The organism is Massilia glaciei, assembly GCF_003011895.2.
In the GTDB taxonomy this organism is placed as follows: domain Bacteria; phylum Pseudomonadota; class Gammaproteobacteria; order Burkholderiales; family Burkholderiaceae_D; genus Telluria_A; species Telluria_A glaciei.
This window is the reverse complement of the sequence record NZ_PXWF02000322.1, coordinates 1-57,671: the sequence shown is the minus strand read 5'-3', so window position 1 is coordinate 57,671 and position 57,671 is coordinate 1. Positions and strand designations below refer to the sequence as shown.

The following is a 57,671-nucleotide window of genomic DNA, read 5'->3' as shown; positions in this document are numbered from 1 at the left end:
CGACGGCAGCGGCTACAAGCTGGTCGGGCGCGGCGCCTCGGGCATCCGCACCACCGACCGCGAGCACAGCCTGTCGCTCGACGCCGAACTCAAGGTCGACGCCGGCGCGTTCCAGTCGCTCGAGTTCGGCGTGCGCCACGCCGACCACAAGCGCATCACCAAGCGCTTCGCGCCTGCCTTCGGCGTGCCGATCAACGCGACCACGCCGGCCGGACAGATCGTGCCGTATCCGTCGGACTTTGGAAGCGGCCTGGGCGGCGGCGACTGGGACAACACCGGCTTCACCTACACCCCCGGCGCGGTCAAGGACTACATCGCGGCCAACCTGCGCGAGACCACGCCCGAATTCGAGCGCCGCGTCGCCGCCGAGATCGACATGCGCGAGCGCCAGAGCGCGTTCTACCTGATGCAAAACTTCGAGGCCGACAACTGGTCGGGCAATCTCGGGGTGCGCTACGTGCGCACCCAGGTCAACGCCGAGCTCGTCACGCCGGTGCCGAGCGGCGCCTGTCCGAAGTTCGGACCGGGCCAGGCGGCCACGCCGTGCGCGGCCTATCCGGGCGCGATCAACACGGCCAGCGACGGCAGCAGCTACCTCAACGGCACGGTGTTCAACCCGCTGGGCGGCACGGTCTACTACAAGACGCCGACCGACCGCACCTTCAACAACCTGCTGCCGAGCATGAACCTGCGCTACGAGGTGCGCGAGAACGTCATCGCGCGCTTCGGGGCCAGCCGGACCATCGGACGCCAAAACTACAACATCCTCGGCGCCGCCTTCGGCACCCCGGGCTGCAACGCCTCCGGCTGCAGCGTGACGGGTCCCAATCCGACCCTGCGCCCCTTGACGGCCGACAACGTCGACGCGGCGCTGGCCTGGTATTTCGCGCCGCGCTCGCTGATCTCGGTCGACGTTTTCCAGTCCAAGATCGACGGCTACGTCAAAACCGGCGCCAACCGGCAGAACGCGACGGTCGACCTGGTCGACCCGCGCGACAACCAGGTCAAATCCTTCTTCATCAACACCTCGTCGCAACAGGGCGCGCGCATCCGCGGCATCGAGCTGGCCTTCGAACGGCCGCTCGGCGCCGGTTTCGGCATGCAGTCCAATGTCAGCCGCGCCAAGACGCAGGTCGAGGACGGGCGTCCGATGGTGGGCGCGTCGGAGTGGGCGGCCAACCTGGGCGGCTACTTCGAGAACGACAAGATGAGCGCGCGGCTGGTCTACAACTACCGCGGCAAGTACGTGGCGGCGAGCACGGCGCCGGCGCCTACGGCAAACAGCCAGGGCAATTCGCTCATCAACGGCGTGTTGATGCCGACCGCGCCGGTGATGGCGGCGGGCGTGTCGACGCTGGCGTTCTCGCTCGGCTACAACCTGAGCAAACAGCTGCGTTTGTCGTTCGACGCGACCAACCTGCTCAACACGGCGCGCGCGCAATACCGCTACAGCGAGGAAGAGCAGCAAAAGCTCGACGTCAGCGGACGCCAGTTCTACCTGAACCTCAAGTACAAGTTCTAAGGTGGTGGGTTGATAATAGTGAAACCGGACGCGTGATCGTTCGGTTTTTTTACGTCAGCAGTATTCGTGGATGATGTGTGGGTGATGTGCGGATGATGTGTGGGTGATGTGCGGGTAATGTGCGAGTGATGTGCGAGTGATGTGCGGGTGATGTGTAGATGATATGTGGCAGGGCGTCGTCCGCCGCCCCCCCCACCGTCATCCCCGCGAAACCGAGGACCCATGCTGAGCGTGCAGTCACCGGTCGCCTCACATTTTTGTACGTGTAGGTCGCGGGCCAACAGGATCGGACTGCGCGTGTTTGCCAGCTCAGTATGGGTCCCCGCCTTCGCGGGGATGACGGGGGGGGGGCGGGGATGACGGGGGGTGCGGGGATGACGGGCGGGATGACGTGAGTGGGCCCTCAGCTTGCGGTTTCTGTCATGTCAAATACAAAAAAGCCCCCGCGGGAGCCTTTTTGTTCTCGCTCTGAAGCGACCTAAGCGTAACTGCGCAGCCGCATCGAAAACTCCTGCAGCGACTTGATCCCCGACGCCTCGGCGCGCGCGCACCAATCCTGCAACTGCTGCAGCAGCTGGTCGCGCGTGAAGTGCGAACGCTCCCAGATCGCCGCCAGCTCGACGCGCATCTGGTGCATCGTCTCGAGAGCCTTGCTATGCTGGAACAACTCGACGAGCTGCTGCTTTTGCGGCGCCTCGAGCTTGCCCGGTTCGCGCTGCAGCAGCTTGCGGCTCGACTTCAGGAAGCGCTTCTCGAGCTCGGCCTTGGTCTTGAGCGTCTCGACCTCGTCGCGCCAGGTGCGCTTGAGCGACTTGGCGTACTTGGCCATCACGTCGTAGCGGTTGGCGATCACCGACTGCAAGGTCTCCAGATCCGCCTCCACCTTGCCCATCTCAAACCTCGGCGCCGGCGCCAGTTTCTTGACCTTGGCCAGGCCCAGCATTTCGAGCCCGCGGATGTAGCACCAGCCGATGTCGATCTCGTACCATTTCGACGACAGCCGGGCCGAGGTCGCGAAGGTGTGGTGGTTGTTGTGCAGCTCCTCGCCGCCGATCAGGATGCCGAACGGGATGATGTTGGTCGCCGCGTCGGCGCAGTCGTAGTTGCGATAGCCCCACCAGTGGCCGATGCCGTTGATGATGCCCGCCGCCATGACCGGGATCCACATCATCTGGACCGCCCACACCGTCAGCCCGAGCACGCCGAACAGCGCGACATTGATGAACAATAACGAGATCACGCCGGCGAAGCTGAAGCGCGTGTACAGGTTGCGCTCGATCCAGTCGGTCGGCGTGCCGTGCCCGTACTTGGCCAGCGTCTCAAGGTTTTTCGACTCGGCCTTGTACAACTCGGCGCCCTCGAGCAGCACCTTGCGGATGCCGCGCGTGACCGGGCTGTGCGGGTCCTCCTCGGTCTCGCACTTGGCGTGGTGCTTGCGGTGGATCGCGGCCCATTCCTTGGTGACCTGGGCGGTCGTGAGCCACAGCCAGAAGCGGAAAAAATGGCTCGGCAACGCGTGCAGATCGAGCGCGCGGTGGGCCTGGTGGCGGTGCAGGTAGATGGTGACGGAGGCGATGGTGATATGGGTGACCGCAAGCGTGTAAAAGAACACTTGCCAGTTGGAGAAACCGGTGATGCCGCTCGACAGAAAACCGAGCACGTCTTGCAGGGTGACGCTAAACAAATTCATTACTGCTCCAGGGTGGATTGCATGTCCGCGCGCCGGCGTTATCTAAAAAATACGAACCGGTATGGAAGAACGTTATTTTACGCTTTTCCATGGAACGTGGCACATCCGATCAACTTTGCGCGGGCGGCGGCGCGCCCGCCAGCACCGCCGCGATGCGCGCGTCGATGAAGTCGGTGTTGTTGGTGCGGACGAACGGCAGGCTGATCTGTTGTGACTTGAGCAAGGCGTAGATCTTCTTGTTCACATCCGAAATCACGCCGCTGCGCCCGTTCTCCGGATCGTCGATCGAAAAGCCCAGTTCGATGACGAAGCCCTCGGGCGCGAACTTGTTGAGCGACACCCCCGGCGCCGGCTCGGCCAGCACCCGCGGCACCCCGACCGGCACCTGCGCGAGCAGCGGCATGAGGACGTCGAGGTCGCACTCGTGCGACAGCGTCAGCACGCTCGACAGCCTCACCGTGCGGCTCGACAGCGACATGTTCTGGACCGCGCCCAAGATCAGCATTTCGTTCGGCAACACGGTGACCACGCCGTCGAGACCCTGCATGATCGTATAGCGCGCGTTGATGTGGCTGACCTTGCCCGCGTATTTATCGACCGAAATCATGTCGCCGATCGACAGGCTGCGCTCGAGCAGGATCACGATGCCCGACACATAGTTGCTGGCGATTTTTTGCATGCCGAAGCCGAGGCCGACGCCGAAGGCGCCGCCGAACACCGACAGCACCGTCAGGTCGATGCCCACCAGCGACAGGCTCACCAGCACCGCGACCACCACCAGCACCGCCCGGCTCATGCGCGCGAACACGACCCGCAGCGAGCTGTGCAGGCCCTGCACGCCCATCAGGCGCTCCTCGAGCGCGGCGCCGGCCCACAGCGCCACCATCAGCAGCAGCAACACCGACACACCGGCCTGCAGGATGACCGCCAGCGACACCGGGTTTTTGCCCAGCGGCAGCTTGGTCGCCTCGAGGTAGGCGAACACGTCGCTCCACAGGCCGGTCAGGTACAGGCACACGCCGACCCAGACCAGCAGCGCGAGCACGCGCTCGAACGTCAAAATGGCCGAGCCGAGCACGCCCTGGCGCGCGAACACCCGGTGCAGCAGGTAGAACATGAGGCGGATCACGACCAGCGAGGCCAGCAGCGGCAAGGCCACCCGCAGCAGGTTGACCTGCGGGAGCAGGCGCGACAGCACCAATGTGGCCAGAGCGAGCAGGGCGATCATCAACAGCGGGCTGAACACCCGCAGGAAACTGCCCGACCCGATCAGCTCGACGCCGGTGCGCCCCGCGCGCCGCAGCCAGAAGGTGCGCAACAGGCGCGCCAGCACCCAGCCGAGCACGACGCAGGCGGCCAGCGCCACGCCTTGCCAGACCATGCCGGGGTCGCGTCTATCGTTGATCAGGTCGTCAATCAGGTTGGACAGGAGCATGGGCGGGTCGGCGGCGGGTTGGTCGTCTGGTTCGGCTGGTTCAGATGGTTCAGATGGTTCAGATTACTGCGCGTCGGCGTCGGCGTCGGCGGTCCCGGCGTCGGGATCGGCCTTGGGCGCGCGCGGCGGCAAGGGCTTGCGCTCGAGCACGGCGGCGAAGAAGCCGTCGGTCTGGTGCTTGTGCGGCAGCAGCTTGAGGTAGTCGCCCATCTCGAGCGCGATCTTTTGCTCGGCCAGCACCTGGCTCATCGGCACGAGGAAGAACTCGGGATGGGCTGCGAGGAATTGTTGGACGATGAAATCGTTCTCCTCGTCGAGCAGGCTGCAGGTCGCGTAGACCAGCCGGCCGCCGCCCTTGAGCAGGCGCGCCGCGCCGTCGAGGATCGAGGCTTGCTTGACCTGCATCTCGGCGATCGCCTCCACCTTCTGGCGCCACTTGACATCGGGGTTGCGGCGCAGGGTGCCCAGGCCGCTGCACGGGGCGTCGACCAGCACCCGGTCGATCTTGCCGGCGAGGCGCTTGATCTTGGCGTCGCGCTCGTGCGCGATCTGCACCGGATGCACGTTCGACAGGCCGCTGCGCGCCATGCGCGGCTTGAGCTTGGCGAGGCGCTTCTCGGAAATGTCGAACGCGTAAAGGCGGCCGGTGTTGCGCATCGACGCGCCCAGCGACAGCGTCTTGCCGCCGGCGCCGGCGCAGAAGTCGACCACCATCTCGCCGCGCTTAGCGCCGACGATTTGCGACAGCAACTGGCTGCCCTCGTCCTGGACCTCGATCGAACCATTCTTGAACAGGTCGAGGTTCTGCAGGTTGGGTTTGCGCAGCACGCGCAGGCCTAGCGGGGCGAACGGGGTCGGCACGGCCGCCACGGGCGCGAGCGCGAGCGCGGCGATGACGTCCTCGCGCGTGGCCTTGATCGAATTGACGCGCAGGTCGAGCGGGGCCGGCTGGTTGAGGGCGTCGGCCAGCGCCAGCGTCTCCTCTTCGCCGAACTGGGCCACGAACTTGTCGAACAGCCACTTGGGCAGGTTCGAGCGCATCTGCGGCGGCATCAGGTTGCGGTCGATGCCGGCGATGCGGGTCAGGAACTCGGTCTCCTCCTCGGTCAGGCCGCCGAGCGAGTCGGCGCCCATGGCCTCGGCCAGGCCGAGGATGGTCAGGCGCCGCATGGTCGGGTTGGTGCCGGCCTCGGCGAAGTCGGTGAAGAAGGCCTTGTTGCGCAGGATGGCATAGATGCCTTCGGCGACGGCGCCGCGCTCGCGCGTGCCAAGGCGCGGATGGTCCTTGAAGTAGCGCGACAAGGTGGTGTCGGCGGGCGCTGAAAAGCGCAAAATCTCGCGCAACACTTCTTCAGTATTGCCGAGTATCGCTGGAGGCAATCTCATGGTATTCCTTAGTGGGTATTTTTTGGGGTGTCGGCGGGGCCGTGGTCGATGCTAGGAACCGAGAAATAATAACTTGAACAGTTGACCGCTTGCAGACGAGATGCCAGGCGAGGCGAAAAACACGCCGTGTAGCGAGCCACACAAGTGATTTTCGACGAAGCATGGCGCTCGTATGCAAGATGGGAAATGTTCAAGTTATTTTTTCTCGGTGACTAAGCCGTCCGTCGAGGAACAGGCGGATCGCGTGCGGGTACAGGATGTGCTCCTGCGCCAGCACGCGCACCCGCAAGCTTTCCTCGGTGTCGCCCGGCAGCACGGGGACCCTGGCCTGCGCGACCGCCGGACCGTGGTCCAGCTCGGCGGTGACGAAATGCACCGTCGCGCCGTGCTCGGCCACGCCGGCGTCGAGCGCGCGCCGGTGCGTGTCGAGGCCCGGAAAATCGGGCAGCAGCGAGGGATGGATGTTCAAGATGCGCCCGGCATAATGCTCGACGAACGGCGCCGTGAGGATCCGCATGAAGCCGGCCAGCACGACCAAATCTGGCGAAAAACCATCGATCACCTCGCGCAGGGCGGCGTCGAACGCCTCGCGGCTGGCGTAGTCGCGGTTGGGCACGACGGCGGTCGGAATGCCGTGTTCCTGCGCGAAAACGAGGCCCTTGGCATCGGCCTTGTTGCTGATGACGGCGCTGAAACGGACCGGCCATTGCCCGGCCTGGGCCGCGCGCACGATCGCTTCCATGTTGCTGCCACGCCCGGAAAGAAGGATAACAATGTTTTTCATAAGCGCGCATTGTAACCCGAGCAGCAGGCCGGACCAAGAAAGCGCGGCAAATATGTTGCAGCGCAGCACCCGCCGGACGGACCGGCCCGGCGCCGCCGCGGGCGCCTTTACGCCGATATGTGCGCCGATGTGCGCGCCGATTTGCGCGCCTATTCGAAGGAGTAGAAAACGCGGAACGGGACCTTCTTCTCGGCCCAGTAGTCGGCGGCGTCGCGGAACACGTCGAGCAGGGTCTCGCGCGCCTCCTTGTCGAACTTCTGGGTGTTGGGCAATTGCTCGAGCACGACGAGGAAGCCGGGCTGGGGGCCGGCCTTGTTGATGGTGTCGGTGAGCGACTCCCGCAGGGCGTCGAAATTCTTGCTCGAAGGCTTGGGGAAATAAAACTTTTCGCCAATGCGGGCGCACACCTGCTGCTTGGTCAAGGTGTCGGCGCAATGGGCGTACAGGAAATGCTGCCCGAGACGGGCGGCCTCTTCCTGCAGTTCCACGACACGGAAAGCACGGATGGATTGGACCAGGTTGGGCGGCACGGTTATCAACAAACTCATTTTTCCCTCAAGTCGACCGGTCATGATGGAGTGCCAGCATTTCATTGCCACGCGCCAATATAACCCTGAATACAGTAAGGGTAACGTTTTGTGGTAACTGAATCAACCCGAATATGGTATCAAGCGCAAGTTTTGCTCTAAAACAGAAGTTTGCCTCTAGAAACGGTGGTTAATCCCGTCCAGCGCAAGGCATTCGCGCGGCGGCTGTTACAAATTGTTGCCTTGCCATTTATCGGGGATTGCGGGGGGCGGTCTAATATATAACTAATCGCCGCGCTGGCGCCGACCAATTGAACAACCACCTCGAGGTAGCCATGAACATCCAAGCCAAACTGATCATTACCGCCATCGGCATCGGGCTGTTGCCGGCCGCGCAGGCGGCCGAGTTCGCCGATTACGGCCGCGTGCTGCGGGTCGAGCCGCGCACGGAGCGCTACAGCCAGCCGCGCGAGGAGTGCCGCACCGAATACGTGCAGGCGCCGGTGCAGCAACAGCAGCCGCAACGCAGCGCGGGCGGCGCCATCATCGGCGGGCTCACGGGGGCGATATTGGGCAACCAGGTTGGCGGCGGCAGCGGCCGCGCGGCGGCGACGGCGGCTGGCGCGATCGCCGGCGCCATGGTGGGCGACAACATCGACAACCGCGGGCGGGCGGCACCAGGCGGCTACCAGCCGCAGTACCAGGAGCAAGCCGTGCGCCAGTGCCGCATGGTCGACTCGTACGAATCGCGCACGGTCGGCTACGACGTGACATACGACTACCGCGGCCAGACCTACACGACCACGATGCCGCGCGACCCGGGCAAGCGCGTGCGCCTGCTCGTGTCGATGGAGCCAGATCCGCGGCAGTACTAAACTGGGAGTGGGAGCGCAAGCGTCCACGCTTGCCTCCCTACCAGTGCGCATCGCCATACCAGTGGCACATCTCCCGACCAGTGGCGCATCGCATCTCCCGACCCGTGGCGCATCAGAAATCGCGATGCGCAACTTACATACGCCCCGCCCCCAACGTCATCCTCGCGAAAGCGGGGACCCATACTGAATTTGCACAAACGCGGCGTCGATCCGTTTTGCCCGCGCAAGTCACCGGCCTAAAATTTCGAACGACCCATATAAGTACGCTCAGCATGGATCCCCGCATGCGCGGGGACGACGTTGGTTTTATTGCGCGTTGCGCGTTGCGCATTGAGCGTTGCGCGTTGCGCGTTGCGCGTTGAGCATTGCGCGTTGCGCGTTTAGCTTGCGCGTTGAGCGTTTAGTTCGCGATTACCGCTCAACGAGCTTGAACTCTTTACCAATTCCGACGCGCATTAGTGCCCACCCAAACAACCGTCGCCCCCGTCACGGACCGATTCCCCTTTCTCCGCTTGCAATAGCGCAAGCCCCCAAACGATAATAGGCCGATCGAACCAGGTCGCCCTATGCTCATTAAACGAAAATCCATCGAACAAGTAGAATCATCGCGCCGCCCGGCGCGCAAACCCAAATTCGCGCCCGTGACGCTGTCGGAACAGGACGGCGTGCGCTACCTCCACTTCGGCACCGAGTGGGTGCAAGGTGCGATGCGCCTGCGCAAGCCCGACTGGCCCGAGCTCGAGTACGCCCAGCAGATGATGGCTTGGATGCTGTACCTGCCCGCGCCGCGTGCCATCGCCCAGCTCGGCCTGGGCACTGCCACGCTGACCAAGTTCTGCTACCGCAACTTCCCCGAGGCGAGCGTGACGGCGGTCGAACTGAACCCGTCCGTGATCGCCATCTGCGCCTCGATGTTCAAGCTGCCACCCGAAGACGAGCGCCTCTCGGTGCGCGAGATGGACGCGCTCGACTTTGTCATGGACCCAGACAACCTGGGCCGCTTCGACGTGCTCCAGTGCGACCTGTACGACGCCACCGCGCGCGGCCCGGTGCTCGACACGCCCGAGTTCTACCGCGACTGCAGCGCCTGCCTCACGCCGGACGGCATCATGACGGTCAACCTGTTCGGCGACCACCCCAGCTTCGCGAAGAACATCAAGGCCATGAAATTTGGCTTCGACCATGTAATTTGCCTGCCAGAAGTGCATGATGGTAATGTTGTGGCGCTGTGCTTCAAGCGTCGCCGCAACCTCGACGCCGCCGCGCTCGGCGCCCGCGCGGCCGAAATCGTGGCCGCGACCAAGCTGCCGGCCAAGACCTGGGTCAAGGGCATCCTGGCGGCCGAACAATAAACTTGCGACACCAACCACCCACGGGAGCCATGCCTTGAGCGCACATCCAGCAGCAACACCTGCAGCGCCCTCCCCGGCTCCCAAGCCGGCGCGCGTGTACGCGCTCGACCTGCAAGCGATCTTCACGTGGCTGCTTGCCGATGGCATGGTCGACAAGGACGAAGTCAAGGCCCTGTTCGCGCAGGCCCAGGGCGTGATGCGCAACACGCCCGGCGCCAGGATGCATCCGCTGGCCGCCGTGGCGCAATGCAAGCTGGTGTCGAAGCAACCGCCCTGCCGCCTGCTCACGCTCGACCTGCTTAGCGAATGGGTCTCCGGCAAGCTGGAGCTGTCGTTCACCCGCATCGACCCGCTCAAAATCGACTTCACACGGGTGGCCGAGGTGATGTCGGCCGAATACGCCGCGCGCTTCAACATCTTGCCCCTCGAGCTGACCGGCACCACCATCGTCATCGCCACCGCCGACCCTTTCAACAGGGACTGGGAGACCGAGATCGCCAAGATCGCGCGGCGCGACATCAAACTGGTGTTCGCCAACCCGCTCGACATCGCCCAGTACATCAGCCAGTTCTTCAGCCTGGCCAAATCGATCCACAGCGCTAAGAAAACCAAGGGCCAGGACGTCGCCCTGCGCAACAACTTCGAGCAACTGGTCGAACTGGGCAAGTCGAACAAACTCGACGCCAACGACCAGCACGTCGTCAACATCGTCGACTGGCTGTGGCAATACGCGTTCGAGCAGCGCGCCTCCGACATCCACCTCGAACCCAAGCGAGATGTGGCCGCGATCCGCTTCCGCATCGACGGCGTCTTGCACCAGGTCTACCAGGTGCCCTCGGTCGTCATGCTCGCCATGACCGCCCGCATCAAACTGCTCGGCCGCATGGACGTGATCGAAAAACGGCGCCCGCAGGACGGCCGCATCAAGACCCGCACCACCACCGGCCAGGAGGTCGAGCTGCGCCTGTCGACGCTGCCGACCGCGTTCGGCGAAAAGCTCGTGATGCGTATTTTCGACCCCGAGGTGGTGGTCAAGACGCTGCCCGAGCTCGGCTTCCCGCTCGACGACGCGCGCCGCTGGGACTACCTGACCACGCGTCCGCACGGCATCATCCTCGTGACGGGCCCGACCGGCTCGGGCAAGACCACGACCCTGTACACCACGCTCAAGGCGCTGGCGACCTCGGAGGTCAATGTGTGCACGGTGGAAGACCCGATCGAGATGGTCGAGGCGTCGTTCAACCAGATGCAGGTGACGGCGGCGATCGACCTGACGTTCGCCGACGGCGTCAAGGCGCTCATGCGGCAAGATCCGGACATCATCATGGTCGGCGAGATCCGCGACCTGGTCACGGCCGAGATGGCGATCCAGGCCGCGCTGACGGGCCACCTGGTGCTGTCGACGCTGCACACCAACGACGCGCCCTCGGCCGTGATGCGCCTGCTCGAGCTCGGCGTGCCCTACTACCTGCTCGAGGCGACGTTGATCGGCATCCTGGCGCAGCGCCTGGTGCGCACGCTGTGCGTGCATTGCAAGTCGCCCGACGGCGAGATCCTCGACGACGTGTGGCACAGCATCGGTGGCGCGTGGAAGATTCCCAAGCCCACCACCATCTACCGTCCGGTGGGTTGCCCGGAGTGCCGCCAGACCGGTTTCAGGGGCCGCACGGGGCTGTACGAGTTGCTGACCGTGTCGGAGGAGTTCACCAAGCTGATCCGGGAAGAGACCGAGCTGTCGGCGCTGCGCCAGCAAAGCGTGGCCGAGGGCATGAAGCCGCTGCGCATCGCCGGCGCGCTCAAGATCATCGAGGGCGTGACCACGGCCGAAGAGGTGCTCAAGGTGACGACCGCGCTGCGCGCCTGAAAATAATATGCGCACTTCCCTAGCGGAAATGAAAACCATCGGCTATAATTCTGCCTCTTCGGGTCGTTAGCTCAGCTGGTAGAGCAGCGGACTTTTAATCCGTTGGTCGCAGGTTCGAATCCCGCACGGCCTACCACGAATACCCAGAAAGCCCACGAATTTAGGTTCGTGGGCTTTTTGCATTGTGCCGCCGCGCTTTGCGGTTCGAAATAGCCGCAGTTACCTCACCAGCGTGAAAAAAAACGCACCCTAAGCATCGAACCGCACGTCGTCCTTGCGAATGCGGGGACCCATAGAACGCTCGCCCGGCGTAAGCACATCCAATTTTCGACTTTTTAGAGTCGCCCTGGTAAAGTCGTCTCCTTGGTCAGCTTCGGTTCGTCCAACAGCTTGGTCTTGAAACTGAGTAGTTCCTCTGGCGGCACGTCGAAACGCTCAAACCACTTGTCGGCAGCAGCGTCACGAATTCGGGGCTCACCGAACGCAGACGCGCCGTGCAAGTCAAACAACTCCTTGCACCTTACGTCCTTCAGTAGCATATTTAGCAGCACGTAGCATGCTGGCTGTGGATCATCATCTACTGACGCAGGTGCCGCGTATGGCCCAGCCTGAATGACTATGCCATCGCTGTACGGGTACAGGGCAAACCAGTCCATCGGCAACTCCGACCGCACCGCCGACATACCGCCGACCCTCTCCAATAATTCGTTATTTATCGCAGTCAGCCATGACACTGTTTTGATTCCAGTCCCGGCACCCTTCATTGCCTTGATAGGACCGCCAATGTCGTAGTCATAGTATTTTTCTGAGGTGATCGCTTCAGTCGGTTCGTTGTCGTAGGCACGCACCAACGACAGCACCAGTCCATTACCGCCATACCCATGCACGGCTTTCAAAAGGCCGGCAAACTTGACGAGCATCGCCTGAAACGCGAGAGGGTGTTCTTCCGCGTACAAATGAGGCATGGAAAAGCGTACGACAGACAGCCCCCAAGTACCCATCTTCGCCTGCCAGCCCCCCCTGCCAACAGCTTGAAATTCCCATGGACCCGCGTCGACTTTCTGCTTTCCGCTGGTGTACCCGAAACTTACGGCGCTATCCTCCGTTAGCTGCTTCATCAGATCAGACATAGATTTCGCGTCACGGTATGACAGGCAACCCTTGCCGTCTTTAGGTTTTTCCCGCCAGAGCCAAGTAAGATATTGCCCTGCTATGGCTTCGTACTCTTTGAAGCACGCACAAATTGCAGCCCGTACAGCAGGCGTATGGGCGTCTTTGAAGAACAACGTACCTGTCAAGGCAGGCACCGCCCCCACGTAGCCTTTCTTCGCACGTTCCATGAATTGACCACCCGGAATTGCCATCTTGGACTGATTCTCTTTCAAGAGCTTAACCCTGTCGATTTTTGAAAGTTCATCCATGCTGTTAGTCCTTTAGATTCGGGAGTTTCTTAGGTAGCCTAGGACGCCTTCCACCACGCCTGCCTTTATTGGCGACAATGTCAAGCATTCCCTCCAACTCGTCTACCAGTTCTTCGTTCTTCAAGTCCGCTGTACGCTTCTTGCGGTCTGGATCGTCGCAGCTACACATTTTCGGCGTCAGCAAGGCTAGTTTCCCCCTGCCAGATATTATTTCATAGCTCTCTGCTTGAAGGATGCCCCAATCGTCGTCGTCGAACTTAATCTCTACAACCTGCTTGATATTGTCCTGTGTTGGCGGCTTCGTAGGGTCGTTGACGATCACAACATCGGGGCGGCGTACATAGCCTTCGCCCGGTAACCATAGCGGATGCGTAGGGTCCGCATTCCAGTTTTTTTTAATCCAGCCGGGCGCCCAACGGTGGACCATCGTTTTGGTCTCGAAATCCATGATCGGCACTGGCGGGTCCTTGGTCATATCGTAGTTGACTTCAGTCTTGTGCTCGCTCTGATAAATCGCCAAGGTGTCGCGTTTGCTCATCATTTTTGATACACAAACTTGCCGCAGGCTTTGACCATTCTTACCAAGTTCTGGCACAGCCTTGCACTCGCAAATAGCCATGCACAGCACGTCTTTGTCTTTTCCGCTTACCTCGGCGAAGTTGATGAAAACTGGAGTTGTAGTGCCCTTGAGCGACATTCCCCCTTTAGGGTATGGGCCGCTCACGCGTCAGGTTCCACAAGGTCAAATGCGAGCGCTTCAGAGGCATCACGCTCGACCCACTGAGTGTATCCCTCGCTGTCTGTCTGCCCTGTGATGTACTGGCCTTCCGTTGATCGTACACGCACGTTAGTAGGTGCAACAGGCTGACCACTATTACGGTCAAGCACCTGAAAGCGCCCCTTGAACCGCTGCCCATCGGAGTCTACAGGTTCGTCCTCGTAAGCCGCTACCATGGTGCTGCTGATGACGCCAAACCGATCTTCCAGCCCACCCCCGGCACCGGGAGCGGCCCCGCCATGTGGCACTGTAGTTGTGATGCCTTGCTTGCCGCCGATGAGTGTGGCCCCGCACGCGACCTTGCAGCCGTCGTAGGCGACAGCGGCACCATCGGAGATGAAATTCATGTCGCCTTGTGCGATTGGAAATACGCCTTTGCACTTTGGGCAGGAAACCATATCACCCATACGCGCCCACGGAAGCCCCATGGTGTCCGTCGTAGACCCTGCTGTAATCACCGTCCCGCCGTGGTCCGTAGTGTCGCCTAGTACGATAATAAGCTTACCCATATTACCCCCTTAGAAAATTTGCATAAATGGCATTAATCGAGCCATTTTAGGGGGAACCTGCCGGGAAACAATAGTGCTTCTTGGGCAACCTTTCTATTTATCAAGAGTCGTCCAATTTACCCCCGCTTGCGATACAACATGCACCGGCCCCAGTCTCTCGGCAGATTCGCCACGCTAGCCGGATTGGCAAGAAAGCCCGCCAGTACCTGCTCATACAGTGGCAAGCTACCGGCGTAACGCGGCTGACGCATGGATACCGAAGTACCCAAGTGTTTGAGCATGAAATAGTCAGCCAGCACATCGCCCTGAGCCTCCATGTTGTAGTCAGCCAGCGTCTTGCCCGGTGCCAGATCGTAGGCATACGACAACCCGATACGCACCGCTCCCCGCAGACGCACCGCGTACCCTAGCTGGAATTGCCAAACATGTGCCATTTCATGAATGAACCAATGCTGGTTGCTGACGGATGCCTGAGCGTAATCATCAAGGAAGCAGGACGCGTGAAAGTACAGATTACCGTTCGGCGTCATCGCACAGTTGGTAGGCTGAAGGGGCATATAGCGGCGGGCATGGATGCGCACACGCCCGTAGTCGATAGCGTCACGAAACAGGATGGATGCCATAGCTATTTCGCCAGAAGTAAGCGGGCGACTATTTGGTGTGCGAACCAGCATTAGGTTACCATCTCGTGCATGAACCAGTGTTTGGCCGCCACGTCGCCGGTCGAGAAATCGTCGCGGAAGCACGAGTGGTGGAAGTACATGCTGCCGTTGGGCGTCATCGCGCAGTTGCGCGGCTGCAGGCCGAGCGGAAGGTAGCAACGGTTGTGGATGCGCACTTTGCGGTAGTCGATGGCGTCGCCGAACAACGCGGCCGCCATGCCGATTTCGCCGGGGGTGAGGTGGCGCGCGGTGCGCCCTTGCTGTTGTGCCTTCATGGGAGGGGCAGTCTACCACCCTTCGGGCAAAGGGCCGGCGATCGGGAGCAGCGCTTGTGCGGGAACCCCTTGCGGCGGCCATCCAACTGAACTTGTCGCACCGGAATGAACAAGCGACAACCGGCGCTCGCATGCCAGGCATGTTTGGCTTGCCATCCACTCCGGCTTGCAAAAGTCGCGCTTCCGATGGATACAGCTCAGCGGGAATTGACGCGCCACGCGGGATCTAGCGGCTCCTGCCGCGCTCGACCGCCGCGGAGTGCCCCCACTGCGGCGCTAGCCTTTCAAACTGGAAAATGTTCTGGTTCCAGAGACGAGGTCGACAAGAGTCGGCTTATTCAAAATCAAACTTCCCATGATCGATAATAATTGAAAAAACCCGAGACTGGCCAGATAAAGGAAAACGTTAGGGGTTTCGCCATCCAACAGCACGACAGCAAGCATCAAAAACAAGGGGATTGTCAGGATAAAGCGCACGATCGACTGCAGCAAAGTCGCCGCAGAGCCCGACTTTGAAAGCACTTTCAGTTTCAGCGCGTTATGGCCGAGCGCTCCCTGCGTTGCTCCGGTAAGACGGTAATCGGTCACCGACCAAAGCAACACTAGAATGCCAACAAAACCAACAATCGCCATGACGTTGAAATCATCCGACACCAGATCGTTGATATAACCCCCAAGATCAATCAACAATGCGATTGCTGAAATATCGTCGAACTCCAAAGCAAAAATTACTAGTCCGGCAACAACAACAAAAAACGTCGCCGAAAATAAACCATTCAATATCATGCTTGCCAGTCTTGGCAACCTGCCGGGTGTTTGCAAAATCATTCTTATATTTTCCTTTTATTAAATATTCAACCGAATATTCAAGCCAAACAGCACGTTAAGATTTCTGCAACTATTTTATAGTCTTGTTTCCTATTTGTCAATCGCCCCTCAAGCCGCGACGGCCTTAGCGCTCACGGCATTGAGATTCTGAGAATTTCAAGCCGCTGGCATGCGCAAGCCCGTTTTTCCGGCATATTTCGTCAGCGTGTTCATCCATGTATTTGGCCGCCTCGCCGCGCGAAGCCGAGTCCACCTTGAAATAGGTGACGGGGCCGCTCGCGCTCTTGCAGTAAATTTTACATTCGAAGGTTTTCAGCGCCTTTGCCGCCGATGGACGGCCAGCACTGGCGGCGGAATCGGTCCCGTTGCTCGCGCGCCTGTCGCCGCCGACGCTGTTCATTCTGGCCAGCAGCTCGCCAATGCCTGCGCCACACTTGCACGCACCATAACAACCACGCGCCAGACCGGCTGCCAACAAGCCACCAAAGAAACTGCGTTGCCGGCCATTTCCCGTAATCCCATCGCAATTACCCCTGCACTCTGCGATTTTTTCCCTGCAACGATTCTGCTCCTCTTCCCATGCACTCCGGCAGGCTGGGGTGCGCATGCACCGTCTTTCATCCTCGACCGCCAACTCTTGCCTTCTTTCTGCCTGGTGCGCCTCTTCTTGCTTGCGCAACTCGGCGGATCTCGCTTCGTCGCGCCTGCGCTTTTCGGCGAGCCGCGCCTCCTTGGCTTGGCGAATTTCTTCGTCGCGTGCGGCTTGCCGGCGCTGTTCGTCGGCCATTGCTGCGACGATTTTCTCCTGCTGCTCCGCTGTCTCGGCCTTTGCCTTCGCGGCCGCCGCATCCGCCGGGTCTTTGATCAAGAGATAGGATTGATAATATCCATCGAATGTATCCTGGCTATGAAGCCGCCGTATTAGATTGACAAACACCGGCTTCACCATATTTCTGGGGTCGTTATGGGCGAATTGCAGAAGAAAAGCCTTCACATCGGGGATTTTTGCCTCTTTGCCGCTTGCCTTTGCATAGAGCTGGTCATATCGTTCCGTGAATCGCGGATCGATTCGATCGAAATAACTATCCTCCCCCCCGGCCCAATTGCTATAACGCAGGCTGTGGGGATCCATGTCATCAATTGGCTCAAAAAAAACATGGAGCGATTCACCCTGCTTAAGTTGCACCATCTTCGTGGCGGCTTCGGGGTGATTTTTGTTTTGCCCCGTCGACGTCGCCCCGCCCATGTGCGTGATGTATTTGGAATATTTCTTTGTGTTTAGGTTGAACAAACGTAGGGATTGAATATCCAGCACCGCACTGTAGAGGCTTCTGCTCCGCGCCAGACCGCTTATCTGGACCACCGTCCCTTTCTCATTGGCCCACATTTTTTCCATCCGCAATGCGGGGTTGCTATGATCCTCGTCATATGCCTCGGACGATTTCTCTACCGTCCATTCCCGGGTGCCTGGGCTTTCCCTTTTGATTTCCTCAATAGCGGCTTTGGGATCGGACTGATTTGATGGATCAACAGGGCCGCCCACGGCCATACCACTATTCTGGCCGGTATGATTCCCATACGGGATCGCGGTTTGCGCGGAAGCAGCCGCCCCAACCACGCCCAGCGCAAATAGGCACCAGACTTTCGCCATCCAGCGAGCCAAGCGAAGGGCGCCAGCTTCCATCGGTGACAACGAAGACATTACTCGAACACTTTCTTGAAAGTGCCAAGCGGGTCTTTCAGGAAATTTTCCAATCCATCCGACAAGCGATCCCCAAGCGAGGCGCCGCCAATTTTTTCCACCGTCTCGCCAACAACCAAAATCTCGGTACGCCGGTTAGCTTGCCTGCCCTCCGGGGTGCTATTACTCGCCGAAGGCTGCGACGGGCCGAATCCTTTGAAAGCAATTCTTTTCCCGTCTATGCCTGCGCGGATCAATTCCGTCCGAACCGCATCAGCCCGGCTCGCTGAAAGCTGCAGATTTGCTTTTTCTCCGCCAATATTATCCGTATGCCCCTCAATTACAATATCCGCCTTTGTTCTCTCTTTGAGAATCTTCGCAACACGCGCAACGAAAATTTTCCCGTCCGCTTTCACGTCCGCCCTACCCGTGTCAAACAGAATCCGTTCGTCTGAGGTGATCAGCGCCCCTTTCGCTGTTTGAGTGACTTTTACGGCCGTGCGCTTCGAGCTATCCGTTGCCACTCCTCCGGCTCCAGTAGTGGCGCATCCCGAGAGTAGCAGCGTGAACCCGACGAGGATGGCATAAAAATTTTTTTTGCAAAGCGAATAATTCATTAACAACTCCATTTAAGTACGATAAATTCTAAAAAAGGACGGATTTGAATTGTGGCACTCCCTTACACCATTCTTCGCACGCTGGACTGATTTTCAAAAATTGTTCGCACGGTATGCATCCAACCTGCAAATCGCCGGCGAAATCGCGGCACAGCACTTCCAAATCGCTGCGCCGCGCCGTATTGCCGGTGGCAGTCATTTAATTGCGGCTGCATTGCTCCGGCCGCATGGTCTCTTTGGATGCCGAGCCCTTGCTATCGTTCTTGCAAATCTGGTCGCCTTGCTGATCGACCTTTGCCGCGGCGTCCTCTTTACTGTCTGCCTTGACGGTCACCGTGGTGGTTCCGCTTTGGCAGTAGACCTTGCACTGATAATCGGCGGCTGAAGCAAAACCGGACATGGAAATCAGGCACAACAGAAGCATTTTTTTCATTTTGTTTCCTAAAAGCACGTTTATTGGAATCCGTCCCGGCCAGGCAGGTCCGGACTGCTGCCAAATCACCCACCGTTCCGGGATGGTGATGGCGCCATTTCGTCGTTTGGCAAGGAGCATGTTTGATCGGCCAGCGCGCCAAGCGTCCGCCAATTAACCTCCAGATGCAATAGACGGCCCCGCGACAGATTTGTCAGGGGCAACGGAGATTTTTTTTTGCTCTCGAAATTAGGGATATTCCTTGTGAACGGGGATGAACGCTGGTAAATTCCCGGCAGAAGGGATTGATGTGTCGCCAGTCCCATTACGTTGATGTCCATGCCATTTGATTTCTCGAACTTTCTAAAGCGCCGGCGTGACAATGAGGCGGATTTTCTTGTCTGGCGCGCGATCGTGAGAGGCGGGCGCGAGCGTGACAGCGGATGCGCAAAGTTGTATCAGCGCTATGGCGCGAGCGTGCGGAGAACATTCCTGGCCGGGGGACTTGACCGTGAAACGGCGGAAGAATTGTTCCAGGAAGTGGTTATTAACGTCGTCGTGTGCTGCGCTCAATTCACGCCGGACCAGTCGTTCCGTGCCTGGCTATTCTCGATCGCGCACAATGTCTACGTCGACCATTTACGCTATCGGGCCGCGCGGCGTAACGGCGACCATGCCCATCCAATTTCAATGGACGCGGTCCATCCCTATTCCGACCGCGAGTTGGGCGCCCTGGAGAACTTCGGCTTGCGCGATTGCGTGCGCCAGGCCTTCATCGCGTTCGAACAATCGCATCCCGAACGCGCGCAAATCATGACCCTGTCGGTTTTGGAGGGACTGTGTTCGAAAGAGGTGGCGCATTTCCTCGAGCGTAGCGACGCCGCGACCCGGGAATACCTGCGGCAATGCCGCATCAAGATGCGTTCCTATTTTGCCCACTGCCACATCTATCTGGCAGGGGAGGAAACGTGAACCATAACGACGACGACGACGATGACGACTGGTTCGAAGTGCTGGCCGGGCGCGCGCGGCCGCAGGCCGCCCCCGAGACGGTCCAGGAGGCGCAACTGATGCGCGAGGCCATTCTGTCCATGCACGCGCGGACGGCGCCGCCCGGTGGCGAACCGGCAGGCTTGGCGCGCCTTAGCGCACGGCTGGCGGCGGAGGGCTTGCTCGGGCCAGCCGCGGCGGCATCCTCGTCCAGGCGCCCATGGCTTGCCCTCGCCGCCATGCTGGTGGTCAGCACCGGGCTGCTGCTGTTGGTAGGCCCACTTTTGCCGGAGACCGCCCGCGACTACGGTGAGCAGCTCCGTGGAGCTTCCCCCGCGCAGCAGGTGCTGGTCGATGATCCCGGGCGGGCCGCCGCGGCATTGACGACGCAGCTGACCGAGCTGGGCGTGGTTGCCACCAAGACCGGGCTTGGCAACGCCACGCGTGTCGAAGCCTTCGTGCCATCCCACCTGGAGCCGCAAGTGAACGCCCTGCTGAGGCCATATCAGGTTCAAGTTGGCAACAACGGCCACCTCTTGCTCAGCTTCCAGGCCGAACGGTGAACCTGCGCGCGCGCTCGCTTGTGTTGGTTTGCGCGTTGCTTTCGCTGACCGGCCCGGGCGCGCATGCGGGCGACAGGCATGCGCTGCTGGTGGGGGTATCGCACTATCCAACGCTCAACAGCCGGCGCCAATTGCCCGGCGCCCGCAATGATGTCGACATGATGCGTGCCGTGCTCGGACGGGCCGGCTTCGGCGCCGGCGACATCGCGGTGCTGGCGCACGCGCTGCCTGGCGCCCGAACCCCGACCCGGCTCGCCATTCTCGGGGCGCTGGAGCGCCTGGGCCGACTCGCGGCGCCGGGCAAATTCATCTATCTGCATTTTTCCGGCCATGGATCGCAGCAACCTGCCGCACCCGGGGAGTTGGCGGGTGAAACCGACGGTCTTGACGAGATATTTCTTCCCGCCGATATCGGTTCCTGGGATGGCAGTGCCGGGGTGGTCCGCAATGCGATTGTCGACCAGGAGTTCAAACAGGCGATCGCGCGCATGCGCGCACGCGGCGCGACGGTGTGGGCGGTGTTCGACACTTGCCATGCGGGGACGATGAGCCGCAGCGGCGAGGAGGGCACGCGCGAACTGGCGCCTGGCGCGCTTGGCATTCCGTCGGAATTATTGAAAAAGCATCGCCGGTTGGCGTCCGCGCGAACCGGGTTCCCCGCGCCCGCGGGCCGGCGGCGCGAGACCGCGGAACGTGGCGGCCTGGCCGTTTTCTATGCCGCGCAAAGCGATCAGACCACGCTGGAGGAGCGATTCCCCGATGAAAATGGCAAGCCGTACGGTGTATTCAGCTACGCGCTGGCGCAGGCCTTGAGCGCTTGGCCGGGAGCCAGCTACCGCCAGCTCGGCGAGCGCATCTTGACCCGTTACGCCGCCCAGAACCGGTACTTCCCGACCCCCCTATTTGAAGGCGAGATGCTCGATCGTCCCGTGTTCGGCGGTCCCGCTTTGCCGCCGCCGCAGCAATGGCCCGTGGAACACGACAAGGTTGCGGGGACACTGAGCATCGCGGCAGGAACACTGAATCAATTTGGCGAGGGCGCCGTATTCGCAGTCGCGCCCGCGGCAGCCGGCGGCGCGGGTTCGGCCCCCGTGTATCTGAAAGCGACGCAAGTGGACATCCTGCGTTCGACTTTGCTTCCACTCGGGGGCGACGCCGCCCCGGACATCAAACCAGGCGCGTCCGCGCGACTGGTCGATCCGGGTCTCGCGCTGTCGCTGCGGGTGGCGGCGCCGGAGCGCCCCACCGGCACGTTGCGCGCGGCGCTGGCACGCTTGCGCAGCGCCCCGGCGGGCGGTGTGCCCATCATTTTTCGAGGTGCCGGACAGAGGGCCGATGTCGCGCTCGCGGCGCGCGGCGCCAAGATCTGGCTGATCCCGCAGGGATCGCGCGGCGCAGGGCCGGGTCGTGAGGGCGGTTTGTCGGTGCCGGTCGGGCGCGATGGGAAAATCCTTGCTGCCCGCCTGTACGAGCGCTTGGAACGTATCGCCAAAATCCAAAACCTGCTCAAACTGGCGGCGCAAATGCCGCTCGGCGCCGCCGGCGACAAGCGCACGCTGTCGATGCAGGTGCGTGCCGCCGGCAGCACCCAGCGCTTCAGCGTGGCGAAGGCGGAGCCGGCCCGCCTGCGGGCGGGCGACCGCGCCTACTTCAGGTTTGACAATGGCGGCACGCGCTCGGTGGACCTGACCTTGTTATTTCTAGACAGCAACTTTGGAATTGCGCCGGTCTTCCCGTACAACAGCGGCGAAATCAACCGGATCGAGCCCGGTGGACATGTCGAGGTGGCCATCGACATCACATCGGGCACGCTGGGACGCGAGCGCGTCCTGGCGATCGCGGTGGAGGCGGCCCCGTTCAGCCTGGTCGCCGACTTCAGCTTCCTGGCCCAGCGCGGCGCGCCGGCGGACGCGCCGGAACGTAATGGCGACCCGGACCGCGATGCCGCGGCGGGGCTGCACGCGCTTTTGGCCAACGCCGGCTTCGGTGCGCCTCACGCGCGCGGCGCGGGCGCGCCCGCCAGTTGGCCGCGCGCAGCGATGGCCTGGTACGGTTGGACCACGCTGGCGCGCGCCAATCCCTGACCACGCAAGGCGCTTAGCGCCAACTGCTCATCATCACGAACGGCGCCCAGTAGTACGGGTGTGCGTAGCGCGCCCGCTTGCCCGCCCTGAATGGACGGGAAGTGGCGGCCACGCCCACCCGGGCCGCGCCGCGCATGGCGCCGCCGGCCATGGACGCGTGTTGCATGAGGTCGCGCTGCGCCAGGCGCAAGGCCTCCGGCTTGCTGACATCGGTCTGCAAATGGCGATAGAAGGAGGGCATGAACGCGGCCGTGCTTTCGTCGTCGACCGCCCACAGGGTGGCAAGTACCGTCTTGGCGCCGCGTTGCTGCAGCATGGACGCGACACCTTCGACCTCCTGTCCGTTGGCGTCGATGGCCGCCGCGGCCGTGTCGCAGGCGGACAGCGTGAGCAACTCGGTACCTGCGAAATCGAAGCGCTTGTCCTGCAGCTCCCTGAGCGTGAGCTTGCTGCCATCGCCGAGAAGCAGGAACGATGCGTCATCGCGCCCGGCCTTGTAGACGAAATGGGTGGCCACGTGGATCAACGAGTAGCCCTTGGCGAACGATGCCGCCAGGCTGGCGGCGGTGAAGGCTTGATCAAGGTGGACCTCCCCGCTGACAACGCCTGCTTGGCCGCCGTTGCCAACAATGCCAGCCAGTTCGCGTTCGACCCCGGGCAAGGCCTTGAATCCCGCGACCGCCTTGGTCAGGCCGAAGGCGGCCAATTGCGGCAACGGACGGACCGGGGTTGCGCCGGCGGCCGGATCGGCCATTTCGCTGAGCAGCGCCAGATTGTAGCGTTGCGCGAGGTAGCGCTTGCCATCGTACAAGGCTGCCAGCGGCAGGTAGCGCAAGGTGCCGTCGAGCGACACCAGCAAGGTGCGCGCCTTCATGGTGTCGAGTTCGCGCGCAACCGGGGCCACCAGGAGCCGATACAGTTCGCGCGCCATCGGCGACGGATCGCGCCGCGGATTTTGCAGCACTTGCCGGAACGCGGCGATCTTGCGCTGCAGTTGCGCCGGCGAGACTTCGGTGTGGCGCACCAGTTGCCTGCCGTGGCCGGTCACGACGATGTGCAGCCGTTCGCCACCGACGACGTACTCCAATGCGACGCTGCCCTCCCCATGCCGCTTGAGCAACGCGCGCTTCTCGTCGAGCCGCTGCAGGCTTGCCTGCGTGGTGGCCGGACGCGCCGTCCCCGCCGATGCGAACGCCTCGGCGGCCTGGTCGAGAAAGGCCATGAAAGCCAGATGTTCCGCCGCCAGGGCCGCTTCCGCCGCGTCCTGGCGCCGCCTTTCCTCCTCGCTGGCCTGTTGTGCCGATTTGCGTTGCAACGCGCTCAGCGCGGCGCCCATTGCCACGAGACGTTTTTGATGCTCGCCGAACTTCAGCACCCAGGGCATTTCATGGCCGGTGAATGACACGAACGTCGTGCTTGCGCCGCGCTGGTTGGTGAAGTGGAGGTATTCATCACCTTTTAGCAGGGCCAGGATTTCCTGCGCTTCGGGCAGGCGATCGAGCCCGATCAGCTCATCGATGAGGCTGCGAAAGCCAGCGCCCTTTTCCGCGACGAAGGTCTTGCCGAGATCGCGGTCACGCAGTTTGGTGGCCTGCGCGATCGTGAGCACGGCATTGATCGCTTGCTTGCGCAGAAACACCGCGGCACCTTTGTTGCCGGCCGACGTTTGCAGCGACGCCAATTCCTGAAGCGAATCGTTCTGATTTTTCATCAGGCCATGCGACAATGCCAGCGCCAGTCCGCGCCGCGCCTGCGCCTGCGCGGAAACCGCCTGCCCGAGCGCGTCGAGGGACTTGGCATAGTTATTGAGCGGGATGGCCAGTCCGGGACTCCATTTTCCTTGGATTGATTCACGGATGGCGATGGCGCGCTCAATCGCCGAAATGGCATTTTCATGCTGTCCTGTCTTCGTGTACAGGAATGCGAGATTGTTGAGCGTGTTGGCGACGGCCAGACTTGATTTCCCGTTCTTTTCCTGAAGGGCCAAACCGCGCTTGCTCAGTTGTATCGCTGTCGCAAAGTTGCCCGCGCTCCCTTCCCCGGCGGCCACGTTCGCAATGCCAATGGCGAGCGAGGGGTGATCGGGCCCGAGCTCGCTCTCCATGGCCGCGAGGGCGCGCTTATAGTAGAGCAACGAATTTGTGTTGTCGCCACTTTTCGAATACACGCCGCCGACCTGCAAGAGCGTGACGCCGATACATGGCTGAGAAGGATTGGGCACCTGTTCGCACAGATTGAGCGCCTTTACCGCATGCACGCGTGCGTTGGAAAAATCCCCGGATTCCAGGTATATGGTCGCCAAATTACTGTGCGCGATGATGGTTTCGATGTCGCGCTCGCCAAACGCCTTGGAGGAAAGGGCGACGCTGCGTTCCATGGCGGGCAGCCCGTTCGCCAGATCTCCGCGGCTGAGATAGGTCTTCGCAAGGGTCTGATTCGCCTGCGCGTACTCCTTCGTCGAGGTCGCATCGCGCTTTTCGTAAATGGCGAGCGCACGGGCGATCGTGTTTAGCGCCGCATCGTACTCGCCCTTCCCTTCGCGCACCTGGGCGATGCCGATGAGAATGTTGGCAGCCAGAAGCTCTTCATGCGCAGCTTCGTAGACCGAAAGCGCCTGTTCGAAAAGGGGCAATGCCTTGTCGTATTGCCTCGCCCCCAGCGCGGCCTCGGCCGTTTCACCCGCCTTGGCCGCATCGCCCAGCCCGGATGGCGTGGCGGCGCCGGCCTGGCCAAGCGCCAACAGCAGGGCCAGCGCAATGCCAGGGATGGATATTCCGTCGTGATTTCTCATCTGCTCGTTCTTTCTGTGCGGGGATATGAATCGAGGTGTTTCCGTCGCCGATGGCGTCTTGATGTGCCGCCCTGCAAGGAAGTCTCGCCAAACTCACATTTAATTGCATATTCTACAATGCAACAATGCCCTGCCGAGTGTTATTTCGGCGCTATCAATCAGAAAGCTCGACGCCCTGGAACCGTTCTGCGAAACTGGGGCCCGTTCACCCGCGCCCCCAATGAATACCAAACAACTCAAAGAACTCTGCCTAAGCTGCGCGGGCGCCACGCAAACCCTGCATGGCGCGCCCAGCAATATCCTCGTGTACGCGGTCGGTGGCAAGACCTTCGCCTACTTCAAAACGAGCGCGCCGGAGATCTGGCGTTTCAGCTTCCGCGTCACGCCCGAGCGGTTTGTCGAGCTCACCGGCGTGCCGGGCGTGAAGCCGGCGCGCTACATGGGCCGCTTCCACTGGGTGACCGTGGTCGACGTCAGACAATTTCCGGCCGACTACCTGGCCGAGTTGGTGCGGGCGTCCCACCAGCGCGCCCTGGCCTCGCTGAGCAAAGCCAAACAACAGGCCGCGCTGGCGCCGGACTGAGAGGTTGAGAGTCTTTCGATCATGCCCGCTCAGAGGCTGAGAGTTTTTCGGGCGTGTCCGAGCAGCCCGCCAGAAAGCGGCAGATCGAGGCGCAAGGCACAGCCATAGCGGGCTATGGCGAGCATTTGCAACGACGAACTGGCGCTTTCTGGCGTGCTGAGCGGGCATGATCGAAAGACTCTCAGCACGCCCGAAAAACTCTCAGCCTCTGACGGCGCGCCCGCCACAAAGACGGGCGCGGCCTTTCAGCGCACCCGCAGCGCCGAGGCCGCCTTTGCCAGCTCCGTGATGTGGGCCCAGTCGCCCGCGTTGATCGCGTCCTTCGGGGTGAGCCACGAGCCGCCCACGCAGGCGACGTTTTTGCACGCCAAAAATTTCGGCGCAGTGTCGATCGAGATCCCGCCGGTCGGGCAGAAGGTGACGTCGGGCAGCGGGCCGCCGATCGCGTTGAGCATGCCCACGCCGCCGGCCGGCACCGCCGGGAACAATTTGAGCTGGCGGAAGCCCGCCTCGCGCGCGGCCATGACCTCGGACGGCGTCATCACGCCCGGCAGCAGCGCCAGCCCGCTCTTGCGCGACGCTTCGATGAGCGCCGGCGTGAGGCCGGGCGAGACCCCGAACACGGCGCCGGCGTCGCGCGCGGCGGCGAATTCGTCGGGCTGCGTGAGCGTGCCGACGCCGAGGATCGCGCCCGGCACCTCGGCCATGGCGCGGATCGCGCCGAGCCCGTGCGGGGTGCGCAGCGTCACCTCGAGCACGCAGATGCCGCCGGCCACGAGCGCGCGCGCCAGTGGCACGGCGTGCGCCGGATCGTCGATGGCGATTACGGGGATCACGCTCGCCGAGCGCATGATGTCGAGCAGGGACATGGTCATTTTGGATTCCTGATGAGGGTGTCTTCGTCGGAGCCGGGCACGATGTCGCCGCTGTCGGCGCCCTCGTGCAACGGCACGGTGGTCGGGATCGGCGACGGCAGCGCGAAGGTGGTGGCGCCTTGCTCGGCCTCGCTGATGGTGTTGCGGAACATGGCGAACAATTCGCGCCCCATGCCCACGTGCGAGGGCGACAGGTCGGCCGTGGCCAGCGTGCGCGCGGCCCAGACCGCGGCCGGCACCAGCGCCTCGAGCGTGCCGGCGGTGGCGTCGAGGCGGATGATGTCGCCGTCGCGCACCAGCCCGAGCGGGCCGCCCGCGAGGATCTCGGGCGAGACGTGGATCGCGGCCGGCACCTTGCCCGAGGCGCCGGACATGCGCCCGTCGGTCACCAACGCCACGTGGCGCCCGGCGTCCTGCAGGTTGGCCAGCGCCGGCGTGAGCGCGTGCAGCTCGGGCATGCCGTTGGCGCGCGGGCCCTGGAAGCGCAGCACGGCGACGAAGTCGCGGTCGAGCTTGCCGGCCTGGTAGGCGTGCATGAAGTCCTCCTGCGAATTGAAGGTCAGCGCCGGCGCCTCGACCACCCGGTGCTCCTCCTTGACGGCCGAGATCTTCATCACGGCGCGCCCGAGGTTGCCGTCGACGAGGATCATGCCGCCGTCGCGCGCGAACGGCGCGCTGGCCGGGCGCAGCACGGACTCGTCGGCGCTGGCGGCCGGCACCGGCTTCCAGACCACGTTGTCGCCGTCAAGGAACGGCTCGGCGCAATGGGCGCGCAGGCCGCGCCCGAGGATGGTGTTGACGTCGTCGTGCAGCAGGCCGGCGTCGAGCAGTTCGCGGATCACGAAGCCGGGGCCGCCGGCGGCGTTGAAGTGGTTGACGTCGGCGTCGCCGTTCGGATAGATCCGGGTCAGCATCGGCACCACGGCCGAGAGCTCGTTGAAGTCGTCCCAGTCGATCACGATGCCGGCCGCCTTGGCGATCGCCACCAGGTGCAGCGTGTGGTTGGTCGAGCCGCCCGTGGCGAGCAGGCCGACCACGGCGTTGACGATGCATTTCTCGTCGACCAGCTGGCCGACCGGCATGTAGCCGCCGCCCTGCTGCGAGATCTCGACCGCGCGGCGCGCGGCGGCGGCGGTGAGCGCCGCGCGCAGCGGCGTGCCCGGGGTGATGAAGGCGGCGCCGGGCAGGTGCAGGCCCATGATCTCCATGAGCATCTGGTTGCTGTTGGCGGTGCCGTAGAAGGTGCAGGTGCCGGCCCCGTGGTACGAGGCGGACTCGCACTCGAGCAGCTCCTCGCGGGTGGCCTTGCCCTGCGCGTAGAGCTGGCGGATGCGCGCCTTCTCCTTGTTGGACATGCCGCTCGTCATCGGGCCGGCCGGCACGAACACGGCCGGCAGGTGACCGAAGTGGAGCGCGCCGATCAGCAGGCCCGGCACGATCTTGTCGCACACGCCCAGGTACAGGGCCGAGTCGAACATATTGTGCGACAGCGCGATCGCGGTGCCCATGGCGATCGCGTCGCGCGAGAACAGCGACAGCTCCATGCCCGGCTGGCCCTGGGTGACGCCGTCGCACATGGCGGGCACGCCGCCGGCGAACTGGGCCACCGCGCCGACCGTGCGCACGGCCTCCTTGATGATCTGCGGGAAGGTCTCGAACGGCTGGTGCGCCGACAGCATGTCGTTGTAGGACGAGACGATCGCGACCGACGGTTTTTTCTGCTCGCGCAGCTTGAGCTTGTCGTTGGGCGGGAACGCGGCGAAGCCGTGCGCCAGGTTGGTGCACGAGAGCGCGCTGCGCTGCACGCCCTGCAGGCGCGCCGCATCGAGGTGCGCGAGGTAGGCGCCGCGCGAGGGGCGGCTGCGCTTGATGATCCGGTTGGTCACGCTTTCGAGTACGGGGTGCAGCGCCATGATCGTTCCTTTTGAATTTGCTTCGTGAAATTTTACTACAAAATCCGCGCGATGCGTTCAATTCGATGACCGAGCTTGCCCTTTTTTCACCCGGAACGCAAGTTCGCGCCCGAATCCGGGGCCGCGGAGGGGCCGCAAACACCATGCGCCCCCATTGGTGGGCCCGCTTCTTTTGTAGTGAATTTACGCGACTTTCCTGTATCATTCGATAATCTGTCGCTGGAGGCGCCCGCGCGCCCCGCCCCGGCCTTGCCCGGGACAAAAGCAGCGACCCCTTTCAACCGCCCCATTACGCCAAGCCGACCCATCATGCGCCAGCCTGCCCTCACCGCCACCGCCGCCTTCCAAGCCCTCGAAACGCACGCCATTGACGCCGAAGACTGGCAGATGCGCGGCCTGTTCGGGGCCGACCCGCAACGCTTTTCGACCATGTCGCTCGAGGCGGCCGGTTTGTTCCTCGACTACTCCAAGAACCGGCTCGACGCGCGCACGCTCGAACTGCTGGCCGACCTGGCGCGCGAGCGCGGCGTCGAGGCGCAGCGCGAGGCCATGTTCGCCGGCGACAAGATCAACCTCACCGAGGGGCGCGCCGTGCTGCACACGGCACTGCGCGCGCCGCGTGAATGCGCGCTCGAGGTCGACGGCCAGGACGTCGCGGCCGACGTCCACGCGGTGCTCGAGCGCGTGCGCGCCTTCAGCGACGCGGTGCGCAGCGGCGCCTGGCTCGGCCACAGCGGCAAGCCGATCACCGACATCGTCAACATCGGCATCGGCGGCTCCGACCTCGGCCCCAAAATGGTCTGCCTGGCGCTGCGCCAGTACTCGCACCCGCGCATCGCGATGCACTTCGTCTCCAACGTCGACGGCCACGACATGGACGCCGCGCTGTCGGTGGTCAACCCCGAGACGACCTTGTTCATCATCGCCTCCAAGACCTTCACCACGGGCGAGACCATGCTCAACGCGGCCACCGCGCGCGCCTGGTTTTTGGCGCACGTGCCCCCCGCGCACTTGGCGCGCCACTTTGTGGCGGTGTCGACCAACGTCGATGCCATCACGCAGTTTGGCATCGATCCGGCCAATATGTTCCCGTTCTGGGACTGGGTCGGCGGGCGCTATTCGGTCTGGTCGGCGATCGGCCTGCCGATCGCGCTGTGCGTCGGCTACGCCCACTTCGCCGATTTCCTGGCCGGCGCGCACGCGATGGACCTGCACTTCAAAGAGGCGCCGCTCGAGGCCAACATGCCGGTGCTGCTGGCCCTGGTGGGTTTCTGGAACCGCCAGTTCCTGGGCTGCGCGTCGCTCTCGATCGCGCCCTACCACCAGGACCTGAACCGCTTCCCGGCCTACCTCCAGCAGCTCGACATGGAAAGCAACGGCAAGCGCGTGACCAAGGGCGGCCTGCCGGTCGACGGCCCGACCTGCCCCGTGGTCTGGGGCGACTGCGGCACCAACGGCCAGCACGCCTACTTCCAGCTGCTGCACCAGGGCACCGACCTGACCCCGATCGACTTCATCGCCAGCCTGCGCCCGGCCCACGAGCTGGCCAAACACCACGCGGCGCTGCTGGCGAACTGCTTCGCCCAGTCCGAGGCTTTCATGCGCGGCAAGACCACCGACGAGGTGCGCGCCGACCTGCAGGCGCAGGGCCTGTCGCTGGCCGAGGTCGAGCGCCTCGCGCCCCACAAGACCTTCCCCGGCAACCGCCCCAGCAACACCATCCTCATGGAATACCTGACCCCGTCCACGCTGGGCGCGCTGATCGCGCTCTACGAGCACAAGACGTTCGTGCAGGGCGTGATCTGGGACGTCAACAGCTTCGACCAGTGGGGCGTCGAACTGGGCAAGGTGCTGGCCAAAAAAATCGAGGCCGAGCTGACCGGCGCGGCCACGCCCGAGCAGCACGACAGCTCGACCAACGGCCTGATCGCCATGGCCAAGGCGGCCGTATGAGCGACGACATCCAGGTCGTCCACGCCGCCCCGATGGCGGTCGGCGAGTGCCCGCTCTGGCATCCGGCCGAGGCCTGCCTGTACTGGGTCGACATCGACGGCTTGAGCGTGCACCGGCTGCACCCGGCCAGCGGCGCGCACCGCGCCTGGCGCATGGCGAGCGAACCGTCGGCGCTGGCCATGCACGCCGGCGGCGGCCTGGTCGTCGCCACGCGCGCCGGGCTGGTCCACCTCGACACCGGCGACGGCAGCGTCACCGGCAGCGTCACCGAGATCGCGCCGGCCCCGTACGACACCGCGACCGCGCGCTTCAACGACGGCCGCACCGACGCCGCCGGCCGCTTCTGGATCGGCACCATCTACGAGCCGCGCGACAAGCAGGCCGCGCAAATGTTCTGCCTCGAGCGCGGGCAGCTCAGGCTGGCGTGGAGCGGCGGGATGACCAATTCGAACGGCCTCGGTTTCAGCCCGGACCAGACCGTGATGTACCACGCCGACACCGCCACCCACCGCATCGACCGCCATGCGTTCGACCTCGGCACCGGCACCGTGGGCGCGCCCGAGCGCTTCCAGCAGTTTTCGACCGACAAGGCGGCCGGCGATTACGGCGGGCGCCCGGACGGCGCGGCGGTCGACAGCGAAGGCGCCTACTGGTGCGCGATGTTCGAAGGCGGGCGCCTGCTGCGCTTTTCCCCCGGCGGCCGGTTGCTGCTCGAAGTGGCGCTGCCGCTGCGCTGCCCGACCATGCTCGCCTTCGGCGGCGCCGACCTGCGCACGCTGTACATCACGAGCGCGAGCCACAACCGCTCCGACGCCGAGAAGGCGCGATACCCGCTGACCGGCTGCGTGCTGTCGCTGCGGGTCGACGTGGCCGGACGCCCCGAGCCGCAATACCGGCCCTGAGCGCGGGCCACGAAATTATTTCCGGCCGCGTGAGCCAAATCACGGCAAATTCCCGCATTACTTGGTGACGGCCGCAAAAGCCGCTGGATAACAATTCAACCCACCAAAAACAAGGAATTTGCCATGTAAAAAAACCTCGCAAGCGACGCTGTTGCTCGCCGTCGTACTCGGCGCAAGCCTTGCCGGCTGCGGCGGAGGCGACGCCGGGGCGCCCGCGGCGGCGCCGCCGGCACTGCCGGCACCGCCTCCGCCGCCGGCCTTTTCGATGACCTTCACGCCGTCGCTGGGCAAGGTCCTGAACGCCGTGGTGCAGTTGAAACTGGCCAACGGGACCGTGATCGGGACGCTCAACACCGGCAGCACCGGCACGGTGACGTTCGCCAACGTGCCGCAAAGTTCGGGACCGCTGCTGGTCGAGGTGCTCGGCGGCGCCAACGCGACCTATTACGACGAGGCGACCAACACCTACCTGCCGTTCGGCCCGGATCGCATTCTGCGCACCGCCGTGGTGGCCTCGGCGGCCAACAGCAATGTCGCCGTCACCGCGTTCACCACCATGGCCGTGGCGCGCGCGAACGCGCTGACGGGCGGCCTGACGGCGGCCAACATCGCCGCCGCCAACGGCGCCATCGCGGCCGCCTTCAGCGTGCCCGACATTTCGACGGCGCCGTCCCTCGCCGGCAGCGCCGCCGATGTGGCCGCGCTCCAGAACACGCCCGCGGGCCAATACGCCCTGCGCCTGGCGGCGCTGGCCAAACTGGCGCTGACGCAAAACGCCAGCATCGGCGCGCCCGCGCTGGCGATGCTCGAGGCCATGACCAGGGACATGGCCGACGGCGTGCTCGACGGAAAACAGGGCGCCGATTCGCTGAGCAACCTGCCCTACGTCGGCGCCACCTTCGGCAGCGCCTGGCTGGCCGCGACGCAGGCGCTGGGCGCCAACAACGCCAACCTGCTGAGCTTTTTGAGCGCCAACAACTTTGGCGTGGCGTGGTCGGGCGCGCCCGTGGTGCCGCCGGCGCCGGCGCCTGGCACGGGCACCGAACCGGTCCCTGACACGCCGCCGGTCAACATGCCACCGACCGGGGTCTGGGTCGGCGGCACGCTCACCGGCAACGGCAACTGCCGGGTCACGCTTGAAACAAACGGCGTCTTCACGATGACCTACGACAACACCACGGTGTCGGCCCATTACAGCGGTGTCAGCCCGGACGCCTACCAGGTGAGCGCCAGCGGCACCTCGTACGCGGCGACCTCGGACCAGAGTCTGCCAACGGCCAGGATCGTCACCGTGAACTTCAAGGCGGGCGCGCTCGATGTCGCGTTCGTGATCAAGGCCGGTCCGCCGCCGGTCTCGGTGATGTGCCACAACTTCGTCAAGCAATAGGCGCCTGACGAACGACGCGGGCCGAGGCCGCGGCCCGCGCTTTCAATTGGCGCCGGCTTATTTGGCGCCGGCATATTTGGCGCGGCCTATTTGGCGCCGGCGCGCGCCTTGGCCGCCTTGGCCACGAGCGCATCGAGCACCTGCATGGTCGCCGCGTGCAGCTCCTCGGTGCCGGGCTTGCCGCCGAGGCTCTTGCGCAGATGGTCGGGCGAGGTCACATAGCGGCCGTCGACCACGATCTGCGGCACGCTCTCGATGGCATAGGCGTTCAACAGCTGCTCGTTGCGGCGCATGCGCGTCTGCACCGAAAACGACTTGTACATGTCGAGATACTTTTTCTGGTCGATGCCGACCTTGGTCAAAAACAGCGTCATCAAGTCCGGCTTATCGAGGCGCAATTTAAACTTGTGCATGCCTTCGAATATCTTGCCATGCACGGCCTCGGCATTCTTCATCATGTCGAGCGTGACATACGCGCGCTGCATCGAGGCCATGCGCGGGTCGAACAGGACATGCACCCGCTTGAAAGCGATCTTGTCGCCCTGCGCGGCCACCCATTTGTTGAGCGCCGGATCGATCGCATAGCAGTGGTGGCAAAAATAGCCGAAGAACTCGATGACCTCGACCTTTTTGCCGGAATCGGTCGCTTGCGGCTTGGCCAGCGTGGTGTATTCGGCCCCGCTGCGCGGGGCCGTCGGCGAGGCCGCGGCGCTCCCCGCCAGCAGGCTCAGGGAGGCAACGACCATTATCCGTTTTAAGAAGCGCATGCTTTACCTTTGATTTAAGTGCTTGGTCGAATTCGATGGCCGACAATTTACCATGGGCGCAATAGGGCGCCGCCTCCCCGGCGCGCGCCCGGCCGTTGGAACATGCAGCGCGAAGCATAACCATAGTGGGGCAGCTTCATTAAGCCTGGCTTATGGCGGGAATGGAATCGGGCGGAGGCGCCGCAAAAGCGTCCCTGTCCCGGCTGCCCAGCGCCAACCGGCGTATCGCCCCCCCCCGCTTGCGCGGCAGCGCGCCGCAAGCCCCCCTGCATAAAAACGGCCGGTGCCGGCCTGCGATCGACTCCAAAAACGTTCCACTATCGGGGTCTGACCCCGATAGCGGAACATTTCGAACTGTTTGGCTTGAACAACATCGTATTGAACGGCGCCGATCTACAAGCCCCGCCGGCCAATGCTGCGCCGAATCCCGGGGTCTTTGAAACGGCCAGCCGCCTTTACACCCAGAACGGAAACGGTGGCACCTTGCGGGCGTTGCCGCGCCCAGGACAGTGACATGCCCGACCTCGCCCAGCTTAACGTGACGGTTTCAAGCCTTGGGCGTGAAGGTCGACACGTTGTGGAAGTCGATGTCGCTGCCCGGCCCCTTGTTCGTGCCGATTTCCTCGCGCTTGAGCACCACCAGCCGGTTCCCCATGACCGAGAACACATAGTCTTCCTTGTTGCTCCCCTCGATCGTCATGAACACGAGCGCCTTGGCCTTGAACTTGCGCGTCATGCTCGCCGCCAGCGGGGCGCCGTCGGTGCCGATCCACACCCGGGCCAGGCGCGCGTTTTCCTTGACGCTCAACTTGGCGTCCTCGGCGTCCGGCTCGTTGATCACCAGTTCAATCAGCCGCGCCGGCTTGCCCTGCCAGGCCTCGACGCGCTCCGATTTGAGCTGCGCCATCGCCAGCGTCTGCAGGAACGCCGGCGCGTAGTTGACGGTGCCGGCCATCCGGGTGGCGCTCACCGAACGGATCAGGACATTGAGCGGCAGCACCTTCGTGATCGACACCCCGCCCTTGCTTTCGTCGGCCGCGCGCTTGAGCAAGGCGCGGTCCCAGCGCATCTGCAAACCCTCGGGGCTGTCCTCGACGTACATCGACGCGCTCACCGTCTCGGGCCCGGTCTTCTTGTCGTTGTCGGTCTTTTTTTCCTTCAGTTCGTAGGTGCCGCGCAAGGTCGACTGGCCTTGCATCTTCGCGAGCGCGGCCTTGAGGTCGTCGAAGCCGTTCGCGTAGGCTGAGTTGGCAAACAAGAGGGCGATCAGTACGGCCAGTTTCATGGTGAGTCCTTGGGAAAGATTTTTCGAGATTGTTATGCCGGATAAAATGATGTGGGTTGTTTCACATCGTTTCGTGCGGGTAATATACGCGCTTTGCGGTGTGCAAAACACATCGTTTGTAATCATCTGTTTCAGCTTGCCCATGGACGCGCGAAGCCTGCTAATGCCGTTCGAACCCCGGTCTCCCGCCGCCCAAGCGCGGAATGTGGCACCATACCGGGGCAATTGAAGCCAAGGGGGCGTTACGTAGTAAAATTTCTTGCAATGCGCATATTCGTGTAGTAAATTTACATATGCGCAGCGCACGCTGCACCGGCTCCGGCACCCTCTCACTCTTTGCGATCACATATTATGGCTCTTACCGATTTTGACCTGGTCTTGTTTGGCGGCAGCGGGGACCTCTCCATGCGCAAACTGCTCCCCGCGATGTACGCGCGCGACGTCGCCAAGGACCTGCCGCCGGGCTCGCGCATCATCTGCGTGGGCCGCCACGAATGGTCGCAGGAGGAATTCCTGCAAACCGTCGAAAGCACCTCGAAGCCGCACGTGAAGTCGGTGGCCGAGGCGCACTGGGCCAAGTTCATCGCGCGCATCGTCTACGTCTCGCTCAACGCCACCGACGCCAAGACCTACGGCACCCTGGTCGACGTCATGCGGCCCGATCCGGCGCTCACGCGCGTGTACTACCTGGCCACTCCGCCGCACCTGTTCGCGCAGATCTGCGACAACCTCAAGGAGGCCGGCCTGGCCACGCCGAACTCGCGCGTGGTGCTCGAGAAACCGCTCGGCCGCGACCTCGCCAGCGCCAAGCAGATCAACGCCGAGGTCGGCAAGGTGTTCGCCGAATCGCAGATCTACCGGATCGACCACTACCTCGGCAAGGAGACCGTGCAGAACCTGCTGGCCCTGCGCTTTGGCAACATCCTGTTCGAGCCGCTGTGGCGCCGCGAGTGGATCTCCGACGTCCAGATCACGATCGCCGAAAAGCTCGGCGTCGGCAACCGCATGGGTTACTACGACAACTCGGGCGCGCTGCGCGACATGTTGCAGAACCACCTGCTGCAGCTGCTGTGCATCGTCGCCATGGAGCCGCCGACCTCGATCAACTCCGACGCCGTGCGCGACGAGAAACTCCAGGTGCTGCGCTCGCTCAAGCGCTTCACCCCGACCACGCTGTCGCAGAACATCGTGCGCGGCCAGTACCGCGCCGGCCACGTCGACGGCAAGCAGGTGCCGAGCTACCGCGACGAGCCCGACGCGCCCGAACACTCGCGCACCGAGACCTTCGTCGCCATCAAGGCCGAGATCGACACCTGGCGCTGGGCCGGCGTGCCGTTCTACCTGCGCACCGGCAAACGCATGGCCGACGGCCTGGCCGAGATCGTGGTGCGCTTCAAGCCGATCCCGCATTCGATCTTCAACCAGCCGACCAGCAGCTTCCAGCCCAACAGCCTGGTGATCCGGCTCCAGCCCGACGAGGGCCTGAGCCTGAACCTGATGGCCAAGACGCCCGGCGACAGCATGCGCCTCAAGCAGGCCGAGCTCGAGCTCGACTTCCGCGAATCGTTCAAGTCGCCGCGCATGGACGCCTACGAGCGCCTGTTGCTCGACGTGCTGCGCGGCCAGCTGACCCTGTTCATGCGCGGCGACGAGCTCGAGGCGGCGTGGGAATGGGTCGAGCCGATCCTCGACCACTGGGAGAAGGAAGACAGCGTGCCGACCCCGTACACGGCCGGCACCTGGGGACCGGCCGCGGCCAGCGCCCTGATCGGGCGCGACGGCTTGCAATGGCGCGAAGAAGCACTTCCTGAAGACTAATTTGGAAGTGCAAGGAGCATGGCCCTGCATGGCTATGCCGTTCCGCAGGCGCGGTGCGGTGCACCGCGAAACCCCTGCTACACCGCTCCCCGAAGGGGCTTTAGCTTGCGCAGGCGAGACTCCTGCCACACCCTCCCGGAGGACTGGGTTGGGAGGGAAAAGGAGTCTTGCCATGCATGGCAAGACCGTTCCGCAGGCGTGGTGCGGTGCACCGCGCAACCCCTGCTACACCCCCTGCTACACCTTAACCGGATGACCAAGTGTTATTAGACTCGATCCGCACCCAGCTCGACTCGCTTTCGAAGTCCGAGAAAAAGGTCGCGCTGGCGGTGCTTGAGCATCCCGGCGCCACCGTGAGCCAGAACATCACCGCGCTGGCCAAGGCCGCGCAGGTGTCGGAGCCGACCGTGGTGCGCTTTTGCCGCACCCTCGGCTACGACGGCTGGCACGAGTTCAAACTCAAGCTCGCGCAGGGCCTCGCGCTGGCCCTGCCGGGCGCCAACGAGCAGCCGGCGCAGGACGACCTCGCCGCCGACCTCGTCAACAAGATCTGCAGCCGCTCGATCAACACCCTGCTCGACCTGCGCAACAACCTCAACCCCGAGGCGGTCCAGCGCGCGCTCGACATCCTCTCGCGCGCCAACAAGATCGAGTTCTACGGCCAGGGCACCTCGGGCATCGTCGCCGCCGACGCCCAGCACAAGTTCTTCCGCTCGGGCGTGCCCACGGTCGCCTACGCCGACCCGAACATCCACAGCATCGCCGCCGCCCTGCTGCACGCGGGCGACGCGCTGGTGGCCATCTCGCAGCGCGGCAACAGCCCGGCGCTGGTGCGCTCGGTCAAGCTGGCGCGCCGCGGCGGCGCCGACGTGATCGTGCTGGCCCCGTCCGGCACGCCGCTGGCCGAACTGGCCACGGTGCTCATTCCGATCGACCTGGTCTTCAACACCGACCCGTACACGCCGATCTCGGCGCGCCTGGCCTACCTAGTCGTGATCGATGTGCTCGCCGTCGGACTGGCCCTGCAGCGCGGCCCGGACTTCCGCAAGAAGATGCAGAACGCGCAAAAGGCGCTGCAGGAGTTCGACATGCAATTCGATTCGTTCATCGGCTGACGGGCTTCGCCGCGCCGCTTTCCCCATCCCGATTCACGCTACGGTTTTTCTGAAACCGCATTACCCGCCCTAAGCGCCAGCAACTCTTCCAGGATGGGGCATGCAGGCTGATGCACAACTGCAAACGCGTTCGCAAGGCGCTCCAGGAGGTGCGCCATTGCCTGAAGCTCCTCGTTGCGTGATTCCAGTTCTTTGCGTTGAGACAAGACAATGCCCTTCATCTCCGGGCTCATGCGACGCATGTTTTGCCACAGGAAAAGCATCCTCGCGACCTCCTTCATGCCGAAGCCCAGCACATGCGCGCGCCGGGCAAAACGCAGTACGTGGACATCCTCGTGCGTGTAGCGCCGCCGGCAAGCGTCGCCTTCTCCCGCACCCGGAATCAGGCCGCGCGCCTCGCAATGGCGCACCAGTCTTTCCGAGACACCGGCGTATGCAGTGACATCTTCGATTCCCAATCCTTGCCCCTCGCCGCGGCCCGCCGGCCGGGGCTTGAGCGCGCTATCGTGCGGTGCGTGGGTATGGTGGTTCATGTTGGCTCCCTCCTGTTTAAACTGCTTGAAGTTTCCTGTCGGCCGGGCGCGGCGCCCCGCGCCCGGGGTCGGACAGTGCCGCGCTCTCGGGCGGGGCTGTCAACGTGGAACGTCGGCAGTTACGGCGCTGCCGGAACAGTGACGGCGAATGGCACGGTGCGCACCCGGCGCCCGCCCTTGAACTGGATCCATAGCGCGTACCGGCCCGCACGGGGGGGCGTCACGTGGAGCATCAGTTTGGCCTCGATGGCGGCCCTTGGATCGGCGTGCGACCCGTGCGCGGTGTGGCCACCTTTCGGCGCGTGCGCCGCCATCGCGTGCGCGTGAACATAGCCGAGATCGTCGGTGCTCACGAACACCGCGTGGGCCGGCACGCCAAGATAGAGCCCAAGGTCGGCCGCCGGCTTGCCGTCCTTGAGGAACGTCAACGCCATCATGCCTTCGGTCCCGGCCCGCAGCGCCGAGGCGTCCAACTCGACCGTGTAGGGGCCGTCCGATCCCCTTGCCTCGGCGGCGGGCGCTTGCGGCGGCGCCGCCTGCCCCGTTGCGACGTCCACCGGCACCTCGAAGCGGATGACCTGCTGGCCCAGGCCCTTCGGCACCGCGTCGGCGTAGACATGGTAGGTTCCGGGCTTTGGAAAGCGCAGCGTGACCCTGAAGCGCCCGTCCGGCCGCAGCCCGCCCGCGTGCTCGTGCACAAAGCTCGAGAAAGCGCTGTCGGTCGCGAGCACGTGGAGTTGCTGCGTCAATTCCTCGTCGAAGCGCGTGATCGGCCGGCCCGTCGCCTTGTCGGTGAAAGCGATCAGCAACTCGCGCGTGAGCGGCCCGGCCTTCCGGACAACGAGCTCGGCGGTGACCTTCTCGGTCGTGCCGGGAAGGGCAAAGACGCCTTGGAGGATCCGCTCGGCCGCGAATGCGGGCGGTGCCGAGGCGCCGATCATGGCCACGCCGACCGCAATAATATGCTTGATGCGCATGGGCCTCACTCCCCTGTCAGTCGGTCATTGTTGGGGCGCTGCAGGCCCGGGTACCCGGCCGCGGCGAGCGCCGCGAGGAAAGCGCCCTCGTCCAAGGCGCTGTCGACCCGCACCTCCTGCGCCTGGGGGTAGGCTTCGATGCGCGCCTGCGGGTCGGTGCCCAGCAGCGCCCTGGTGACGGACTTGGCGCAGCCGCCGCAGGTCATGTTTGGAATGTAGAAACGATGCATCTTGATCTCCTGGTTGGTTGGTCCGACCACTATGCGGTTTGACAGCGTGGCAAGGTCAAACACTTTTCGGCGAAATTTCTCCTTCGCCTTCAATGCCGGGATCAAGCGGGGCCGGCGCGTGTTCGCCGGCGCTCACGAGCTCACGAAGGCGCCACCATGGCGGCGCGATGGCGCGACGAGGCCGGTGTGTCGACCCCGAACCGGGGCGACTTGTGTCGCGCCTGTGGTCCTTGTTCCGCCCCGGCCGGCTCGGCCAAATCGGCAAGGATCGGGCAATCGGGGCGGTCATTGCCGTGGCAGTGGTCGGCCAGGTGTTCGAGCATGTGCGCCATCGCTTGCAGTTCGGCGATCTTCGCCTTCAGTCCGGCGACATGGGAAAGCGCCATCTCCTTGACGTGGGCGCTGGCGCGCTCACGGTCGCGCCACAAAACCAGCAGTTCCGCTATCTGTTCGACGGAAAAACCAAGGTCGCGCGCACGGCGGATGAAGCGAAGTCTATGCGCGTCCGGCGCGCTGTAATTCCGGTAGCCGGCGTCGGAACGCATCGCGCGCGGGATCAAGCCGATCTGCTCGTAGTAGCGAATCATCTTCGCCGAGACGCCGGAAAAACTGGACGCTTGACCGATATTCATCATGCTCTCCTTCTGGTGGAATTAATCAAATACCGCCCGAAAACCATGCTGCATTCAGATCGCGGCCCGCGCCAAGTCCGCAGGCGTCCCGGCGCCGGCCCCGACCGCCATCGGCGCCCGGAAGCGCTTGAGCCGGAGCGCGTTGCCGAGCACGAAGACGCTCGAGAGCGCCATCGCGGCCGCGGCGAAGATAGGCGACAGCAACATGCCGTTGACCGGGTAGAGCGCGCCCGCCGCGACCGGGATCAGCACGGCGTTGTAGGCGAAGGCCCAGAACAGGTTCTGCTTGATGTTGCGGATCGTCGCCTTGCTGATCGCGATCGCGTTCGGCACGCCGCGCAGGTCGCCCGACATCAGCACCACGTCGGCCGCCTCGATCGCCACGTCGGTGCCGGTGCCGATGGCGAGCCCGACGTCCGCCTCGGCCAGCGCCGGCGCGTCGTTGATGCCGTCGCCGACGAAGGCGACCCGCGCGCCATCGATCCGGAACCGCTTGAGCGCCGCGACCTTCCCGTCCGGCAAGACCTCGGCCGCGACCTCGTCGATGCCGAGCTGCCGGGCGATCGCCGCGGCCGTGGCCGCGTTGTCGCCGGTGATCATCGCCACCCTCAGTCCGAGCGCGTGCAGCGCCGCGATCGCCGCCGGCGTGGTCTCCTTGATCGGATCGGCGACCGCGATCACCGCCGCCAGGCGGCCGTCGATCGCCGCGTAGAGGGGACTCTTGCCCTGCTCGCCGAGGCGCTGCGCGGCCGGCAGGAAGGGCGACACATCGAGGCCGAGCCGCGTCATGAAGCGGTCCGCGCCGACGGCGACGGTGCGGCCGGCGGCCTTGGCCGACACGCCAAAACCCGGTGTCGCCTCGAAGCCCTCGATGGGCGCGGGCGTGATGCCGCGCAGCCTCGCGGCGGCGACGATCGCCTCGGCGATCGGATGCTCGGAGCGGGTCTCGACCGCGGCGACCAGCGCCAGCACCTCGTCGTATTCGAAGCCCTCGGCGGTGACGAGGTCGGTCAGCTCGGGGCGCCCCTTGGTCAGGGTGCCGGTCTTGTCGAGCGCGATGACGCCCACATCGCGCAGCGCCTGCAGGGCTTCGCCCTTGCGGAACAGGATGCCGAGCTCGGCCGCGCGGCCGGTGCCGACCATGATCGAGGTCGGCGTGGCCAGCCCCATGGCGCACGGGCAGGCGATGATCAGAACCGCGACCGCGTTGACGAGCGCGAAGGTCAGCGCCGGGTCCGGACCGAACAACAGCCAGACCAGGAAGGTCAGCGCGGCCGCCGCCATCACCGCCGGGACGAACCACATGGTCACCTTGTCGACCAGCGCCTGGATCGGCAGCTTGGCACCCTGCGCCTGTTCGACCAGGCGGATGATCTGCGCGAGCACCGTGTTCGCGCCGATCTTGGTGACGCGGAAACTGAAAGCGCCGGTCTTGTTGATGGTGCCGCCGACCACTTCGGCGCCCACCCCCTTCGCCACCGGCACCGGCTCGCCGCTGATCATGCTCTCGTCGACATACGAGGCGCCCTCGACGACCTCGCCGTCGAGCGCGATCTTCTCGCCCGGCCGGACCAGCACGACGTCGCCGGTGGCGACCTGGTCGAGCGCGATCTCGACCGTCTCGCCGTTGCGCGAGACGCGCGCGGTCTTGGCCTGGAGCCCGACCAGCCGCTTGATGGCCTGCGAGGTCCGCCCCTTGGCGCGCGCCTCGAGTGTGCGCCCGAGCAGGATCAGGGTCACGATGACGACGGCGGCCTCGAAATAGACATTGGCGGTGCCCGCTGGAAGCACCCCGGGCACGAAGGTCGCGGCCAGCGAGTACCCGTAGGCGGCCGCCGTGCCGAGCGAGACCAGCGAATTCATGTCGGGGGCGCCGCGCAGCAGCGCCGGCACGCCCTTGCGGAAGAAGCGCAGTCCCGGACCGAACAGCACAAGGGTGGCGAGCGCGAACTGGATATACCAGCTGGTTTGCTCTCCAAGGACGCCCATCACCCAATGGTGCATGGCGGGAATGAGGTGGGACCCCATCTCGAGGACGAAGACCGGCAAGGTGAGGATGGCGGCAATGAGCAGATCGCGCCGCAGCGCCAGCGCCTCGCCCTCGCGACGCTCGGCGTCCTGGTCGCCGGCGCCCGCCGTCCCGTCGGACAAGCGGCGCGACTTGTAGCCGGCCCGTTCGACCGCCGCTTCAAGGTCTTCCGTCGAGACGACCCCGGCGAGGTGGCGCACCCGCGCGCGCTCGGTCGCCAGATTGACGGTCGCTTCGAGCACGCCCGGGATTTTTGCGAGCGCCTTCTCAACCCGTCCCACGCACGACGCGCAGGTCATGTCCGCGATCGCGAGCTCGGTGGTCTGTTCGCGAACGGTGTAGCCGGCACCCTCGATGGCGCGGACGGCGGCCTGCGGATCGGCCAAGCCGGCGAAGGTGATGTCGGCGCGCTCGGTGGCGAGGTTGACCGCGGCCGTCTGCACGCCGGGGACCGCTTTGAGCGCGCGCTCGACACGGCCGACACACGACGCGCACGTCATGCCTTCGACCGCCAGGCTCAGTCGGGTGACCGAGGCCATCGGTGGATTGGCGCCTTGTTGGACAATGGAAGCCATTGAAATACCCCTTGTATGTGTTTGTGAAAGCAAGCTTAAACCTTCCCACGATTGGAAGGTCAAGCCTATTATTGACTTATTTCCCGCCGTGTAGGCTCGAAATGCCGGCGGCGCCGCCGCAGCCCCGTCCCGGCTGCGCGCAGACCTCCCAGCCGCCGCCGAGCGCCTTATGGATGCCGACAACGGCAAGCCGCTGACGGGTGCGGGCCACCGCCAGCGCGCTCCGGCTGGCAAAGTCCGACCGTTCGGCTTCGAGCACATCCAGATAGATGCCTTCGCCGGCCGCGAAACGCACGCGGGCAAGACGGGCCGCTTCGCGACTTGCCGCCGCCTCAAGCAGGCGCAGTCCAAGCGTGCTGCCGGCGGCGCCATAGGCTTTGAAGGCATCGTCGGTTTCGCGCAGCGCGCGCAACACGGTCTGGTCGTAGGCGATCAACGCCTCTTTGGCACCCGCCTCGCTGGCGGCGATCCGCGCGCGCACGCGCCCGGCATCGAACAGGGACCAGCGGATGACCGGGCCGAGGAGGCTCGACATCACGCCGGCGCCGCTCATCGCATCGAGGCTTCCCGCGACAACCCCGATCGAACCGTGCACCTGGATCTCGGGGTAGAGCCCCGCCGTCTCGACCCCGATCCGTGCGCTCGCAGCGGCGAGCGCCCTTTCGGCCGCGGCAACATCGGCGCGCCGTGCAAGGAGGCCGGCGGGGTCGCCCACGCCGATGGTTCGAACCGTCAGCGCCTCACGCGCCGGTGCGCCAGCCGGTGGCTTGAACGTCTGGGGCGTTTCGCCAAGCAGGATGGCCAGCGCGTTGGCGGAGGCTGCGCGGCGCGACTCCAGCCCGGGCACGGCCACCTCGACATGGCGCAACAAGGCCTCGGCGCGCAGCCGGTCGAACTCGCTGGCGGAACCGGCGCGCACGAGGCGTTCGACCAGGTCCAGGCTGTCGCGCTGGCTCCGGCTGATGTCGGCGGCGACGGCGAGTTCGGCCTCGACGCCGCGCAGTTCGAACCAGGTGGCGGCCACCGCGGCGACGACGCCGGCCTGCGCGGCGCGCAGCAGCGCCTCGCGCGAGCCCGCCTGCGCCCGGGCGGCCTCCACCGACCGCCGCACCCGGCCGAAGAGGTCGATCTCCCAGGAGGCGTCGAGCGCGCCGCGATAGGTTTCGATCCGGCGCGGCTGGCCGGGCGGCGTCTCGACCTCGCCGCGGCGGCGGTTTTCATGGCCGAGCGCGGCGCCGCCGCGCGGCAGGAAGCCCTGGCGGCTCTCGCCGAGCATGGCCTTTGCCTGTTCGAGCCGCATGGCGGCGATGCCGATGTCATGGTTGGCCGCGAGCGAGCGCTCGATCAAGGCGGTCAGCGCCGGATCGTCGAAGGCGCGCCACCACGCCAGCTCGACGGCCCCCGCGACCAGCCCGGCGGGCGGCGCGCCGAAGCTCGCCGGAAGCCGCGACGAAGCCAGCGAAGACGGCGCGTAGTCGGGGCCCACCGCGGCGCAGCCGGCCAGGATCAGCGCACCGAGGGGGAACCAAACTGCTTGATAGGTAATCTTCATGACGTGCACTCCTCCATGCGCGGCTTCGCGCTTGCCGCGCGACGCTCAAAGCGGGCCGACAGGCCGCGCATCACCACATAAAAAACCGGCGTCAGGAACAAGCCGAACAGCGTCACGCCGAGCATGCCCGCGAACACCGCGATCCCCATGGCTTGGCGCATCTCGGCCCCGTCGCCGGTGGCCAGCACCAGCGGAACGACGCCGGCGATGAAGGCGAGGGACGTCATCAGGATGGGCCGCAGCCGCAACCGGCACGCCTCGATGACCGCGTCGAGCGCGCTTGCTCCCTCGGCTTCGCGGCTGCGCGCGAACTCGACGATGAGGATCGCGTTCTTGGCCGCCAGGCCGACGAGCACGATGAGCCCGATCTGGACGAAGACGTTGTTGTCGCCGCCCACCAGCCAGACGCCGGTGATCGCGCTTAGCAGGCACATCGGCACGATCAGCAGCACCGCCAGGGGCAGCAGCCAGCTGTTGTATTGCGCCGCGAGAATGAGATAGGCGAGCAGCACGCACAGCGGGAAGATGAACAGCGCCGAATCGCCGGCCAGCTTTTGCTGGTAGGTGAGGTCGGTCCATTCGATGCTCATGCCTTCAGGCAGGACCTGCTTCGCCAGGCGCTCCATGGCCGCAACCGCCTGCCCCGAACTGACGCCCGGCAGCGCGCCCCCGGAAATGTCGGCCGCGGGGTAGCCGTTGTAGCGGATCACGCGGTCGGGGCCGGAACCGGGCGTGACGGTGACGAACGAGGACAAGGGCAGCATGTCCCCGGCCGCGTTGCGCACCTGCAGGCGGCCGATGGCCTCGGCCTGCATGCGGTTCCCGGCGTCGGCTTGGGCCGTCACCTTGTAGGTGCGCCCGAAGCGGTTGAAGTCGTTGACGTACAGGGAGCCCAGATAGACCTGGAGCGACTCGAACACATCGGCCAGGCGCACCCCCTGGGCCTTGACCTGGGTGCGGTCGATGGCGACGTCGAGCTGCGGCGCGTTGACGTCGAGGCTGGTCATCAGAGCGGCCACCTGGCCCGACTCGCCCGCCTTCGTCATCAGGACCTGGGTCTGCCGGACCAGGGCATCGAGCCCGGCCCCGCCGCGGTCCTCGACCAGCATCTTGAAGCCGCCGGTCGCGCCAAGGCCGGGCACCGGCGGCGGCGGGAACACCCCGAGGAAGCCGTCGGGGATGCTGGCGAATTTCGCCTGCAGGCGCCCGGCGATGGCGGTCGCGCTCAGATCGGGCGTGGCGCGGTCCTTGAACGGGTCGAGCATGACGAACATGATCGCCGCGTTCGGCACGTTGACGAAGCCGTTGATCGACAGCCCGGGGAACGCGACGACGCTTTCGACGCCGGGTTCGGCCAGCGCGATCTTCGACATCTGCCTGGCGACGGCGTCGGTGCGCTCGAGCGATGCCGCGTTGGGCAGCTGGGCGATGCCGACCAGGTAGTATTTGTCCTGCATCGGCACGAAGCCCGGCGGGACGGCCTTGAACCCGAGGAAGGTCAGCGCGACCAGCCCACCGTACACCATGAGCGCCACGCCGCTGACGCCCACCACCTTGCGCACCGTGTTGCCGTAGGCGTCGGGCGCGCGCCGGAACGGCCGGCCAAGCACCCCGAACAGGCGCTCGGCGCGCCCGCGCAGGCTGCGCGGGTCGCGCGCCACCGCATCCATTCGCGGCCGCAGCAACATGCCGGCGAGCGCCGGGCTGAGCGTGAGCGAATTGACGGCCGACAGGATCGTCGAGATGGCGATCGTGAGCGCGAACTGGCGGTAGAACTCACCCTGCAGACCGCTCAGGAAGGCGGTCGGGATGAAAACGGCGGCGAGCACCGACGTGATCGCGATCATCGGACCGGTGACCTCGTCCATGGCGCGCCTGGCCGCCTGCGCGGGTTGCTCGCCGTTTTCGATGTGCCGTTCCACGTTTTCGACGACGACGATCGCGTCGTCGACGACGATGCCGATCGACAGCACCAGGCCGAACAAGGACAAGGTGTTGAGCGAGAACCCCATCAAATGCATGACGGCGAAGGTGCCGATCAGCGACACCGGCACCGCCAAAAGGGGGATGAGCGAGGCGCGCCAGTTGCGCAGGAACAGCACCACCACGATGACGACGAGAATGATCGCCTCGAGCAGGGTGGTTGCCACCGACTCGAGCGAGGCACGCACGAAGAGTGTCGGGTCATAAGCGATGCGGGCGCTGAGCCCGGCCGGGAAGCCTCCCTCAAGCCGCGCCATGGTGCTCCGCACCGCCTGCGCGACGTCGAGTGCGTTGGCGCCCGGACTCTGGATGATTTGCAGCGCGACGGCGGGCTCGCCGTCGAGCAGGCTGCGCAGCGCGTAGGCGTCGGCCCCCATCTCTATGCGCGCGACATCGCGCAGGCGCGTCACCTGGCCGTCGGCGCCCGTGCGGACGATGATCTCGCCGAACTGCTTCTCGTCGGTCAGGCGCCCGAGCGTGTTGACCGTCACCTGGAACGCGGCGCTGGAATTGGGCGCCTGGCCCACCGAGCCGGCCGCCACCTGCACGTTTTGCTCGCGCACGGCGGCGATCACGTCGCCGGCCGTGAGCCCGCGCGCGGCGACCAGGTCCGGATCGAGCCAGAGCCGCATGCTGTATTCGCCGGCGCCCCAGACCAGGACGTCGCTGACGCCCGGGATGCGCGAGAGCTCGTCGCGCACCTGCAGATGCGCGTAGTTCGAGATGTAGAGGGGGTCGTAGCGTTTGTCGGGCGAGAGCAGGTGGACCACCATCAGGATGTCCGGCGAGGTCTTCTGCGTGACGACGCCCTGGCGCCGCACCTCTTCGGGCAAACGCGGCAGCGCGCGCGCGACCCGGTTTTGCACCTGGATCTGCGCCATGTCGGCATTCGTCCCCTGCGCGAAGGTGACGGTCAGGACCATCCGGCCATCGGTCGCCGACTGCGACGACATGTACTGCATGCCCTCGACCCCGGTGATCGCCTGCTCGAGCGGCGCCGCCACCGTTTCGGCGATCACCTTGGGATTGGCGCCCGGGTAGGAGGCGCTCACCTGCACGGTCGGCGGCGTCACCGCCGGATACTCGCTGAGCGGCAATTGGAAAAAGGCGGCGATGCCGGCGATCACGATCAGAATCGAGAGGACGATCGCGAAGATCGGGCGGTCGATGAAGAAGCGGGGGAAGTTCATTTCGCCCTCCCCGCGACCAGTGGCAGCAGTGGCACCAGCGGCGTACCGTCGATCGCGGCCGGCTGCGGCGAGATCCGCATGCCCGGGCGCACCAGCCCCTTGACGACGAGGCGCTCGCCCGGCCGCAGGCCCTGCTCGATCACGCGCAAACCGTCGGCCACCGGGCCGAGTTCGACCGGCCGGTATTGCGTCTTGTTGTCCTTGCCGACGACGAGCACGTAGCGGCTGCCCTGGTCGGTGCCGATCGATTGGTCGGAGACCAGCACCTTCGCTTGCGGCGCCCCGGTCTCGAGCCTGACCTTGGCGAAAAGACCGGGCGTCAACAGCCCGTCGGGGTTGTCGAACACGGCGCGCAGACGCACCGTGCCGGTCGCGCGGTCGGCGCTGTGCGAGAGGAAGTCGACGCGGCCCGGGCGCGAATACGTCTTGTCGGTGAGCAGCGCCAGCGTGACCTTGGCAGACTGCGCCGCGCGCGGGGCGGCGTCGGCCCGGCCCGCCGCGAGCGATCGCAGATAGGTGCGTTCGTCGACATCGAAATAGACATGGAGCGGATTGATCGAGACGATCGTCGTCAGGGGCGTCAGGCCGCCGGCGACGTAGTTGCCCTCGGTGACGAGAGTCTGGCCGACGCGTCCGCTGATGGGCGCCGTGACGCGCGTGAAACCGAGATCCAGTTGCGCGGCGTCGACCGCCGCCTTCGCGGCCTCGACCTGCGCCTCGCGCGCGCTCAGCGCGGCCGTCGCGGTGTCTAGGCGGTCACGGGCGACGATCTTCTGGGCGAACAGTTGTTCGGCCCGCGCATGCTCGGCCCGGGCCAGCGACGACCCGCCTCGGCCTCGCGCAAGCGCGCCGCGGCGCCGCTCAGCGCCGCCTGGAACACCCGTGGATCGATGCGGAAGAGAACCTGCCCCTTCTCGACGAAGCGGCCCTCGGGCACGCTCACGTCCTCGATGTAGCCGGCCACCCGCGGGCGCAGTTCGACCCGCTTGACCGCCGCCAGCGCGCCGGTGAACTCGACAAACGGCGTCACCGGGCGGACAAGCACCTCGGCCACCGGAACGCCGGGGGGCTGCGCGGGGGCGGCGGGCGGCGGCGGCTCGCAGCCGGCGATCGCGAGCGCGGCGCTCAACGCCGCGGTGGAACGTACAACGTGGTTAACTTTCATCATTTGGCCTTTTGCGACAGGGGTCGGGGTGGTTTTGCTGAGCCGAAGCGGCTGCTGTTGCCTTTATCCGGCTTGCCACGCTTGGAAGGTCAAGCGTTTTCGGATTCCCGCGTTGCCCCGCAACGCGCCGTGGGCGGCCGCGCCCCAGGCGCGCGCAAATCGCGGATGCCGACGCCGATGTCCAAGCGGGGTACAATCGTTAATGTTTCCACTTACATCAGGCAGTGCCATGAATCAACTCGAACAGCTCAAGCAACTGACCACCGTCGTCGCCGACACCGGCGACTTCCAGTCGATCAAGGCGTACGCGCCGCGTGACGCCACCACCAATCCCTCGCTCATCTTCAAGGCCGTGCAAAAGGCCGAGTACAAGCCGCTGCTCGAGCGGGCCGTGCGCGATTTTCCGGGCCACTCGACCGAACAACTCATCGACCGCGTGCTGATCGCGTTCGGCGTCGAAATCCTCAAGCTCATTCCGGGGCGCGTCTCGACCGAAGTCGACGCCGGCCTGTCGTTCGACACCGCGGCCACGGTGGCCAAGGGGCGCGAGCTGACCGCCCTGTACGCGCAGGCAGGCATCGAACGCGAGCGCGTGCTCATCAAGATCGCCGCGACCTGGGAGGGCATCCGCGCCGCCGAGATCCTCGAGCGCGAGGGCATCCGCTGCAACATGACCTTGCTGTTCTCGCTGTCGCAGGCGATCGCCTGCGCCGAGGCGGGCGCGCAACTGATCTCGCCGTTCGTCGGCCGCATCTACGACTGGTACAAAAAATCGACCGGAATCGAGTACGCCGGCGCGGACGACCCGGGGGTGCAGTCGGTCAAGCGGATCTTCAATTACTACCGCGCCTACGGGTACCGGACGGAGGTGATGGGGGCGAGTTTCCGCAACACCTCGCAGATCCTCGAACTGGCCGGCTGCGACCTGCTCACGATCAGCCCCGACTTGCTGCAGGCGCTCGCCGACTCCGATGCGCCCGTGCCGCGCAAGCTCGACGCGGCCAATGCCAGCGCGCCCGGCGAGAAGGTCTCGCTCGACGAAAAAACCTTCCGCTTCATGCTCAACGACGACGCGATGGCGTCCGAGAAACTGGGCGAGGGCATCCGCGCGTTCTGCGCCGATTCGGGCAAGCTCAGGCAAATCGTCGCCGCGATGCGCTGACCGTTCCGGCGCGCTAAAAACCGTGCCGGCACGAAGACGCCAACCCGGATGCCGACACCCGAAACCCATATCGCCCGCATGCGGGGGGCGATATGGGTTTCGGTTTTCTGGCCCGCACGTTGACGACAAGTACGTGTTAGTACTTTCCGGTTTAAAAATGAATGCGTCCCATCAATACAGGCGCCGCCACTGCCCCTTCAAAACTAGGACGACCAAGCGATGCGCCAATCCCCGCCCCACCCCACCCCGTTGATCCGGCTAGCCATCGGCGTCCTGAGCGCGCTGGCCCTGCTCACCGCCTGCGGTCCCAAACCGGACGCGAACGGCGCGGGCGGCGGTCCGGGCGGGGGCAACGGTCCGCCGCCCGAGGTTGGCGTGATCACCACCGGCTTCGCGCCGGTGACCTTGCAGACCGAGTTGCCGGGACGGGTAGAGCCGGTGCGCGTGGCCCAGGTGCGGGCGCGCGTCAACGGGGTCGTGCTCAAACGATTGTTCACCGAGGGCAGCGAGGTCAAGGCAGGGCAGGTGCTGTTCCTGATCGACCCCGCGCCCTACCAGGCCGCGCTTAACAGCGCGCGCGCCGCGCTCGGCAAGGCCGAGGCCAACCTGGCCCAGGCCAGGGGCCAGGCCGAACGCTACCGGCCCCTGGCCGAAGCCAACGCCGTGAGCAAGCAGGAATACGCGAACGTGCTCACCGCCCAGCAGCAGGCCGCCGCCGACGTCGCCGCCGCCAACGCGCAGCTCCAGATCGCAAGAATCAACGTGGGCTACGCCAACGTGGCCGCGCCGATCAAAGGGCGCATCGGCCGCGCGCTCGTGACCGAGGGCGCGCTGGTCAGCGCGGCCGAGGCGACCCAGCTCGCGCTGGTCCAGCAAACCGACATCGTCTACGTCAATTTCACACAGTCGGCGAGCCAGTTGCAGCGCCTGCGCAAGGGCGCCGGCGACGCCGCCGCCGCTGCGGGCGGGGTCCCCGTGACCATATTGCAAGACGACGGCACGCCGCTGCCGCAGCGGGGCACATTGCTGTTCTCCGACGTCAACGTCGATCCGACCACCGGCCAGATCACGCTGCGCGCGCAGGTGCCCAACCCCGGCAACAGCCTGCTGCCCGGCCAATACGTGCGGGTGCGCGTGGCGCAATCGGCGCCGCAGCGGGCGATGCTGGTGCCGCAACAGGCGGTCACGCGCGGCAGCTCCGGCGACAGCGTGATCGTGGTCGGCCCCGGCGGCAAGCCGGCGCCGCGTCCGGTCACCATCGGCGCCCAGCACGGCACCAGCTGGATCGTGCTCGAGGGCCTCAAGGAGGGCGAAAGCGTGGTCGTCGACGGCTTCCAGAAAATGATGATGCCGGGCGCGCCCGTCAAGCCGGTGCCATGGACGCCGGCCGCGGCCGCAGGCGACGCGCCCGCCCCCGCCCCCGCCACCGCCACCGCCACCAAATAATCGTCAGGACGCCCCATGGCCCGTTTCTTCATCGACCGCCCGATCTTCGCGTGGGTGATCGCCCTGTTCATCATGGTGGTGGGCGCGGTCGCGATGACCCAGTTGCCGATCGCCCAGTATCCGGCCGTCGCACCGCCGTCGATCGTCATCAGCGTGGCCTACCCGGGCGCGTCGGCCCAGACGCTCGAGGACAGCGTGATCAGCATCATCGAGCGCGAGATGAACGGCTCGCCCGGCCTGATCTACATGGAGTCGGTCAGCCAGGCCAACGGCCAAGGCTCGATCACGCTCAGCTTCGAGAGCGGCACCGACGACAACCTGGCCCAGGTCGACGTGCAGAACCGGCTCGGGCGCGCCACCCCGCGCCTGCCGCAGGCGGTGGTGCAGCAGGGCGTGCGCGTCGACAAGGCGCGCGCCAACTTCCTGATGTTCACCATCGTCTCGTCGGACGACCCGAAATGGGACCCGATCGCGCTCGGCGACTACGCCTCGCGCACCGTGCTGCCCGAGCTCCAGCGCATCCCCGGCGTCGGCCAGGCGCAGCTGTTCGGCACCGAAAAGGCGATGCGCATCTGGATCGACCCGGCCAAGCTGGTCGGCTTCAACCTGGCCCCGGCCGACGTCACCGGCGCCATCCGCGCCCAGAACGCGCAGGTGTCCTCGGGCACCATCGGCGACCTGCCCAACATCGCGGGCCAGACCGTCACCGCCACCGTGGTCGTGACCGGGCAGCTGAGCACGGTCGAACAGTTCGGCGACATCGTGCTGCGCGCCAATCCGGACGGATCGAGCGTGCGCCTGCGCGACGTCGCCCGCATCGAGATCGGCGGCCAGAGCTACGGCACCTCGGCGCGCCTGAACGGCAAGCCGTCGACCGGCATCGGGATCCAGCTCGCGCCGTCGGGCAACGCGCTCGAGACGGCCAGGCTGGTGCGCGCGCGCATGGGCGAGCTGGCCCCGTACTTCCCGGCCGGCATGAAATGGGCGATCCCGTTCGACAGCTCGCGCTTCATCGAGATCTCGATCAGGCAGGTCGTCGTGACGCTGGTCGAGGCGGTCATCCTGGTGTTCCTCGTCATGTTTTTGTTTTTGCAAAACTTGCGCTACACGATCATCCCAACCATCGTGGTGCCGGTCGCGCTGCTCGGCTCGCTCGCCACCCTGCTCGCGCTCGGCTTCTCGATCAACGTGCTGACCATGTTCGGCATGGTGCTGGTGATCGGCATCGTCGTCGACGACGCCATCGTCGTCGTCGAGAACGTCGAACGCATCATGAGCGAGGAGGGCCTGGCGCCGCTCGAGGCCACGCGCAAGGCGATGGGCCAGATCTCGGGCGCGATCATCGGCGTGACCGTGGTGCTGGTGTCGGTGTTCGTGCCGCTCGCGTTCTTCGCCGGCGCGGTCGGCAACATCTACCGCCAGTTCTCGGCCGTGATGGTGTCGTCGATCCTGTTCTCGGCCTTCATGGCGCTGTCGCTCACGCCGGCGCTGTGCGCGCACCTGCTCAAGCCGGTGCGGGCCGGCCACAACGTGGAGAAAAAGGTCTTCTTCGGACGCTTCAACCGCGGCTTCGCGCGCACCGCCAAGGGCTACGAGGGCGCGGTGGCGCGCATGCTGCGCCACACGGGCCGCTCGATGATCGTGTTCGCCGCAGTCATCGCCGTGGTGGCGCTGCTGTTCGCGCGCATGCCGTCGTCGTTCCTGCCCAACGAGGACCAGGGCTACGTCATCGCCAGCTTCCAGCTGCCGCCGGGCGCCACGCTCGAGCGCACCCGCACCGCGCTCGTCGCGGCCGAGGAGTTCATCCTCAAGCAGCCCGAGGTCAAGAGCATGGTCGGGGTGATGGGCTTCAGTTTCTCGGGCAGCGGGCAGAACGCCGCGCTGGCCTTCATCACGCTCAATGACTGGGACGAGCGCGGCGGCGACGGGCAAAGCGCGGCCGATGTCGCCAACCGCATCACGGGCAAGCTTTCAGGCATCCGCGACGCCTTCATCTTCGCGGTGAGCCCGCCGCCGATCCCGGAGCTCGGGCGCGGCACCGGTTTTTCGTTCCGCCTGCAGGACCGCGGCGGCAACGGGCGCGCCGCCCTGCTCGCGGCGCGCGGCCAGCTGCTCGGGCTGGCCTCGCAAAGCGCGGTGCTCACAGGCGTGCGGCCCGAGGGACTCGAGGACGCGCCCCAGGTGCTGCTCGAGATCGACCGCGACAAGGCCAGCGCGCTCGGCGTCGGCTTCGACGCCATCAACGCGGCCATCTCGACCTCGCTCGGCTCGAGCTACATCAACGACTTCCCCAACCAGGGCCGGCTGCAGCGCGTGGTGGTGCAGGCCGACGCGACGGCGCGCATGCAGCCCGACGACCTGCTGCGCCTGACGGCCGTCAACGCGCGCGGCCAGCAGGTGCCGCTGTCGAGCTTTGCGGGCACGCGCTGGGTCACCGGCCCGATGCAGACGGTGCGCTACAACGGCTACCCGACCATGCGCCTGTCGGGCGACGCCGCGCCCGGCCGCAGCACCGGCGAGGCGCTGGCCGAGATGGAGCGGCTCGCGGCCCAGCTGCCGCCGGGCTTCGCCTTCGAATGGACGGGCCAGTCGCGCGAGGAGAAACTGTCGGGCGCGACCATCTTCGTGCTGCTCGGCTTCGCCATGCTGGCCGTGTTCCTGGCGCTGGCGGCGCTGTACGAAAGCTGGTCGATCCCGGTCTCGGTGCTGATGGTGGTGCCGCTCGGCGTGCTCGGCGCCCTGCTCGCGGCGATGTCGCGCGGCTACCCGAACGACGTCTACTTCAAGGTGGGCCTGATCACCATCATCGGCCTGGGCGCCAAGAACGCGGTGCTGATCATCGAGTTCGCCAAGGAGTTGCAGGCGCAGGGCAGGACGCTGGCCGAGGCGGCCATCGAGGCCTGCCACCTGCGCTTCCGCCCCATCCTCATGACCTCGCTCGCCTTCATCCTCGGCGTGCTGCCGCTGGTGCTCGCCGGCGGCGCCGGCGCGGCCAGCCAGCGCGCGATCGGCACCGGCGTGATGGGCGGCATGATCGCCGCGACGGCGCTCGGCGTGTTCTTCGTGCCCGTGTTCTTCGTGGTGGTGCGCACACTGTTCAAGGGCGGCGAACGGCAGCGCAAAAAACACGCGCATGAAGAAGGCGCGCCAGCAAAGGGCCAACACGATGCGTAAGCAATTTTTCCCGCCGGCGGCGCCGCTGGCGCTGACCGTGGCCCTGGCGCTGGGCGGCTGCGTCTCGCTGGCGCCGGCCCACCAGCGCCCGGCCGCGCCGGTCGCGGCCGCCTTCCCGGACGCGCCCGCCGTCAACGGCGAAGCGGCGGCCGGCATCGGCGGCGAGGCCGCCGCCGGCATCGCGTGGCGGCGCTTCTTCCCCGACGCGCGCCTGCGGCAACTGATCGAACTGGCGCTCGCCGGCAACCGCGACCTGCGCGTGGCCGCGCTCAACATCGAACAGGCGCGCGCCCAGTACCAGATCCGGCGCGCCGAGCGGCTGCCGGGCGTGGCGCTGGCCGTCAACGGCAACCGCGCCACCGGGGCCGACGACGCCATCGCCAGCAACTACAGCGCCGGCCTTGGCGTGGGCGCCTTCGAGCTCGACTTCTTCGGCCGCGTGCGCAATCTGAGCGAGGCGGCGCTGGCGCAATTTTTGGCCACCGCCGAGGCGCGCAAGAGCGCCCAGATCAGCCTGGTCGCCGCGGTCGCCAACGTGCATCTGAGCCTGCTGGCCGACGACGAACTGATCGACCTGACGCAAAAGACGATGGCCGCGCGCGCCGAGTCGCTCAAGCTGATTCAACTCAAATACGACAGCGGCGTGGTCTCCAAGCTCGACTTGCAGCAGGCGCTGTCGCTGGTCGCAAGCGCGCGCGTGACGCTGGCGCAGCAGCAGCGCCAGCGCGCGCAGGACGCCAACCTGCTCACGCTGCTCGTGGGCCAGCCGCTGCCGGCCACGCTCGCGCCGGCCGCGACGCTGGCGGCGACCACGCTGGCGGCGCTGCCGGCTGGGCTGCCGTCGGATCTGTTGGCGGCGCGCCCGGACATCCGCGCCGCCGAGCAGCAACTGCTCGCCGCCAACGCCAACATCGGCGCCGCGCGCGCCGCCTTCTTCCCGCGCATCTCGCTCACGGCCACGGCGGGCAGCGCCAGCGGCGAGTTGGGCGGGCTGTTCAGCGGCGGCTCGTACGGCTGGACGGTGGCGCCGCAACTGCTGCTGCCGATCTTCGACCACGGCCGCAACCGGGCCAACCTCGGCAGCGCGCGCGCCGGGCGCGAGATCGCCGTGGCCCAGTACGAACGCGCGATCCAGACCGCGTTCCGGGAGGTGTCGGACGCGCTCGCGGGCCAGGCCACCTTCGGCGAGCAGCTGCGCGCGCAACGCGCCGTGGCCGAGGCCGAGGCCGAGCGGTTCGCGCTGGCGGAGCTGCGCTACCGCAACGGCGTCGCGAGCTACCTCGACCTGCTCGACGCCCAGCGTTCGCTGTTCGCCGCGCAACAGGCGGCGGTGCTGGCCAGGCTGCTGCAACTGCAGAACCAGGTAACGCTGTACCGGGTGCTCGGGGGTGGGTGGAGCGAGCCGGCCGCGCGCTGAGCGGGCCGCGGCGCATTGAGCTGGCCGCGGCGGATTGAGCGGGCCGCGGCCCGCTCAGCGCGCGGCCACGAGTAGCTTTGACGCGACAGAAATCGCGAACCTGTTCCTCATCGAAAAATCACCCACCGTCATCCTCGCGAAAGCGAAAACGCATGCGTTTTCCCCATGCTGAGCTTGCCTATACGCGCTGTTCGAACCTTCAGGCTCGGGAATTGTGAGGGCTAAGATTTTGGATGTCGCGCAACTGCATGCTCACAGCGAGGCAAACGCATGAGTTTGCACCCGCGCGGGCACGACGTAGATTCCGCTACTAAATTGCCCCGCCATAGAACCTATGCCCATTGCGCGCTCAGGCTCTCGGCCTGCTCAAGCACCAAGGCCACCGCCGCATCCTGCTTGGTTGGCGGATACTTGTACTTGCGCAGGATCCGCTTGACCATGAGGCGAAGCTTGGCCCGCACACTTTCGCGCACAGCCCAATCAACGCTGGCGTTCTGGCGCAGGCTCTCGGCCAGCTCATGGGCGATCCTCTTGAGCGTCTCGTCGCCAAGTTCCCGAACGGACTCCTCGTTGTCGGCGAGCGCATCATAGAACGCGAGCTCGTCGGTGTTTAGCCCTGCGTTCGCACCGCGCGCGGCCTCCTCCTTGAATTTCTTCGCCATCGCGATCAACTCTTCCATCACCTGCGCCGTCTCGATGGAACGATTCTGGTAACGCTTGATGACATTGGTGAGCATTTCGCTGAACTTATTGTTCTGCACCACGTTGGTCGCGAACCGCGCTCTTATCTCGTTCTCGAGCAGGCGCTCGGGCAACTCGACGGCAAGATTGCGCTCCGGCAGATTGCGCACCTCGTTGAGGAAATCCTCGTCCAGAATGCCGATGTTTGACTTGTCCAAACCCGAAGCGCTAATAATATCGACCACCGTATTCGACACCAATGCCGCCCCGATGATCTGGAACACGTCTGGGATCTGCTCCTTGTACGTCTCGATCTGGTCGTACGCCTTCCAGATGTCTACGTGTTCGTCGGCCGGGTTTTTAAGTTCCAGTAGCACCAGCGGAAGGCCCTTGATGAACAAGATGATGTCCGGACGGCGGGTATGCTTCGGCCCCTTGATCGAAAACTGGTTGATGGCCAGCCACTCGTTGGACGCCACGTCGGCGAAATCGATCAGGCGAACGAAGTCGCCGCGGGTCTCGCCGTCGCACTGGTATTCGACGGGCACGCCATTGACCAGCAAGCGCTGGAACAGCCGGTTGGCCGACAGGAGCAAGGGCGTGTCCAGGTTCAAAACCTGTTGCAAAGCATCGTCGCGGGCGACCATCGGGATCACCGGGTTCAGCCGGCTGATTGCATTGCGCAGACTCTCTACGAGCACCACCTGCGTGTAGTTGGCCCGTTCGGGTGCGTCGCCGTCGAGGGCGATGTCGGGACCGTAGAAATGGCTGTAGCCGGTATCAATGAGCCCGGCCAGTGTTTCTTGTTCGAGTTAATTTTCTGTTATCAAGTGGCCCGGATATGTCGATCGGATCGACACGTTGTTCGGATATGTTTAAAAAACGCGGAAAAATCGACACGTTTTTGTTGGAACCAGTAGTGATTGCGAATCTCCAATTTTGGTTTTCCCGCTCAGTGCAATTCGTTGATCAACTTTGTAAGCGACGATAAAGCCCCTGTCCGTGCACGGAAAGCAGCGGCGCACAACAACAGGCATTTAGGTGCGCTCCCAATATTTTCTTTGTGCCGGGCAGAAACTTGATTAACCGCAATTCGCCATGCCATAAACCCCATAAATTGGTTGTTCTGCATCACCAACGCGCTTCCGCGCCGTCCGCTTGGGGAGAAAAAAGACATGGACTGGACGAACCGACCGTTTGAATGGGCCGGCCTGACCGAGGCGAACCGACCGATCCGTTTGCGCATGTCCGGTGCAAAGGGCGTGGTCGACGACCATTTGC

General features: G+C 65.0%; 45 protein-coding genes, 1 tRNA gene and 1 pseudogene (1 of these 47 running past the window's edge). 18 read left to right on the top strand and 29 right to left on the bottom strand.

From position 1 onward, the window contains the following. The coding region annotated (locus C7C56_RS25915) for a TonB-dependent receptor domain-containing protein (RefSeq protein WP_106760231.1) crosses the window boundary (this coding region is incomplete at its 5' end): on the top strand, positions 1-1,522 show 1,522 of its 2,007 nt. Its footprint begins 485 nt before the window's first position. A gap of 478 nt (positions 1,523-2,000) precedes the next feature. Here C7C56_RS25915 and C7C56_RS25910 read toward each other — a convergent pair. The 5 genes from C7C56_RS25910 to C7C56_RS25890 all read right to left on the bottom strand — a co-directional run bounded on the left by C7C56_RS25910 (position 2,001) and on the right by C7C56_RS25890 (position 7,365). Further along, complete coding sequence (locus C7C56_RS25910; RefSeq protein WP_106760227.1) at positions 2,001-3,212, bottom strand: DesA family fatty acid desaturase; 1,212 nt, start codon at positions 3,210-3,212, stop codon at positions 2,001-2,003. A gap of 109 nt (positions 3,213-3,321) precedes the next feature. Then, a complete protein-coding gene (locus C7C56_RS25905; protein ID WP_106760226.1) occupies positions 3,322-4,647 on the bottom strand; it encodes a mechanosensitive ion channel family protein in 1,326 nt (441 codons plus the stop codon). Between the two features lie 63 nt (positions 4,648-4,710). Continuing rightward, positions 4,711-6,033 (bottom strand): RsmB/NOP family class I SAM-dependent RNA methyltransferase, encoded by a 1,323-nt coding sequence (locus tag C7C56_RS25900; protein ID WP_106760225.1) that lies wholly within the window; start codon positions 6,031-6,033, stop codon positions 4,711-4,713. Positions 6,034-6,223: 190 nt separating this feature from the next. Continuing rightward, positions 6,224-6,817 carry a phosphoribosylglycinamide formyltransferase gene (gene purN, locus C7C56_RS25895; RefSeq protein WP_106760224.1) on the bottom strand — a complete coding sequence of 198 codons (594 nt, stop codon included), beginning with the start codon at positions 6,815-6,817 and terminating at the stop codon, positions 6,224-6,226. Positions 6,818-6,966: 149 nt separating this feature from the next. After that, the gene (locus C7C56_RS25890) at positions 6,967-7,365 is read right to left on the bottom strand and encodes a barstar family protein (RefSeq protein ID WP_106760223.1); all 399 of its coding nucleotides are present in this window, start codon (positions 7,363-7,365) and stop codon (positions 6,967-6,969) included. A gap of 314 nt (positions 7,366-7,679) precedes the next feature. Here C7C56_RS25890 and C7C56_RS25885 point away from each other — a divergent pair, with 314 nt between their 5' ends. The 4 genes from C7C56_RS25885 (at position 7,680) to C7C56_RS25870 (ending at position 11,571) form a co-directional block, all read left to right on the top strand. Then, positions 7,680-8,219: a glycine zipper 2TM domain-containing protein gene (locus C7C56_RS25885; protein ID WP_106760222.1), complete on the top strand. Its 540-nt coding sequence runs from the start codon at positions 7,680-7,682 to the stop codon at positions 8,217-8,219. Positions 8,220-8,785: 566 nt separating this feature from the next. Further along, complete coding sequence (locus C7C56_RS25880) at positions 8,786-9,571, top strand: spermine/spermidine synthase domain-containing protein (protein WP_106760221.1); 786 nt, start codon at positions 8,786-8,788, stop codon at positions 9,569-9,571. Between the two features lie 34 nt (positions 9,572-9,605). Continuing rightward, complete coding sequence (gene tfpB / locus C7C56_RS25875) at positions 9,606-11,435, top strand: type IV pilus assembly ATPase TfpB (protein WP_106760220.1); 1,830 nt, start codon at positions 9,606-9,608, stop codon at positions 11,433-11,435. Positions 11,436-11,495: 60 nt separating this feature from the next. Continuing rightward, a tRNA-Lys gene (locus C7C56_RS25870) sits at positions 11,496-11,571 on the top strand. A gap of 199 nt (positions 11,572-11,770) precedes the next feature. Here C7C56_RS25870 and C7C56_RS25865 read toward each other — a convergent pair. The 9 genes from C7C56_RS25865 to C7C56_RS25825 form a co-directional block, all read right to left on the bottom strand. Further along, entirely contained in the window at positions 11,771-12,856 is a 1,086-nt protein-coding gene (locus C7C56_RS25865) for a type VI immunity family protein (protein WP_106760219.1), read from the bottom strand. Between the two features lie 4 nt (positions 12,857-12,860). After that, on the bottom strand, positions 12,861-13,580 hold the full coding sequence (locus C7C56_RS25860; RefSeq protein WP_146204645.1) for a VRR-NUC domain-containing protein: 720 nt from the start codon (positions 13,578-13,580) through the stop codon (positions 12,861-12,863). Continuing rightward, positions 13,577-14,143, bottom strand: coding sequence for a PAAR domain-containing protein (locus C7C56_RS25855; RefSeq protein ID WP_106760217.1), 567 nt, complete (start codon positions 14,141-14,143; stop codon positions 13,577-13,579). The genes C7C56_RS25860 and C7C56_RS25855 overlap by 4 nt, the downstream gene beginning before the upstream one ends. Positions 14,144-14,259: 116 nt before the next feature. Continuing rightward, positions 14,260-14,766, bottom strand: a complete 507-nt coding sequence (locus C7C56_RS25850) for a Rhs element Vgr protein (RefSeq protein ID WP_106760216.1) — start codon at positions 14,764-14,766, stop codon at positions 14,260-14,262. A 50-nt stretch (positions 14,767-14,816) separates the two neighbouring features. Then, positions 14,817-15,080 (bottom strand): hypothetical protein, encoded by a 264-nt coding sequence (locus C7C56_RS25845; protein ID WP_181373359.1) that lies wholly within the window; start codon positions 15,078-15,080, stop codon positions 14,817-14,819. 276 nt (positions 15,081-15,356) lie between these two features. Further along, positions 15,357-15,908: an RDD family protein gene (locus C7C56_RS25840; RefSeq protein ID WP_106760215.1), complete on the bottom strand. Its 552-nt coding sequence runs from the start codon at positions 15,906-15,908 to the stop codon at positions 15,357-15,359. Positions 15,909-16,032: 124 nt separating this feature from the next. After that, positions 16,033-17,559 carry a hypothetical protein gene (locus tag C7C56_RS25835; RefSeq protein WP_146204644.1) on the bottom strand — a complete coding sequence of 509 codons (1,527 nt, stop codon included), beginning with the start codon at positions 17,557-17,559 and terminating at the stop codon, positions 16,033-16,035. Between the two features lie 50 nt (positions 17,560-17,609). Continuing rightward, a complete protein-coding gene (locus C7C56_RS25830; protein WP_181373358.1) occupies positions 17,610-18,206 on the bottom strand; it encodes an OmpA family protein in 597 nt (198 codons plus the stop codon). Between the two features lie 199 nt (positions 18,207-18,405). Then, positions 18,406-18,759: a hypothetical protein gene (locus tag C7C56_RS25825; protein ID WP_146204643.1), complete on the bottom strand. Its 354-nt coding sequence runs from the start codon at positions 18,757-18,759 to the stop codon at positions 18,406-18,408. A gap of 198 nt (positions 18,760-18,957) precedes the next feature. Between C7C56_RS25825 and C7C56_RS25820 the strand changes: the two genes are divergently transcribed. The 3 genes from C7C56_RS25820 to C7C56_RS25815 are packed head-to-tail and all read left to right on the top strand — an operon-like array spanning position 18,958 to position 22,255. Next, positions 18,958-19,590, top strand: coding sequence for an RNA polymerase sigma factor (locus C7C56_RS25820; RefSeq protein ID WP_181373357.1), 633 nt, complete (start codon positions 18,958-18,960; stop codon positions 19,588-19,590). After that, positions 19,587-20,171 carry a hypothetical protein gene (locus C7C56_RS29155; RefSeq protein ID WP_181373356.1) on the top strand — a complete coding sequence of 195 codons (585 nt, stop codon included), beginning with the start codon at positions 19,587-19,589 and terminating at the stop codon, positions 20,169-20,171. The genes C7C56_RS25820 and C7C56_RS29155 overlap by 4 nt, the downstream gene beginning before the upstream one ends. After that, on the top strand, positions 20,168-22,255 hold the full coding sequence (locus tag C7C56_RS25815) for a caspase family protein (RefSeq protein WP_181373355.1): 2,088 nt from the start codon (positions 20,168-20,170) through the stop codon (positions 22,253-22,255). The genes C7C56_RS29155 and C7C56_RS25815 overlap by 4 nt, the downstream gene beginning before the upstream one ends. A gap of 13 nt (positions 22,256-22,268) precedes the next feature. Here C7C56_RS25815 and C7C56_RS25810 read toward each other — a convergent pair whose 3' ends face one another. Beyond that, positions 22,269-25,046, bottom strand: a complete 2,778-nt coding sequence (locus C7C56_RS25810; RefSeq protein ID WP_106760209.1) for a CHAT domain-containing protein — start codon at positions 25,044-25,046, stop codon at positions 22,269-22,271. Positions 25,047-25,266: 220 nt separating this feature from the next. Between C7C56_RS25810 and C7C56_RS25805 the strand changes: the two genes are divergently transcribed. Next, entirely contained in the window at positions 25,267-25,629 is a 363-nt protein-coding gene (locus C7C56_RS25805; RefSeq protein WP_106760208.1) for an MmcQ/YjbR family DNA-binding protein, read from the top strand. 245 nt (positions 25,630-25,874) lie between these two features. Here C7C56_RS25805 and eda read toward each other — a convergent pair whose 3' ends face one another. Then, entirely contained in the window at positions 25,875-26,504 is a 630-nt protein-coding gene (eda, locus tag C7C56_RS25800) for a bifunctional 4-hydroxy-2-oxoglutarate aldolase/2-dehydro-3-deoxy-phosphogluconate aldolase (RefSeq protein WP_106760207.1), read from the bottom strand. Next, the gene (gene edd / locus C7C56_RS25795; protein ID WP_106760206.1) at positions 26,501-28,417 is read right to left on the bottom strand and encodes a phosphogluconate dehydratase; all 1,917 of its coding nucleotides are present in this window, start codon (positions 28,415-28,417) and stop codon (positions 26,501-26,503) included. The genes eda and edd overlap by 4 nt, the downstream gene beginning before the upstream one ends. Before the next feature lie 309 nt (positions 28,418-28,726). Here edd and pgi point away from each other — a divergent pair, with 309 nt between their 5' ends. From pgi to C7C56_RS25780, 3 genes are all read left to right on the top strand, one after another. Beyond that, positions 28,727-30,370, top strand: a complete 1,644-nt coding sequence (gene pgi, locus C7C56_RS25790; protein ID WP_106760205.1) for a glucose-6-phosphate isomerase — start codon at positions 28,727-28,729, stop codon at positions 30,368-30,370. Beyond that, a complete protein-coding gene (locus tag C7C56_RS25785; RefSeq protein ID WP_106760204.1) occupies positions 30,367-31,272 on the top strand; it encodes an SMP-30/gluconolactonase/LRE family protein in 906 nt (301 codons plus the stop codon). Before pgi ends, C7C56_RS25785 begins: the two co-directional genes overlap by 4 nt. A 151-nt stretch (positions 31,273-31,423) precedes the next feature. Continuing rightward, on the top strand, positions 31,424-32,659 hold the full coding sequence (locus tag C7C56_RS25780) for a hypothetical protein (protein ID WP_106760203.1): 1,236 nt from the start codon (positions 31,424-31,426) through the stop codon (positions 32,657-32,659). Positions 32,660-32,745: 86 nt separating this feature from the next. On the opposite strand, the gene C7C56_RS25775 is transcribed toward C7C56_RS25780, so the two are convergent. Then, on the bottom strand, positions 32,746-33,405 hold the full coding sequence (locus C7C56_RS25775) for a thiol:disulfide interchange protein DsbA/DsbL (protein WP_229459003.1): 660 nt from the start codon (positions 33,403-33,405) through the stop codon (positions 32,746-32,748). Positions 33,406-33,973: 568 nt separating this feature from the next. Next, positions 33,974-34,711 carry a hypothetical protein gene (locus C7C56_RS25770; protein WP_106760201.1) on the bottom strand — a complete coding sequence of 246 codons (738 nt, stop codon included), beginning with the start codon at positions 34,709-34,711 and terminating at the stop codon, positions 33,974-33,976. Positions 34,712-35,062: 351 nt separating this feature from the next. Between C7C56_RS25770 and zwf the strand changes: the two genes are divergently transcribed. Next, positions 35,063-36,529 (top strand): glucose-6-phosphate dehydrogenase, encoded by a 1,467-nt coding sequence (zwf, locus tag C7C56_RS25765; RefSeq protein WP_106760200.1) that lies wholly within the window; start codon positions 35,063-35,065, stop codon positions 36,527-36,529. A 260-nt stretch (positions 36,530-36,789) separates the two neighbouring features. Next, a complete protein-coding gene (locus tag C7C56_RS25760) occupies positions 36,790-37,644 on the top strand; it encodes an SIS domain-containing protein (RefSeq protein ID WP_106760199.1) in 855 nt (284 codons plus the stop codon). A 38-nt stretch (positions 37,645-37,682) separates the two neighbouring features. Here C7C56_RS25760 and C7C56_RS25755 read toward each other — a convergent pair whose 3' ends face one another. From C7C56_RS25755 to C7C56_RS30565, 9 genes and pseudogenes are all read right to left on the bottom strand, one after another. Next, the gene (locus C7C56_RS25755; protein ID WP_106760198.1) at positions 37,683-38,177 is read right to left on the bottom strand and encodes a MerR family DNA-binding protein; all 495 of its coding nucleotides are present in this window, start codon (positions 38,175-38,177) and stop codon (positions 37,683-37,685) included. 119 nt (positions 38,178-38,296) lie between these two features. Next, positions 38,297-39,154 carry a DUF8832 domain-containing protein gene (locus tag C7C56_RS25750; RefSeq protein ID WP_106760197.1) on the bottom strand — a complete coding sequence of 286 codons (858 nt, stop codon included), beginning with the start codon at positions 39,152-39,154 and terminating at the stop codon, positions 38,297-38,299. A 5-nt stretch (positions 39,155-39,159) separates the two neighbouring features. Continuing rightward, complete coding sequence (locus C7C56_RS25745) at positions 39,160-39,384, bottom strand: heavy-metal-associated domain-containing protein (protein WP_106760230.1); 225 nt, start codon at positions 39,382-39,384, stop codon at positions 39,160-39,162. A 251-nt stretch (positions 39,385-39,635) separates the two neighbouring features. Further along, a pseudogene (cueR, locus tag C7C56_RS25740) lies at positions 39,636-40,016 on the bottom strand (Cu(I)-responsive transcriptional regulator); the annotation flags it as partial. A gap of 54 nt (positions 40,017-40,070) precedes the next feature. Beyond that, on the bottom strand, positions 40,071-42,620 hold the full coding sequence (locus C7C56_RS25735) for a heavy metal translocating P-type ATPase (protein ID WP_106760196.1): 2,550 nt from the start codon (positions 42,618-42,620) through the stop codon (positions 40,071-40,073). A gap of 76 nt (positions 42,621-42,696) precedes the next feature. Next, positions 42,697-44,172, bottom strand: coding sequence for an efflux transporter outer membrane subunit (locus tag C7C56_RS25730; RefSeq protein WP_106760195.1), 1,476 nt, complete (start codon positions 44,170-44,172; stop codon positions 42,697-42,699). Continuing rightward, a complete protein-coding gene (locus C7C56_RS25725) occupies positions 44,169-47,345 on the bottom strand; it encodes an efflux RND transporter permease subunit (RefSeq protein ID WP_106760194.1) in 3,177 nt (1,058 codons plus the stop codon). The genes C7C56_RS25730 and C7C56_RS25725 overlap by 4 nt, the downstream gene beginning before the upstream one ends. Next, on the bottom strand, positions 47,342-48,163 hold the full coding sequence (locus C7C56_RS25720) for an efflux RND transporter periplasmic adaptor subunit (RefSeq protein WP_502506598.1): 822 nt from the start codon (positions 48,161-48,163) through the stop codon (positions 47,342-47,344). The genes C7C56_RS25725 and C7C56_RS25720 overlap by 4 nt, the downstream gene beginning before the upstream one ends. Then, positions 48,094-48,513 carry a biotin/lipoyl-binding protein gene (locus C7C56_RS30565; RefSeq protein ID WP_307719081.1) on the bottom strand — a complete coding sequence of 140 codons (420 nt, stop codon included), beginning with the start codon at positions 48,511-48,513 and terminating at the stop codon, positions 48,094-48,096. The genes C7C56_RS25720 and C7C56_RS30565 overlap by 70 nt, the downstream gene beginning before the upstream one ends. A 226-nt stretch (positions 48,514-48,739) precedes the next feature. Here C7C56_RS30565 and tal point away from each other — a divergent pair, with 226 nt between their 5' ends. From tal to C7C56_RS25700, 4 genes are all read left to right on the top strand, one after another. Continuing rightward, entirely contained in the window at positions 48,740-49,672 is a 933-nt protein-coding gene (gene tal, locus C7C56_RS25715) for a transaldolase (protein ID WP_106760193.1), read from the top strand. Positions 49,673-49,891: 219 nt separating this feature from the next. Further along, positions 49,892-51,118, top strand: a complete 1,227-nt coding sequence (locus C7C56_RS25710; RefSeq protein ID WP_106760192.1) for an efflux RND transporter periplasmic adaptor subunit — start codon at positions 49,892-49,894, stop codon at positions 51,116-51,118. A gap of 15 nt (positions 51,119-51,133) precedes the next feature. Further along, a complete protein-coding gene (locus C7C56_RS25705) occupies positions 51,134-54,292 on the top strand; it encodes an efflux RND transporter permease subunit (protein ID WP_106760191.1) in 3,159 nt (1,052 codons plus the stop codon). Continuing rightward, positions 54,285-55,709: an efflux transporter outer membrane subunit gene (locus C7C56_RS25700; protein WP_106760228.1), complete on the top strand. Its 1,425-nt coding sequence runs from the start codon at positions 54,285-54,287 to the stop codon at positions 55,707-55,709. The genes C7C56_RS25705 and C7C56_RS25700 overlap by 8 nt, the downstream gene beginning before the upstream one ends. Before the next feature lie 332 nt (positions 55,710-56,041). Here the strand turns inward: C7C56_RS25700 and C7C56_RS25695 are convergent, their stop codons facing one another. Beyond that, positions 56,042-57,175 carry a DUF3387 domain-containing protein gene (locus C7C56_RS25695; RefSeq protein WP_370660249.1) on the bottom strand — a complete coding sequence of 378 codons (1,134 nt, stop codon included), beginning with the start codon at positions 57,173-57,175 and terminating at the stop codon, positions 56,042-56,044. Positions 57,176-57,671 lie beyond the last annotated feature (496 nt).

Coding starts and splice junctions, on each gene's coding strand:
- C7C56_RS25910 (WP_106760227.1), bottom strand. CDS start 3,212: ATGAATTTGTTTAGCGTCACCCTGCAAGACGTGCTCGGTTTTCTGTCG.
- C7C56_RS25905 (WP_106760226.1), bottom strand. CDS start 4,647: ATGCTCCTGTCCAACCTGATTGACGACCTGATCAACGATAGACGCGAC.
- C7C56_RS25900 (WP_106760225.1), bottom strand. CDS start 6,033: ATGAGATTGCCTCCAGCGATACTCGGCAATACTGAAGAAGTGTTGCGC.
- purN (WP_106760224.1), bottom strand. CDS start 6,817: ATGAAAAACATTGTTATCCTTCTTTCCGGGCGTGGCAGCAACATGGAA.
- C7C56_RS25890 (WP_106760223.1), bottom strand. CDS start 7,365: ATGAGTTTGTTGATAACCGTGCCGCCCAACCTGGTCCAATCCATCCGT.
- C7C56_RS25885 (WP_106760222.1), top strand. CDS start 7,680: ATGAACATCCAAGCCAAACTGATCATTACCGCCATCGGCATCGGGCTG.
- C7C56_RS25880 (WP_106760221.1), top strand. CDS start 8,786: ATGCTCATTAAACGAAAATCCATCGAACAAGTAGAATCATCGCGCCGC.
- C7C56_RS25865 (WP_106760219.1), bottom strand. CDS start 12,856: ATGGATGAACTTTCAAAAATCGACAGGGTTAAGCTCTTGAAAGAGAAT.
- C7C56_RS25855 (WP_106760217.1), bottom strand. CDS start 14,143: ATGGGTAAGCTTATTATCGTACTAGGCGACACTACGGACCACGGCGGG.
- C7C56_RS25850 (WP_106760216.1), bottom strand. CDS start 14,766: ATGGCATCCATCCTGTTTCGTGACGCTATCGACTACGGGCGTGTGCGC.
- C7C56_RS25845 (WP_181373359.1), bottom strand. CDS start 15,080: ATGAAGGCACAACAGCAAGGGCGCACCGCGCGCCACCTCACCCCCGGC.
- C7C56_RS25840 (WP_106760215.1), bottom strand. CDS start 15,908: ATGATTTTGCAAACACCCGGCAGGTTGCCAAGACTGGCAAGCATGATA.
- C7C56_RS25835 (WP_146204644.1), bottom strand. CDS start 17,559: ATGGCGAAAGTCTGGTGCCTATTTGCGCTGGGCGTGGTTGGGGCGGCT.
- C7C56_RS25830 (WP_181373358.1), bottom strand. CDS start 18,206: ATGAATTATTCGCTTTGCAAAAAAAATTTTTATGCCATCCTCGTCGGG.
- C7C56_RS25825 (WP_146204643.1), bottom strand. CDS start 18,759: ATGCTCCTTGCCAAACGACGAAATGGCGCCATCACCATCCCGGAACGG.
- C7C56_RS25820 (WP_181373357.1), top strand. CDS start 18,958: ATGCCATTTGATTTCTCGAACTTTCTAAAGCGCCGGCGTGACAATGAG.
- C7C56_RS25810 (WP_106760209.1), bottom strand. CDS start 25,046: ATGAGAAATCACGACGGAATATCCATCCCTGGCATTGCGCTGGCCCTG.
- C7C56_RS25805 (WP_106760208.1), top strand. CDS start 25,267: ATGAATACCAAACAACTCAAAGAACTCTGCCTAAGCTGCGCGGGCGCC.
- eda (WP_106760207.1), bottom strand. CDS start 26,504: ATGACCATGTCCCTGCTCGACATCATGCGCTCGGCGAGCGTGATCCCC.
- edd (WP_106760206.1), bottom strand. CDS start 28,417: ATGGCGCTGCACCCCGTACTCGAAAGCGTGACCAACCGGATCATCAAG.
- pgi (WP_106760205.1), top strand. CDS start 28,727: ATGCGCCAGCCTGCCCTCACCGCCACCGCCGCCTTCCAAGCCCTCGAA.
- C7C56_RS25785 (WP_106760204.1), top strand. CDS start 30,367: ATGAGCGACGACATCCAGGTCGTCCACGCCGCCCCGATGGCGGTCGGC.
- C7C56_RS25775 (WP_229459003.1), bottom strand. CDS start 33,405: ATGGTCGTTGCCTCCCTGAGCCTGCTGGCGGGGAGCGCCGCGGCCTCG.
- C7C56_RS25770 (WP_106760201.1), bottom strand. CDS start 34,711: ATGAAACTGGCCGTACTGATCGCCCTCTTGTTTGCCAACTCAGCCTAC.
- zwf (WP_106760200.1), top strand. CDS start 35,063: ATGGCTCTTACCGATTTTGACCTGGTCTTGTTTGGCGGCAGCGGGGAC.
- C7C56_RS25755 (WP_106760198.1), bottom strand. CDS start 38,177: ATGAACCACCATACCCACGCACCGCACGATAGCGCGCTCAAGCCCCGG.
- C7C56_RS25750 (WP_106760197.1), bottom strand. CDS start 39,154: ATGCGCATCAAGCATATTATTGCGGTCGGCGTGGCCATGATCGGCGCC.
- C7C56_RS25745 (WP_106760230.1), bottom strand. CDS start 39,384: ATGCATCGTTTCTACATTCCAAACATGACCTGCGGCGGCTGCGCCAAG.
- C7C56_RS25735 (WP_106760196.1), bottom strand. CDS start 42,620: ATGGCTTCCATTGTCCAACAAGGCGCCAATCCACCGATGGCCTCGGTC.
- C7C56_RS25730 (WP_106760195.1), bottom strand. CDS start 44,172: ATGAAGATTACCTATCAAGCAGTTTGGTTCCCCCTCGGTGCGCTGATC.
- C7C56_RS25725 (WP_106760194.1), bottom strand. CDS start 47,345: ATGAACTTCCCCCGCTTCTTCATCGACCGCCCGATCTTCGCGATCGTC.
- C7C56_RS30565 (WP_307719081.1), bottom strand. CDS start 48,513: ATGATGAAAGTTAACCACGTTGTACGTTCCACCGCGGCGTTGAGCGCC.
- tal (WP_106760193.1), top strand. CDS start 48,740: ATGAATCAACTCGAACAGCTCAAGCAACTGACCACCGTCGTCGCCGAC.
- C7C56_RS25710 (WP_106760192.1), top strand. CDS start 49,892: ATGCGCCAATCCCCGCCCCACCCCACCCCGTTGATCCGGCTAGCCATC.
- C7C56_RS25705 (WP_106760191.1), top strand. CDS start 51,134: ATGGCCCGTTTCTTCATCGACCGCCCGATCTTCGCGTGGGTGATCGCC.
- C7C56_RS25700 (WP_106760228.1), top strand. CDS start 54,285: ATGCGTAAGCAATTTTTCCCGCCGGCGGCGCCGCTGGCGCTGACCGTG.